We start from the raw sequence: 57671 nt of genomic DNA, 5'->3' as shown, positions 1-57671 counted from the left end.
GTCTGAAGATATGCAGCTAATTGTTATTTCTCATTTAGCACAGGTTGCTGCCAAAGGAAATGATAATTATAAGGTTGTAAAACAGGATATAGCAGGAAAAACGCAGTCAACCATCATTCCGCTCAATGACGAAGAAAAACTGAATGAAATTGCACAGCTTCTTTCCGGAAGTAAAATTACTGAAGCGGCTTTGACGCAGGCGAAGGAATTGATCGGGTGATTTTTACACGTGAGTTTTAAGGATGAATTTTTATATTTATTAACTAAAAGGATATGAATTGGAGATTTATTTTCATCGTAATATTTTTTAATTTTTCGTCAAATTCTTTTTCTCAAAGAAGTAATAAAGACAAGCCAGTTGGTGTAGCACAAAAAACTTATAATCCAAATACTCCTTTCATCTATAAGAAAGGATTTAAAAATTACAATGTTTTTACCAAGAAGATTATTAAAAAAAATAATGATACTACCGAACTAAATGAACTTAAATTTAATGCAGTACTTTCTGCAATGTATACTAAACAAGTAATGTACGAGAGATTTGGAAAATGGTCTAAAGAAGTAAGGCCAAATATCGATGAATCTCATCCAATATTAGTTTGGGAAAAGGTGAAACTATTTGAGGGTGAAGATAAACAATACTCTGTATATGCAAACGGTGATGAAAATTGGAATGAAATCTATGCAAGCGTTCTGGTTTTTGATGAAAATAATAATGATTGCCTAAGTACATCTTATTCAAATAAAGAAAAAATCATAGAGTATTTTTCAAATGGTATTCAGAGCTTAAGTAATGGTAAAGACTTTTATAAAGTATATTGGCAATCAGTCAATAGTTATAATCCAAAAAAAATTAAATAAACATTAATCTATAAAAGCTTCTATATACAGAAGCTTTTTTTATTCCCACAACTTTTCTTACTTTTGAGAAAATCCTTCAAAATGAATTTTAAACCGATTTTATTAACTGCCGGCGTTTTGTTTTCGGCTAATTTTTTTGCTCAGAAAATGACCTATCCTAAAGCGATAAAAGGAAATCAAACCGATACCTATTTCGGAACTGCTGTTGCAGATCCATACAGAGATTTAGAAAATGATTCTGAACCTACCAAAAAATGGGTGGATGAGGAAGTTGCTTTCAGCCAAAGATATTTATCTCAGATTCCTTACAGACAGGATATTGTAAAGCAATTAACCGACATCTGGAATTACGAAAAGATTGGCGCACCTTTCAAAGAAGGAGATTATACGTATTATTACAAAAATAACGGTTTGCAGGCGCAATCTGTTTTGTACAGAACCCATAATAAGACAAAAACAACTGAAGTATTTTTAGATCCAAACAAATTTTCTGAAAAAGGAACGACTTCACTTTCAAGTTTGTCTTTCAACAAAAAAGGAAATTTGGCAGCCTACTCAATTTCCGAAGGCGGAAGTGACTGGAATAAAATTATCATCATCGATGCGGTAACTAAAAAACAAATTGATGAAACTTTAGTTGACGTAAAATTCAGCGGAATTGCTTGGCAAGGCGATGAAGGTTTCTATTATTCTAGCTACGACAAACCGAAAGAAGGAACTGTACTTTCCGGAATGACAGACAAACACAAAGTTTACTATCATAAATTAGGAACAAAACAGTCTGCCGATCAATTAATTTTTGGAGGTGAAGAAACTCCGAGAAGATATTTGGGAGCGTATCTTTCTGAGGACGAGAGATATTTGATTATTTCTGCAGCTAATGCTACCAACGGAAATGAAGTTTTTATTAAAGATTTAAAGAAAGGTGGCGATTTCGTTCAGATCAACAGTGGTTTTGATATCAACGCAAGTATTGTTGATACGGATGGTGACAATCTTTACATCTTTACCGATAAAGATGCTCCGAATATGCGTTTGGTAAAAACAACCATTCAAAATCCGGCTCCTGAAACCTGGAAAGACGTTATTCCTGAAACAGAAAATGTGTTGGGAATTTCCGGTGGCGGAGGTTATTTCTTCGCAACCTATATGATTGATGCAATTGATCAGGTAAAACAGTTCGACAAAAACGGAAAACTGATCAGAGAAATTTCTCTTCCAGGAAAAGGAAATGTCGGAGGTTTCGGAGGTAAAAAATCGGAGAAGGAATTGTATTATTCTTTCAGTAACTATATAACGCCGGGAACAACTTATAAATTCAATGCTGATTCCGGAAAATCTGAAATTTATCAGAAGCCTAAAGTGAAATTTAATCCTGAAGATTATGTTTCAGAGCAGGTATTTTACACATCGAAAGACGGAACAAAAATTCCGATGATGATTAATTATAAAAAAGGAATTAAACTCGACGGTAAAAATCCAACGATGCTCTACTCTTACGGAGGTTTCAATATCAGCTTACAGCCATCTTTCTCAGTAGTCAATGCAATTTGGATGGAAAATGGCGGGATTTACGCAGTTCCAAACATCCGTGGTGGTGGTGAATACGGTAAAAAATGGCACGATGCAGGAACAAAAATGCAAAAGAAAAATGTATTTGAAGATTTCATTGCAGCCGGAGAATATTTGCAGTCTAAAGGGCATACTTCAAAGGAATATATGGCACTTTCAGGAAGGTCGAATGGCGGATTGTTGGTCGGTGCGACGATGACGATGCGTCCTGATTTAGCAAAAGTGGCTTTCCCGGGAGTTGGTGTTTTAGATATGTTGAGATACAACAAATTCACAGCAGGAGCAGGTTGGTCTTACGATTACGGAACTGCGGAAGACAATAAAGAAATGTTTGAGTATTTAAAATCTTATTCACCTGTACATAATGTGAAACCAGGAACTTGTTATCCTTCAACGATGATTATAACGAGTGATCATGATGACCGAGTAGTTCCGGCACATTCTTTCAAGTTCGGAGCAGAATTACAGGAAAAACAGAAATGTGCAAACCCAATTTTGGTAAGAATCGAGAAAAATGCAGGTCACGGAGCAGGAAGAGCAACAGATCAGGTGATCAGTGAAAATGCAGATTTGATTTCTTTTGCTTTGTATGAAATGGGAATTAAAAAATTGAATAAATAATCTAACCTTATTAGGTTTAAAGCTTTAAAAGCGGGATTGTAAATTACAGTCTCGCTTTTTATTTAAAACATTAGTATTGCTGAGTGAAATCGTAGATTCGACGAAGTCAAACGCCTTTGCGAACTTAAAAATATGTGTAGAGTATTCAAATAAATCTTAGAGGACTTTGCGTTTAAATATTCTCCGTTTCCAATTGAAAATCAACCACAAACCATTATTCTAAAAATGCTTACTTTTAAAATCTTAAATCCGAAGAAATGAGAAGGGAAATAAAGAACAAAGCTCCTCAATTTAATATAACTGAAAATCAGCAGGAAATCTATCAATTCGAGAAAGACGGACTTGAACTGAAATCAAAATATACAGCAGAAGATGTAAAAGATAAAAGCATCGCAGACAGTTCTCCGGGCATTGCACCGTATTTGAGAGGCCCTTACTCGACGATGTATGTTCAAAAGCCCTGGACGATTCGCCAGTATGCAGGTTTTTCTACGGCGGAAGAATCGAATGCTTTTTACAGGAGAAATTTGGCGGCTGGACAAAAAGGACTTTCTGTAGCCTTCGATTTGGCGACTCACAGAGGTTATGATTCCGATCACTCAAGAGTTGTAGGTGACGTTGGAAAAGCAGGCGTTGCAATTGACTCGGTGGAGGATATGAAAATTTTGTTCAATGAAATTCCTTTGGATGAAATTTCAGTTTCCATGACGATGAATGGAGCGGTTTTGCCGATTCTTTCTTTTTACATTGTTGCTGCGGAAGAGCAGGGCGTTTCTCAGGATAAGCTTTCAGGAACCATTCAGAATGATATTTTGAAAGAATTTATGGTGCGTAATACCTATATTTATCCACCGACTCCTTCTATGAAAATCATTGCCGATATTTTTGAATATACATCGAGAAATATTCCGAAATTCAATTCGATTTCCATTTCAGGATATCATATGCAGGAAGCGGGAGCAACTCCGGTTTTGGAAATGGCTTATACACTTGCAGACGGATTAGAATATGTAAGAACCGGAATCAAAGCAGGTATGAATGTTGACGATTTTGCTCCGAGATTATCCTTCTTTTGGGCCATCGGAATGAATCATTTCATGGAAATTGCAAAAATGCGTGCTGCAAGATATATTTGGGCGACTTTATTGAAACAATTTAATCCTCAGAATCCAAAATCTTTAGCTTTAAGAACGCATTCTCAAACTTCAGGCTGGTCTTTAACGGAACAGGAACCTTTTAATAATATTACAAGAACTGCCATTGAAGCATTGTCTTCTGCTTTAGGCGGAACTCAGTCTCTTCACACGAATGCTTTGGATGAAGCCATTGCACTCCCAACAGACTATTCGGCGAAAATTGCAAGAAATACACAGATTATCCTTCAACAGGAAAGTGGAATTTGCGATGTTGTAGATCCGATGGGTGGAAGTAATCTGGTTGAATCTCTCACTCAGCAAATGATTGAAGAAGCGATGAAATATATTGATGAGGTGGAAAAAGAAGGCGGAATGACAAAAGCCATTGAAGCCGGAATTCCAAAAATGAGAATTGAAGAAGCTGCAGCCAGAAAACAGGCTAAAATCGACAGCAGTGAAGAATTCATCATTGGGGTAAATTCTTTTAAATCGGCTTTAGAACAGACCCCGATCGAAATTTTAGATATTGATAATACGGAAGTTCGCAGAAAGCAAATCGAAAGATTAGATTCAATAAAGGCAAGTCGTAATGCTGAAGCTGTTGAAGATATTTTAAATCAGATTAGAGAATCTGCAAAAACAGGAAACGGAAATCTTTTGGCATTGTGTATCGAAGCGGCTCGAAGAAGAGTGACTTTAGGTGAAATGAGTGATGCGATGGAAGAAAGTTTCGGCCGTTACAAAGCCAATATCAGAACCATACAGGGAGTTTATGCTATGAATGCAAATAAAAACGAATACTTCGGAAAAGCGCTTGAACTGACTCAGAAATTCGAAAAAGAAGAAGGCCGTCGTCCAAGATTGATGGTCGCTAAAATGGGCCAGGATGGTCATGACCGTGGTGCAAAAGTTGTAGCAACAGCATTTGCAGATATGGGATTTGACGTCGATGTTGCGCCATTGTTCCAGACTCCGGAAGAAGTGGCAAAACAGGCCGTTGAAAATGATATTCACATTTTGGGAGTCTCATCATTGGCTGCTGGTCACAAAACTTTAGTTCCGCAGGTCGTTGAAGAATTGAAAAAACTCGGAGCAGATGATATCACGATTGTTGTTGGTGGCGTAATTCCACAGCAGGATTATGAATTTTTATATGCAAACGGCGCTGATTTTATCTTCGGTCCCGGAACCAATCTTCCGAAATGCGCCGTAGATATTCTGAACCGGTTTTTAAATTAAAATGTGATTAGAATCTAATAAGTTGCACGACGTTTGTACTGTAGACCATAACCTAAAAACAAAATATTATGGCTTATACAGTAATTTCAGTGTTTCCTACAACTGTAGATACAGCGGAAATAAAATCAGAATTAAGAAACAGTGGTTTCGATGAAACAGATATTATCGTCTCTACTTCGAAGTTTGATGACCTTTCATCAGAAACAAATTATCAGGAAGATGAGAAAACACAAAGCTTTTGGAATCATATTTTTGTGAATGATAATGAGCTTTTAAGAGCTTACAGTAAGGAAAGTGTAGGAAAGATCAATCTTGTGGTTTATGCTTCAACAATTATAGAAGCACAGAAGGCAAAGAAGATACTTGATCAGTACGGTGCTTTGAAAATTTACAATAAACCTTCTTTTAGCGAAGAAAAATCCGATACGGCTGGTTTACCAGAAGATGTTTATAACGGTATTATCGCAAAAGCAAAGCATGATGTTTATTTCTTAGACCGTGAGAGAACATACAGCTCAAACAGCAAAGGAATGGAAGATACGATGGACGGTTTAGGCTCAAAAGATTAAACTAAAAGTTTAAATATAAATGTCTGAGAATTTTTTCTCAGACGTTTTTTTTGAAAAAAAACATTTCAAATTGAAAAAAAATTATATATTTGCATCTGAAAATCAAGTTTAACCATTAAAAAACAACGAAGCAATGTTCAAATTTAATCTACATTCAACAGTAGGATTGCCTTTTGCAAAGGCGAGGCTTCGTGGTTTGGTATACGCTTAGAATAATAGTACAACGAAATATCAAAACCCGGAGTCGTAAGATTTTCGGGTTTTTTATTGCGCAATATTTCAAACTCACATCAAGTTTCCCCCAAATCTTTTTTATAAAATTTTTGGAATCTTTTCGAATAAAGTTTTTTAGGAGCTTTATCCCGCTTTCCGCTGTATCTTTTTTATTACGGCCTCCGCTCCGCTGCGGCCGCAACAAAAAAGGATGTCGCTGCAATCGGGGCTAGGAAAAGATCCCGCTTAAATAACCTCATAGGTTTCAAAAACCTATGAGGTTTGAATACAATCAACTATAATTTTAGTTGACAAATATTTAATGTGACGTATAGAAATCTAATTTCCATATTTCACCTCTAATTTCTAAAATTTAATGGAGAAAGATAACCTTCAGTTTTCCAGATTAAGAAGTCTGAGAAGCAGAAAAAGAATAATAAAAAAAGATGTAGAAAAGCAGATCAGAAAAAAGTATAAACGGAGTAGAGAACTTTGGAAATTAAGAAGGAATATCCCACTAGTTCCTTTGGAGAAACCTTATCAGAAAGGATTTGTAAGATTTTTTGTTGTGAGAGATGATGTGCAACGCTCAAAAGATGGAAATTTCTTTGAAGAACTTTTAAAGAAAATCAACACAGAAATGTATTCCGAAACCCGAAAATTTTTGAAAAAGAAAAGAAAATCCGGACGAAGAATTTATGTAGAGAAAGAACAAAAAATAGCGAATGTTTATCCGTGGGAATGGAACAATCCAAAGTTCGGACTAACGGAAAGAGAAAGACAGTACTTTATAAAAAAAGAAGATTATTGCCCAATCAGAAAATCAGTTAAAGAATACTACGAATTTATTGAACCTTGGAGATTTGTATTAAGAGTAAAGCCCAATATCATTACACATTACAAGCCTTTAGATTCAGACTTAGAAAGAGAATATGATAGATTAGAATCCTATTTAAATCAAGACAAAGTCACTGGAATTATTTGTAAAAACATATATGGTAAATCCGATAAATGGAGAGATAAATACAAACGTGATCCGCTGAACAACAGAAAATACTTTCATTACAAAAGGTCTGCAACAGAGATTGCAGAAATGTTAATAGATAAATAACAATTTTCAAATACCAATTAAAATTGTAGAAATGACCTGGAAAGTTGTAGAACGTAAAATAGGAAAAGCAGGAAATATAAAACAGCAGCAGAAACGCCAACAGGAATGGAACCGAAAATATGGTGAAAACTGGCAGATCGGATATTTTATTGATCATGAATTTGTCACACAGGAAGATGCTTTGGAAACGATTTATTACAAAAGTTACGAAGAGCATTTTGCCGACTATCCCAAAGATTTGGAAGAACTGATCCAGACGGCAAAAACGCTGAGAAATCCACATTCGGAAATAACAGGAGGTGCTGATTTGCAAGTTCCTGCAATTTATAAATATTTAAAAAATAAAAATCTTGAGTTACAAGGTAATGAGGTGGTAGATATAGGAACCTATGGATCCAGATCTCATAAACTGAGCGTAAGACTTAGTCCGCTTACCATTAAAGTAACCGGAAATCCCAACATGACATTAGAAAAATTCTGGCAGGATAAAAAATGCCTTGTTGTCTGGGAAGATCATTAAAAACAAAAACAATGGGAAATTTAAAACTTAAAGGAAAAGATATATTAAAAATAGGCTATCCAAACAATCAGAGTGTAAACATCGCTTTGGAAGTCATGAAAAGAAATTTTGCAACGAAAAATATTCATCATGTAAAATCTCTTTTAAAGGAAATTCTGCAAAATCCGCAACAATTCGAAAATGATTTAACCTTTGGACAAATCGCAGAAGCTTTACTTTTATCGAAGAAAACCGAAAAAAGAATGCTTATGATAAACCGAGCGACTTTCAATATTTTCGGAAACAATATTTCGGATGAAGCAAAAAACCAGCTGTATACCGCTTTGAAACTTCCAATTTCAACGCAAGGAGCTTTAATGCCCGATGCACACAGCGGTTACGGACTTCCGATCGGTGGAGTTCTCGCAGTAGAAAATGCCGTGATTCCTTATGGAGTCGGCATGGATATCGGTTGTAGAATGTCGCTTAGTATTTTGGATACCCCTATTTCATATCTTGACGGAGCGAGAGATAAATACGAAAAAGCTCTTGCAGAACATACCAAATTCGGAATGTACGAAACACATAAATCTCACGTCGATCATGCAATTTTCGACAGAGATACGTTTGATTTAATTCCAATTTTAAGAAGATTAAAAGGAAAAGCCATTAAACAAATGGGAAGTTCCGGCGGCGGAAATCACTTTGTAGAATTCGGAGAGGTGGAAATCACCGAAGAAGACGAACAAATTGGGCTTCCAAAAGGGAAATACCTCGGAATTCTTTCACACAGCGGTTCGCGTGGGTTGGGTGCGGAAATCGCCCAGTATTATTCGAGAGTGGCGGCAGAACAATGTCCACTACCAAAAGAAGCACAACAATTTGCCTGGCTGGATTTGAGTACGCATTTGGGTTTAGAATATTGGACGGCCATGAATTTGGCAGGAGATTACGCTTCAGCTTGTCACGATGATATTCACAGAAGATTGGTGAAAGCGGTCGGAGGAAGAGTGAAAGCCAGAATTGAAAATCATCACAATTTCGCCTGGAAAGAAATTCACAACGGAAAAGAAGTAATTGTTCACAGAAAAGGAGCAACTCCCGCGAATGAAAATGAATTGGGAATGATTCCTGGTTCAATGACAGCAAAAGGTTTCATCGTTCGCGGAAAAGGAAATCCTGATTCGTTGAATTCGGCTTCTCACGGTGCAGGAAGAGCACATTCAAGAGGAGAATGCAGAAGTTTGTTCACTCAAAATGACATCAAAAAAGAATTAAAACTCAAAAATGTCACGTTGATAGGCGGAAATACCGAAGAAGCACCAATGGCATACAAAGACATCAACGATGTGATGAACGCTCAAACTGAATTGGTGGATATTCTGGGAACTTTTCAACCGAGAATTGTGAGAATGGATCGATAAATGGTTGATGGGTTTTAGTTGGTTGATGGATTTTAACTGGCTTCAAATCTAACAGGTTTTCAAAACCTGTTAGATTTAATAAAACTATCATTCTGAAAGTAGCAAAGCAAAGTGAAGAATCGCATTAATAAGAAAAGAGATTCTTCCTTCGTCAGAATGACAAAAACAATTTAAAAATCAAAAAAATGGGAGCACCACATAACATAAAAAGATACGGTGAAGTCTGGCCGGAATTTAGAATTCAGCACGGACTGGAAATTTTAGATAAATTAAAAGATAAAGTTATTATTTCAGGAGGTTGGGCGTGGCATTTTATGTCTGAAATCGGGCATACAGAGTATAAACACGCTCATGATCATAAAGATATTGATGTTTTTGTAAAGAAAGAAAATGTTGCTGAGGTTGTTATAATTCTTCAGCAGGAGGGTTTTCAGAAAGTCTGGACGAGATACGATCATCTTCCGAGTGAAGAAAATTTCCGCAGATATGAAAAGACAATCGAAATGGAAGACGGAAAGTTTCACAGGATTACCATCGATTTCTTTGAAAGAAGTGATTTGGAAACTGTTGAAGCAAACAGATTTACGGTTGTTCAACCAGATGCTTTACTTTCATTTTACAGAAACATTCATTCCAGCGATAAATGTTGGGCAGTGATGGCTGCAAAAGATTTATTGGAAAAAGGAATTAATCCTGTTGGTCATTCTAAATTAAGCGAAATGCCAAAATAATTTGAAATGAAAAAAAAATATAAACAAGAATATTTCGGTTATCATGAAAGCATTCTCGTAGTCTGTCCGGATTGCGGAGAAGATGCAGTCGTGAAAAACGAACACAGTTATAAAACGGCAACATTGGAATGTAATCATTGTAATTTGAAAAAGAAAGGATTGGATTTGGTGGTTTATAAAGCATTTGTGAAACTCAATTGTCCGATTTGTGGGCATCCGATTCGTTATGAACAAGGGAACTTGAAAGAGAAACCTAAGAATGTTGCCGTAAAATGTGATGAATGTGACTCTTCTTTTCAGATTCAACCCAAATCAGAGAAATATCTCAACAGCTCAATAAAGGAAGAAGGTTTGATTCACGATCCGGTTTTTGGCTGTCCATATTATTTTCAGACAGATTTTAAAGGAAAGTTATTCTGGGCAAAAAATCGGGAACATCTTTTAGAAATGGAAAACTATGTTTCATCAGATTTAAGAACAAGACTGCCTTACCGAATGCGGATGGTAGAAAGATTACCAACATTTATTAAAGAAGCTAAAAACAGAGAAGCGATCTTAAAAATTTTACAAAAATGGAAAAACTCATACAAATAACCTCAGGAAGAGGACCTTTAGAATGCCAATGGGTAGTCGCAAAAGTTCTGAAGGTCTTTCTTGAGGAAGCAAAAAATAATAAAATAGACTACGAAATTATTCACCGTGAAAATGGTGATGAAAATCTGACTTTGAAATCCGTAACCCTTCTTTTAAAATCAAAAAAATTAAATGAATTTTTAAAAAATTGGTTGGGAAGCATTTGCTGGACGGGAAAAAGTACGTTCCGGAAACTGCATAAAAGAAGCAATTGGTTTATCGGAATTTTTGAATTGGAAGGTTTGGAGAAAATCAATTTTAATGAAAAAGATATTCAGTTTCAAACGACGAGGAGTCAGGGAAGTGGCGGACAAAATGTGAATAAAGTGAACACTGCGGTTCGGGCAACGCACGTTCCGACGGGGCAAAGTGTTTTCGTACAGGATTCTCGTTCGCAATTGGAGAATAAGAAATTGTCGGTTACGAGATTGAAAGAAAAAGTCTTGGAACAGAATATTGTTCAGCTTCAAAAAAGAATGAAGGAAACATGGAATAATCATTTGCAGGTGCAAAGAGGAAGCCCGGTTCGCACTTTTTCCGGAACAGATTTTAAAAAGAATTATCAGGAAAGATCTTTCAAAAAACAAAGAAATCAACTCAAAAACGAATTAAAAAACTACAAAAATGACCTTAACTAAAAATAAATATTACTTCGAAGCTTTGGATAACTATCCATACAGTCTTCCGGAATGTTTGGAAGCATTGAATTATGCGCTGTCGTACGATCCGGAAGATGCAGACAGTCTATGTTTGATGGGAAGAATTTACAGTGAAATGCTTTCTGATTACGAAAAAGCCAAACTGTATTTTGAAGAAGCAATGTTGTATGATGTGAATAATCTCAACACACCGCAATATTACATCAAATGCCTTTTGGACAACGAAGATTATCAGGAAGCAGAAAAATTGATCGAATATTCATTGAAAATCAAAGGGATAGATAAATCAAATTTATGGTTTTACAGATCTTTACTTTCCGAAAAAAGAGGAAGTTTTAATAATGCTTTGAAATTTTTGGATGAAGCTGCAAAATATTGTTTTAATGAACATAGTTTGAATGTGGTAAAGGATCGTAAGAAATTTATCAAATCAAAAATACCAAAGAAAAATAAAATAAAAAAGAAGAAGGAGACGGAATAAGTCTCCTTTTTTTGTAGTTTTAATTATGGAATTAAGGTTTGAACTAAAACAACTTCAATTAAAAGAAACATTCTCAATTGCTTACGGAAATTACGATAAAAGAGAAGCATTACTTATAGAATTATCTCATCAAAATTGTAAAGGTTATGGAGAATGTGTGGCGATCGATTATTATCAAATTAATCTTCAAAGTTTTGTCTTAAAATTAAAAGAAATTCAAACCCAGATTGAAGCTCAGAAAATCAATCATCCAAAAGATTTTTTTAAATTTTTATTGAATTTAGATCTTCATCCATTCTTGCTTTCTGCATTGGATTGTGCGTATTGGGATCTTTTCGGAAAGTTAGAAAATAAAAGTTTTATTGAATTAAATAATATTCCCACAGATCATTTAGTGGAAAGCTCCATCACCATTTCTGTCGGAGAAATCGATCATCAAATCGAAAAAATCAACAAAAGCGATTGGAATAAATTCAAGGTAAAGTTCAAGGGTTTAAATAAATTTGATGTTGAGAAACTTTTACAATTAAACAAAAATATCGCCTTAGATTCCAACGCAAGTTTCAATGACGAAGATTGTATTTGGCTTCAAAATAATGTTGAGGTTCAAAAATTTTCCTATCTCGAACAACCGAGACCAATCGACAACTATAAAATTCTTAAAAAAGAAAGTTTTGCCAATTGGATGGCAGACGAAGACTGTCAGAATATCGATTCTTTGGAAAAGTTAATTCCGTATTACAAAAGCATCAATATCAAATTAATGAAATGTGGAGGATTGACTCCTGCCTTAGAAATGATCAAAAAAGCTCGTGAATTAAACTACAAAATCATGATCGGCTGCATGACAGAATCCACCGTCGGAATTTCGGCTGGTTGTGTCTTAACGGGTCTCGTTGATTATGTAGATTTAGACGGAGCTAATTTAATTTCAAATGATTATGCATCAGGAAATTTTGTGGAAAACGGAAAAATAATTTTATCCCCAAAACCAGGTCTGGGAATTGAAATGAAGTAATTTACAGTGAATTGTGAATGGTCAATTCGTTTTACTTGTCAATTTTTTCTTTTGACACTTTCATTTGCTGAGCGAAGCGCCCTTGGAACAAAAAATCACCGACCTAAAAGTCAAAAAATCGTTGCGTTAAAAATAAATAAAGCAAACTAAGAATTAAAAACAAAAATAGACTTCAAAAGAAGCCTATTTTTTATTCGCAGATATTAAATAATCATAAACCATTTGATGTTGGTCGTCGCTCAATTTCGCTTTTGGCGCCATTCTGCTTAATGTCTTAATCCATCCCTGATCGTCATGTTTTGCCGGATCCGGTAACTTATGACATCTGTTGCAGGAATTTTCAAAAACCGTTTTTCCCTGAGCTAAATGTTCAGATGAGGTAAATTTTGGTCCTGTCACGGCTGTACTTTTTGGTCCGCAGGAAACCATAAAAGCAGATCCTAAAACCATACTCAAAACTAATTTCTTCATAATGATATTTTTGTTGGGTGAATATTTATTTCTTCACAGAAACTACATAATCGTAAACCCACTGATGCTGCTCATCGGTAAGCTTAGCTTTTGGCGCCATAGAATTCATAATTCCTACCCATTGTACAGAAGTAAACTTGGTGGGCTCTGGTAAATCATGGCATCTTTTGCAGGCAGTTTCAAAAATTGTTTTTCCCTGTGCCATTTGTTCTGCTGTGCTCGTTACAGATTTTGGTGCTTCCGTAACAGGAGTTGCTTTCGGAGTACAAGAAGCTAATGTTATCAAGGCGATTGTAGCTGCTGCAAATATACTTTTCATATCGTTTTTTAAATTTGTTTAAAAACAAAAATAATGAATTTTACAGGCGTATGGTATGTATGTGTTTAATTTAGAAACATTAAAATTAATGAGCTTTTTCTCGTATTTTGCGGGTTATTTTTATATTTTTGACTTAATGAAACCTTTAGGTTACATTTTTCCTTTTAAGAGAATAAAAAAGCTCTAAATGAAAATCTCAACAAAAGACTTTATTGATGGCATTAAATCGGGTAACAAACGTCTGATTGCAAAAGCCATTACTTTGGTTGAAAGTACAAAACCGGAACATCGAGATCAGGCAGAAGAGCTTTTAAAGCAAATTCTTCCATTCACCGGAAATTCGATCAGAGTTGGGATTACCGGAGTTCCCGGAGCCGGAAAATCTACATTTATCGAGAATTTTGGAAGACTTGCCATTTCACAAGGTAAGAAAGTTGCTGTTTTGGCGATTGATCCAAGTTCGGCAATCAACAAAGGAAGTATCTTAGGCGATAAAACAAGAATGGAAGAACTGGCAAAAGAAGAGAATGCTTTCATTCGTCCTTCTCCAAGCTCAGGTTTTTTGGGTGGTGTTGCGAATACTACTTTTGAAACGATGTTGATCTGTGAAGCAGCAGGTTATGATTACATTTTAATTGAAACGGTTGGAGTGGGACAGTCGGAAGTTTTGGTGGCAGATATTACGGATGTATTTTTATTTTTAAAAATTATCGGCGGTGGTGATGAGCTTCAGGGAATTAAACGTGGAATCATGGAAATGGTCGATGTTATTTTCATTAATAAAGTGGAAGAAAGTAACCTTCAGAAAGCAAAAAACACCAAACTCGAATTGAAGCGTGCTTTAGATTTTCTTCCTGCAAAAGAAAAAGACTGGAAAGTTCCCGTTTTACTGGGTTCAGCATTAAATAATGAAGGTTTGAACGAAGTTTATCAGAAAATTGATGATTTTATTTCATTGAAAAAGAAAACAAACCGTTTCAGTGAAGTTCGAACTCACCAATCTGAGAAACGTTTTGAATACTGGGTTCAGGAATATATTTTGGCGATGATGAAGAAAAATGATTCTGTGGAAGATGCTTATATTCAGCATAAAAAAAATGCATCAGACCTGATTTCCAATCCAAGTACTGAAGCAAAATTATTTGTTGAAAAGTTTTTACGGGATTCGAGATCTTAGTTTCGTAATTCAGAAAATATTTAATATTTTTTTCTAAGATTAAACCGCAAATTGCGTAAACCGGAACGCTAAAGCTTTTCTTTCTCCTTTGTTTTTTCGTTTTCAGAAATATATCCGTCGTAAGAAATCGGTTGTCTGTCATTGCTTCTGATAGACGTTGAAGCTCTTCCGTTTTTGAAAATTTCAATGTTGATATCGCTTACATTTTTCACGTCGGCCGGCTTTATTTTATAAACCCAATTCCCTTTTTTGCTTTGCGTTTTTGTAACGGCATAATCTTTTGACGTGAATCTGTAGCTTGTGTCTGTAGATCCATAAGAAGGATTAAATGTTCTTCCAAAGTAAGGAAGAGTAACCTCCATTACTCCTTTTTTTATTTCAATTCCGTAATTTTCACCCGAAATTTGAAAAGTTCTCAGCTGTGGTGCATTCGGTATTGAATTTACAACATTGATAACATCGTAATTCATCGGATTTGCCTTTTCTGCATGAAATGTAAATTCATCCGAGCTTATCAGATTGTTTACGGTTTGTGGATCAGTCTTTTGTGCTGAGCAATTCTGAAAGAAAAAAAAGACAGTAATTGCAGATATGATTTTTATATAATTTTTCATGACATTAAAATTAGTAAATTTATATATCAAAATGCGTGCAAAAAATAAGATTAAAATTTTTTTGGAATAGATATTGTTAAGGTTCAAATATAATAGACATAATTATGAAAATTAATCATTTTTTAGGAACAGGAGCTGTTGTTTTAGCACTCGCAGCATGTACAACAAATCCTATGACAGGAAGAAAATCACTTCAGATTGGTACGCTAAATCCGCAGATTACTTCTACAGCTGTTCAGCAGTATCAGCAAACTTTAAAAGAATCTAAAGTTGTAACAGGAGCCCAGGCTCAGATGGTAAAAAAAGTTGGTGGTAAAATAAAATCGGCAGCGGAAAAGTATTATGCAAGCATTGGGAGAAGTGCAGATTTAGCTAATTATCAGTGGGAATTCAATCTTCTTCAGGATAACCAGATAAATGCATGGTGTATGCCGGGTGGAAAAGTAGCAGTCTATACAGGGATTCTTCCGATAACAAAAGATGAAACCGGTCTTGCTGTTGTAATGGGTCACGAAGTTTCTCATGCTTTGGCAGGCCATGGTAATGAAAGAATTTCTCAGGCAATGGTTGCTCAATATGGGGGACAAATTTTAGGTGGGACAATTTCAAATGCACAATTAGCAAAAGTTTTTGAAGCAGCTTATCCTATAGGATCTCAGGTGGCTCTTTTGAAATATGGAAGAACTCAGGAATCTGAAGCTGATGAAATGGGACTTAATCTAATGGCGATTGCAGGATATGACCCAAAACAGGCAATACCTTTCTGGAACAGAATGGAAGCATCATCGTCAGGAGCCAGACAACCAGAATTCTTATCAACTCACCCGAGTCCTCAGACCAGAATTGCTGATATTCAGAAAGACTTACCAAAAGCTTTGGAATATTATAGAGCTGCAGGCGGTAAAGGATAATTTATTATTTAAAACACAAAAGCCTTTTCTGAATTTTGTTTGGTTAAGGCTTTAATTTTAATCATAAAACACTACTATGAAAAGTTTATCAATTATCGGAATGATACTTCTTGCAGTATCGGCTTTGCTTTTTTATCTGACAACTGATTTTACTGTTGAAAAAATCAATATTTCGCATGTAATGGGTGTAATGGCGGGAATCGGAATCGGACTGATTTTCGGCGGTATGGTCGGTTATGTTAGTAAAGGAAGCGCAATAAAAGCTGAAGCAAAAAAAAGAGAATTCAAACAACTTCAGAAGGAAAAAGAAGAGCTGGAAAAGCAGGCTATAGAAATTGAAAAGCGTCAGGTTGAACTTGAAAGAGAAAATACAAATCCTCAAATTTAGAAAATTTGAGGATTTTTTATTTTATGCTAATTAAAATTTATAACCTAACCCAATTAGAAATAAACTGGATCTGTTGTCGTAATCGATCTCCTGGTTTGACCCTGCAACATTATTAATGAATTTTCTCTGATCTTTAGAAAATGCGCCTTCATATCTTGCAGAAAGAATGAGTTTTTTGATCTCACTCTGTACACCTAATTGGTAACCTACAGTAAACTCTTTGGCGTCAACTTTCTGGATGAAATTACCAAAATTATCGCTCTTCGCCAAGTTGAAACTTCCTACCGGCCCTGCATAAGCACTCAATAAATCTCCCAAAACATTTACACCTAACAGAACAGGAATATCTACTCTGCTGTTTTTAGCTTTTATGGTCGTCTGATCTGCATTTGCATCGTTTTGTACGGTAACTTCATTACTGAAATTCGTATAGTAAATTTCCGGCATCAGATATAATGCTGTTGGCAAATCAATTTTTAAAGATAAACCGACATTAAAACCTGTAATATTTTTACCTTTTTGCTCTACAGCGTTGGTAGCTGCCGTCTTAAAATTTTTCCATGATGCCGAACTTGTCGGGATCAATACATTTGCTTTTCCGGCCAATGAAATCTGGGCCGAAGCAAATATTGAAAAACCAATGAATGCTGCACTAATTATTTTTTTCATTATCGTCAATTTTTGTAATAGTATTATCAATAGTTTTGTTGTTCTCCAGTAAATATTCTCTCAGCTCTTTAAACAATTCTGATGAATAAACGAAATCGATAAGATTTTTATTGCCTGCAGTAATAAGGATATCTTTGTTGCCTTCCCATTCTTTTATACCCAGCCTCAGATATACAATTTTCTCGCCAATCGTCATTACGGAGTTCATATCATGGGTATTTATGATGGTGGTTGTATTGTATTCTTTGGTGATTTCAAGCAAAAGATCATCAATCACATTCGATGTGTAAGGATCCAGACCCGAGTTGGGTTCGTCACAGAAAAGATATTTCGGATTATTAACGATTGCTCTTGCAATGGCAACACGTTTCTGCATTCCGCCGGAAATTTCTGAAGGAAATTTTCTATTGGCTTTATCCAGATGTACTCTTCCGATCACATCAAAAACCCTTTTCTTTTTTTCTCTGAATGTCAGATTGGTGAACATATCAAGCGGAAACATAATATTTTCTTCCACGGTTAACGAATCAAAAAGTGCACTTCCCTGAAATACGGTTCCTATTTCTGAGCGGAGGTGTTGCTTTTCTTCTCTTGTCATGACATTAATATCGCGACCATCAAACAGAATTTCTCCGGAAGATGGCTGATAAACGTTCAGCAGGCTTTTAAGAAATACGGTTTTTCCAGAACCACTCTGACCAATGATTAGGTTTACCTTGCCCTTCTCAAACGATGTTGAAATTCCCTTTAATACTTCAACATCATCAAAACTTTTCTTAAGATCTTTTACCTCTATCATCAGCTTAGTATTAATTGGGTTAATAATAATTCGGAAAGGATAATAAATACCATTGTCCATACTACCGCCTGTGTACTTGCTCTACCCACTTCCAGTGATCCTCCGTTTACAAAATATCCAAAATAAGATGGGACGGTAGCAATGATAAATGCAAAAACTACAGTTTTAGTGAAAGCATAATAAATAAACAGATTAGGCATATACATCTGAATTCCGGTAATGTAGTCTGCCGTAGTCCAGTTTCCGGTAAGAATTCCTGCAATATATCCTCCGCCAATACCGAACACAATACTAATAGCGATCAATAAAGGATTAAAGATAATACACGCAATGATTTTTGGGAAAATTAAAAAATTGGGTGAATTTACTCCCATAATATCTAAAGCGTCGATCTGCTCAGAGACTCTCATCGTTCCGATACTTGATGCGATATAAGATCCTACTTTTCCGGCTAAGATCAAACTGATAATAGTTGGTGAAAACTCCAAAACCAGAACAGCTTTTGTCGCATAGCCAACGAAAGATGGTGGAATCGGGAAAGACGAAGCATCAAAATTATTAAACATCTGAATGGCAACGACTGCTCCCACGAATATAGAAGTGAAGATTACCAACCCGAAAGAGTTGACTCCCAAATCATTGATTTCTCTCATAAACAGCTTCCAGAAAACTCTCATTTTCTGAGGCTTCTGAATTGATTTTCCAAGGAGAATCATGTATTCTCCTACCGCTGTAAAAAACTTTTTTAACATTCTGCTAAATTAGGCTATTTTTATTTAACTAAATTAAATTTTAAGCAATACTGATCACTCTGTTTTAACCTTAAATTCAATCTTAATTTGCATTTTTATCTCCTTTTATAACCAATAAAACGGTTCTTAAAATAATTACTAAATCTAAAATGAAGCTCCAGTTTCTCACATAAAATGCATCGGCAAGAATTCGCTTGTTCATTTCAATTTCTATATTTCCTGTGTCTCCTCTCAATCCGTTTACCTGAGCTAAGCCCGTAATTCCTGGGCTGGTATGGCTTCTTAAGCTGTATCTTCCGATTTTAGGCTTATAAAAATCATCTACAGCCAACATATGTGGTCTTGGGCCGACCACAGACATTTCGCCTTTTAAAACATTAATAAATTGTGGCATTTCATCGAGACTCGTTTTTCTTAAAAATTTACCTATTCCGGTAATTCTTGTGTCGTTTTTGCTTGTTGTTTTCTTTGTAGAATCATCATTTACCACCATGGTTCTGAATTTAATACAGTTAAAAACTTCTTCATGGAAACCATATCTTTTCTGGATAAAAAAAACGGGCCCTTTTGAGTTCCTTTTTATCAATAAAGCAATGATAGGAAACAGCCACGAACAGATGAACAGCAAAACTAAGACCGAAAAAATAATATCGAAAGTTCTTTTTAATAAAAAGTTTGAATAATAATCTAATGGGTATTTTACCTGGGTTAAAACTGGTTGTGTCTGGATATATCCTAAATCATAAAAGAAAAAATTGTTTTTCGAAATATTGGGGATGAGGGTGATATGTACCTTGTTGGCTTCTGCCAATCTGAATATTTCATTTTGCTTTTCGTCGCTGAAAGAATTTTCTGTAGGAAGAAACAAAGTATGAATTCCATTCCTCTTCCAGAATTCTACTAAGTTTTTAGCATTTATTTCAGAGCCGTATTCGTAGATTTTGTATCCGAAATCTTTTCTTTCTTCAATAATTCTTTTTAAAACATCCGTTGCATTATTTTCACTGAGAAACATGACATTCCTATGGTTTATACCTCTGGCTCTTATGTACCTTATTAAATAGTAAATGCCTGTTTTTAATAAGAAGATAAAAAAGAAAAGATAAAGTGACAACCACGTCAGTTCTGAGCCGAAAAACTGATTGCTGCTCACTTTACGGATAAGGACCAACCCGATAATAAACAGCAGAAAATGAACGATTATTCTTTCTACAAAAAGAATGTAGGTAAGATTTCTGGAGATATTATATATCTTCGTTCTTCCACTTAACAATATCCAAAAAGAGATTACAAGAAGTAACGGAAAAGAATTTTCGTACCACAGGTCCTGGTCATGTATCAGGTTTCGGGTCGTGCTTACAAAATAGAATACGAAAACGGCTGCGATAACCAAAAGGTCAAGCAAAATAATGATTGATTTCAGGTATCGGGAATATCGTATTCTTTGCATCGATCTTTAATGAAAATCAGAGGCTAATATAGCAATTTTACGGTATATTCAGATATTTGTGGGTCTGAACTGATGCACGCCATTCCGGATTCTCCAAAATGAAATCTGTAATTTTTGGGTACATTTCGTCACGTTTGCTCCATTCGCTCTGAAGATAGAGTGTGCAGTTTTCAGAAACTTTAGCTGCCTGCTCCTGAGCAAATTTAAAATCATTGTTATTGAAAACTATGACTTTAAGTTCATGGGCTTTCGCATAAATTTCTTCTTTTGGAAGCCCAGTCTTTTTTGGCGAAAGGGTAATCCAGTCGATTTGTCCGCTCATAGGATACGCTCCCGAAGTTTCAATATGAATGGTGCATCCCAATTCTTTTAATTTGGATGTTAAAATATTAAGATTCCACATCAAAGGCTCGCCGCCTGTTAAAACAATGGTTTTGCAATGTTTTGCTGCAGTTTCTGCAATTTCTTCCGCATTCATTAATGGATGTAAATTCGGATCCCAGCTTTCCTTTACATCACACCAGTGGCACCCCACGTCGCAACCGCCCAATCTGATGAAATAGGCTGCTTTTCCAGTGTATGCTCCTTCTCCCTGAAGAGTGTAAAAATGCTCCATCACAGGGAGCATTTTACCTTCTTTTAATAATATTTCTTCTGTTAAATTCATTTTAAAATTAGTCGTTGTAGACTGAAGTTTTGTAGGCAATGATGGTGTTTTTCATCAACATCGCTCTTGTCATAGGCCCGACTCCTCCGGGAACTGGCGTAATCCAGCTTGCTTTTGCTGCACAGCTGTCGAAATCTACATCACCTGCCAGATAATATCCTTTTGGAGAATCGTTATCTACTCTTGTAATCCCTACATCAACAATCACCGCCCCGTCTTTGATCATTTCACCTTTTAAGAAGTGAGGATCACCTAAAGCTGTAATGACGATGTCTGCTTTTTTTGTATATTCTTCGATGTCTTTTGTGTAAGAGTGCGTCAAAGTTACCGTTGAGTTTCCAGGGAAATCTTTTCTTCCCATCAAAATACTCATGGGTCTTCCTACGATTTTACTTCTTCCGATAATGACACAGTCTTTACCTTTCGTTTCGATATTGTATCTTTCCAATAATGTTAAAATTCCGAATGGCGTTGCGGGCAAGAACGTATCCATTTCCAAAGCCATTTTCCCAAAATTTTCCGGGTGGAAGCCATCAACATCTTTTCTTGGATCGATGGCATTGATGATTTTCTCCTGATCGATCTGATCCGGCAAAGGCAACTGAACGATGAATCCGTCAACTGCTTTTGATTTATTCAGTTCGTCGATTTTTTCCAATAATTCGGATTCAGAAACGGTGCTTGCAAATTTTACTAAACTTGATTGAAATCCTACTTCTTCACAATCTTTTACTTTAGCATTTACATAAGCCTTACTTGCCCCGTTGTTTCCAACAAGAATGGCCACCAAATGGGGAGCTCTTCTTTTTGAAGCAACGATTTTTTCAACTTCAGCCTTGATTTCCTGTTTTATTTCTTTGGATACTTTTAATCCGTCAAGAATTTCTGCCATTTTTACTTTTATTACTTTTTACTATTAGATTTTAAGGATATTTTTCCGGATTCCGATGAGTGCAGAAAACGGAGAGGATGTTGACAATTTGTTGTTTCTCGTCAATGTCAAACAGAACTAAATAAGGCAATTTTTTTAAAGGGATTGCTCTTACATTTTTATATTTGACAGCAAAGAATGGATTTATCTGTAAAGACTTATAAGCATCAAATAATTTCTTCCTAAAGTTTTTTGCTGCAGATTGAGATTGCATTTTGTAATATGTAATGGCTTCATCAATATTATTGTTTGCAATGGGAGAAACTAAAATTTTAAATGCCATGCTTTTCCGAAATTTTCTTTAGTGATTCGAATGCATCTACAGATTGTGATCTGTCTTGTTTTAAAGCTTCATCAATCACCCTTTTCATTTCATCCGTCAACTCAAAATCGTCTTCGTTTTTTTCAAAACTGATTTTCATTCTTTTCAAAAGATTTTCCATTAAAGTTTCTTCTTCCTTATTTCTCAGATGTATTGTAATGGTACTCATATCTTTTATTTTTAATCAAAATTAATGAAAATCAACAATAGTTTATTTGTTTGATTTATAATAATTAATCAATCCATTTGTTGAAGAATCATGAGAATTAATTGCTTCATTGCTTTCAAGTTCCGGAAGGATTTTATTCGCTAAAACTTTTCCTAGTTCAACTCCAAACTGGTCGAAACTGAAAATATTCCAGATCACCCCCTGAACGAAAATTTTATGTTCATACAAAGCAATTAACTGTCCTAATGAAAAAGGTGTTAATTCTTTGAATAATATGGAGTTAGTTGGTGTATTTCCGTGGAAGACTTTATAGTTTAATAAGAAATCAATTTCCTCATCAGATTTTCCGGAAGCTTTTAATTCTGCTTCCACTTCTTCTTCATTTTTACCAAAAGCCAAAGCTTCGGTTTGAGCGAAAAAGTTTGCCAATAGTTTATCCTGATGATCAGAAACTTTATTCGGACTTTTTGCATACGCAATAAAATCTGCAGGAATCAATTCCGTTCCCTGGTGAATCAACTGATAAAATGCGTGTTGTCCGTTTGTTCCCGGCTCTCCCCAAATGATAGGCCCTGTTTCATATTCTACAAACTCACCGTTTCTGTCAACACATTTTCCGTTGCTTTCCATATCTCCTTGCTGTAGATACGCTGCAAATCTGTCTAAGTATTGGGAATATGGAAGAATTGCATGAGTTGTCGCTGCATAGAAATTACGATACCAGATTCCGATCAATCCCATCAAAACTGGAATGTTTTCAGAAAATTCCGCTGTTTGGAAATGTTGATCAGTATCGTAAGCTCCTCTTAATAACTGCTCAAAGTTTTCATATCCTACAGAAAGGACAATGCTTAAACCAATCGCACTCCAAAGTGAATATCTTCCGCCAACCCAATCCCAGAATTCGAAGATATTTTCTTCTGCAATTCCAAAATCTTTAACGGCTTGAACATTAGTTGATAAAGCTACAAAATGTTTTGCAACATCTTCCTGTTCTCCAGCTTGTAAAAACCAGTCTTTTGCTGAGTTTGCGTTCGTCATTGTTTCCTGCGTTGTAAACGTTTTAGAAGCAATGATGAATAAAGTGGTTTCAGGATTTAAATTCTTTACAACTTCTGCAATGTGGTTTCCGTCAACATTAGAGACAAAATGAACGTTTAATCTGGTTTTAAAATGCTTCAAAGCCGAAACGACCATCACAGGTCCCAAATCTGAACCTCCGATTCCGATGTTTACCACATCTGTAATTTCTTTCCCGCTAAAACCTTTGTGATCTCCTGAAATAATACTTTCAGAGAAAGATTTCATGTGGTCTAGAACTCTTTTAATCTGAGGTTTTATATTTTCCCCATCTACCAAAATTTCTTGATCAGAAAAATCTCTTAAAGCCGTATGTAAAACGGCTCTTCCTTCTGTTTCGTTGATTTTGTCTCCCGAAAACATCTTTGAAATGGCATCCTTCAACTGACATTCTTCAGCAAGATTTAATAAAAGTTCTTTAGTTCTTGAATCGATTAAATTTTTAGAATAATCGAATAGAAAATTATCTTTTTTAATAGAAAATTCCTCAAAACGATTCGGATTGTATTGGAAAAGACTTCTCAGATCAAAGTCGTTATTCCCAAAATGTTCATCAAGAGAGATCCAGCTGTTCGTGTGTAAAGGATTTATTTTAGATAACATAAATTTAAATTAGGGTTTAAAAGGCTGATTTTTAGAAAAATCACATTTAAAATCGATATAATTAAAAATGTTTGATTTTCAAACCGCAAATTTACGGAATTTCGGGCAATGATGTTAATTGAGAATTAAAAATCAATTTAAGTAATGTGAATTGCCATAAAAATAAAACCTCCGCAAAAGCGAAGGTTCAAATAATCTATGTTGATAACCTAAAGGTTAGGATGCCGGATTTTCTTGTTTTTGTTGCTGAATTTTATTTTTAGATTGATTTTTTCTGTAAAAGTAAAATATCAGTCCGCAGATTAATAGAATTGGCCAAATCATGATTAATCCAACGATAAGTTTCTGAGTTAAATAATAACCTTCCACAAAAGCATTTTTCGCGCTGTAAAAAAAGTTGAATTTGTATTTGTTGTCAATGTTTTTTGAATTGGTTACTGCAATTTCTGCAATACGAAGCTTGGGTTCTTTTATGTAAATATCAACAGTGCTGTATTTCAGATTGTCTGTTACATTAAGATTTGCCAATTGTTGCGAGTTGCTTTCCGACATATTTTCATCACTCATTTTTACTTTATCTTTTGTGGTTTTAAGCTCAGAAATATTTTCTTCGGTTTTCTTTATTCTTTTTCCTTCAAGCTCTGCATATTTAATGTTTGCAGTCACATCTTCGGCATTGATGATTCTTGAATTCAGAAATAGTTTTTTATCGTTGATTAAGGTTAAAAGCTCACCCAATTTTGCAGTAGGAACTCTTACCTGCATCGAATTTTCAGTCTGATATTTTTTAACGAGCATTGCGTTTTCGTCGGAAGTGTTGTAGGTGTCTTCAGAGATTACACGACTTTGGAGATTACTGTTGGTTACAAATCCTCCAAGTTCCTGAACTGATTTTTCAATGGAAATCGTTGCATCGTAAACATCTTTTACTTCCATATTGACATCCGCTGTTTTGATGAATTGTTTGTCTTTTACAGACATGGTTGCGGCAGATGAAACACTATCGGAAACATTTACATAGGCAGAATCTGTAGATGCAGTCATTTCATAATCATTTGCTGTTGCCTCGCCTTTTTTGCATGAATAAATTCCTAATAAAAGTGCTGTAGCGATGGTTAATCTGATGTGTGTCGTTTTCATAATATTTGATTTTTAATGTTTGCTTCATCCAAAGTTCCGGCTGAATCTTTTGTAATGTTTGAATATCACAGGTAAACTTTTGTAAATGAAATATTAGAATTAAATAATTGTAATTCAGTTGTTTGTAAAAGTAATTGAACTGTAGGAGTGGTATTTCGGATTGATTTTTGCTGATGTTTTACAAATTAAAACTCAAAATAGATATGTCTAAAACCTTTTCTAAAATCCGAAACGCCATAGAACTTTTTAAAGCCATTGATTTTGATCAGCTGAGCGAAATTTCTCAGAAAGTAAATCTCCCGAAACTCATGGAGAATTTTTCTAAGCTTGACGATAAACAACTTAGCGGAATGATGAAAATGCTCGATCCCAATAAAAAGAAAAAAGAACTTCCTCCAATTGATGGGGATTTCTACGATATTTATCATACTTTAACGCTGGAGCAAAGAGAAGTTCAGCTGAAAGTAAGAGCTTTTATGGAAAAAGAAGTGAAACCTTTAGTCAATCATTATTGGCTAAGAGACGAGTTTCCGCACGAGCTGATTCCGAAATTTCAAAAATTAGATATTTGTGGTGTAACGTATGAAGGCTATGGTTGCAAAGGAATGCCTTTTCTGATGGAAGGTGTTATTGCCATGGAAATGGCAAGAATTGATGCTTCCATCGCAACATTTTTTGGTGTACAATCTGGTTTGGCAATGGGTTCTATTTACATTTGTGGCTCGGAAGAACAGAAACAAAAATGGCTACCTCAAATGCAGAAATTTGAAAAAATTGGAGCTTTTGGACTGACAGAACCAGAAGTTGGTTCCGGAGCAGCAGGAGGTTTAACGGTAACCTGCAAAAAAACTCCTGAAGGCTGGGTTCTAAACGGAGAAAAAAAATGGATCGGAAATGCAACATTTGCTGACATCATTATTATTTGGGCAAGAGATTTAGATGATGGAGAAGTCAAAGGTTTTATTGTTGAAAAAGATAATCCAGGATTTTCAGTACAGAAAATTAAAGGAAAAATGGCGCTTCGAATCGTTCAGAATGGGTTGATTACTTTGAAAAATTGTGTTGTAACCGAAGAAAACCGACTGCAAAATGCCAATTCATTTAAAGATACCGCAAAAGTTTTAAGAATGACCAGGGCCGGAGTTGCTTGGATGGCGACAGGTTGCGCAAGAGGTGCGTATGAAAGTGCTTTAGATTATACTAGAAAAAGAGAGCAGTTCGGAAAACCGATTGCTTCATTCCAGATGATCCAAGGGCATTTAGTGGAAATGCTTTCTAATTTAACAGCAATGCAAACGATGGTTTTCAGGCTTTCTGAAATGCAGGATGAAGGAATTTTAAAGGATGAGCATGCTTCCTTAGCGAAAGTTTTCTGTACGTTAAGAACAAGAGATGTCGTTTCAAGAGCTCGTGAAGTAATGGGCGGAAACGGAATTCTTTTGGAGTATGATGTTGCAAGGTTCGTTGCAGATGCAGAAGCCATTTATTCTTATGAAGGAACGAAAGAAATCAATTCACTGATTGTCGGTCGTTCGATTACAGGTTTCAGTGCATTTGTTTAATATTGTGAATGGTCAAATGTCAATTCGCCTTGCTTGTCAATTTTTAAAATTCACTTGCAAAGCAAAATTCACAATTGACCATTGATTTTTCTATTTCAGTAAGGCTTTATATTTCTCTTTATTATCAAAAATCATCCAAAGATTAATCAGGAAAAGAATGCCGGCAATCGACATATTCATTGGAGATTTATCGATCGTGAAAACATGAAGAATAATTCCGGCCATTACCGGTAAAATAACAATTGAACCTAAGGCTCTTGTTTTTGGGAAAATAAATAATAATCCGCCAATAACTTCAACAGCTCCGACTAATGGCATTAACCAATGCAATTGATTGAATGCTTCGAAGATTTTCATTTGCTCCGGTGTTGGTTTTGGCATCGGCATATAATTCAGGAATTTGTTTAATCCGGCATTGATAAACATCAAACCAAATAAGAGACTGATAATAAATTTGATAATTTTCATAGATTGAATTTTTATTAAAATTAAATAAAATTCCAATTCGTTATTATAAAATCAATCAAAATTAAATTTCATCATAAATTACTCATTGCTCATTGCTCATTGCTCATTGGCAATTACTCATGTCCTAATCCATTTCTTTCAGCGTGATATTCTTAGAAATTTTATAGCTTTTCTTTTTCTTGTTAGGTTTTTCATCTTCACCGAGAAGTTTTCCCCAGGGTTGTAATCCGTCGACTCTTTCAAAAATAATTTTAATAATTGCAATCGCCGGAATACACAGAAACATTCCTGAAATTCCCCAAAGATGTTCGCCTAAAAGAATTCCGATAAATGAAAATAAAGCATTGATTTTTACTTTTGAGCCTACCACGAAAGGAAGAACAATATTTCCGTCGATCGCATGAACGATAACGTAGCCAATTGCTACATACACGCAAGTTGAAATGGTCCCTGTAGCAAATGCAATAAAACATGAAATGAGAAGAGAAATACAAATTCCGATGTAGGGAATAACATTTAATAATCCAGTTAGAACTCCTAATAAAATAGCATATTTTACCCCTAAAATCGTAAGAACAATCGTTGTAAGAACCGAAACAATAATCACCTGAAGACATAATCCGATAATGTATCTTTTCGTCATGATTCTCACTTCGGAAACGACTTCCTGAACGCTCGCTTTATGTTTTTCATTAAATACATTAACGATGAAATTATTCAAAATTCGTCTGTAGTTTAAAATAAAGATAAAGAATAAGATAAAAAATGCTAAAAAGCCTAAGCTTGTTGAGAAAATTCCAAAAGTAAAACCCAGTATTACTCCTGTTGAAGATAATATCTTATTTAAACCCTGATCAAGGTAAGTGAACTGTTCATCAATTTTTACATTAAAGGTTCGCGAAATCCATTTTTGCAAATCATGAAATACGGTGTTGAACTGTTTGGTAAGATGAGGGATATCTCTGCTGAAACTCGATATTTGTGTACTGAAAAAATAAATCATTCCTGTTAAAATGATCAGGAGCATCAAAACCGATACGATGGTAGAAGCTGATCGAGGAAATCTCAGTTTTCTTTCTAAAAAAGTGGCAATCGGTAAAAAGAGCATTGCCATTAAAAATGCTAAAAAGAACGGAGCCAAAATACTTTGTCCTAATTTAATAAGATATCCGATTCCGATAATCGAAATAACAGTTAACGCGAGTTTTGGAAGAAAAGGAAGTTTAAAAAAATTCATGGGAAAGTTTTTCTACACATAACAAAAACCTCACCGTTTCCGATGAGGTTATAAATTTATAAATAAAAAAATTATTTTTCTAAAGCTAATTCCAGGACTTCGTTCATCCAGCTTACATAGTTTACTTTCAGGTTTTTCAGGTAATCCTGTTTTATTTCTTCTACGTCTTTTCTGTTGGCTTCACAAAGAATAACTTCTTTTATTCCCGCTCTTGTTGCAGCGAGTAATTTTTCTTTAATTCCGCCTACAGGAAGCACCTTTCCACGTAAAGTAATTTCTCCGGTCATGGCAAGATGAGGTTTTACTTTTTTGTTTTTAAAGGATGAGACCATAGAAGTCAACATGGCAATTCCTGCAGAAGGCCCGTCTTTTGGCGTTGCTCCTTCGGGAACGTGAACGTGAATATTTTTCTTTTCTAAATCATCTTCGCTGATTCCTAAATCTTCATGTTTCGCTTTAATATATTCCAAAGCAATGGTTGCAGATTCTTTCATTACCGTTCCCAGATTTCCGGTCATGGAAAGATTCCCCTTTCCGTTGCTGATTAAGCTTTCGATAAATAAAATATCTCCGCCAACGCTTGTCCATGCCAAACCTGTAACCACTCCCGGAACATCCGTTAATTCAGATAAGCTTTTCGGTCTTGGAACGCCTAAAATTTCATCCACTTTTTCAACAGAAATTTTAGCATCGTAATCTTTTACCAAAGCTGTCTGCAAAGCAACCCAACGTGCAATCGCCGCAATTCTTTTTTCTAAAGTTCTCACGCCGCTTTCAGAAGTGTGGGCTTCGATGATATGTTTCAGTTCAGAATTTCCAAGTTTGAAAGATTTTGCAGTCAAACCGTTTTCGTCCTGTTGTTTTTTAATTAAATGTCTCTTCGCAATTTCAATTTTTTCCTCTAAAGTATAACCCGCAATCTGAATGATTTCCATTCTGTCTAAAAGCGGCGTCTGGATTGTTGAGAGTGAGTTTGCCGTTGCTAAAAACATGACTTTAGACAAATCATAACCCATTTCAAGGAAATTGTCGTAGAAAGAACTGTTTTGTTCCGGGTCAAGAACTTCCAGTAAAGCCGAACTCGGGTCGCCGTGCATTCCTTTTCCTACTTTGTCGATTTCATCCAGAACAATTACAGGGTTTGATGTTCCGGCTTTTTTAATAGACTGAAGAATTCTTCCTGCCATCGCACCGATGTATGTTTTTCTATGACCGCGAATTTCGCTTTCGTCATGAAGTCCACCCAAAGAAACACGTACATATTTTCTTCCCAAAGCATCGGCAACCGATTTTCCTAAAGAAGTTTTACCAACTCCGGGAGGGCCCACCAACAAAAGGATTGGTGATTTCATATTATTTTTCAATTTTAAAACTGCCATGTGTTCTAAAATTCTTTTTTTGATGTCTTCTAAACCGAAATGGGCTTTATCCAACACTTTTTGGGCTTTTTCAATATCAAAAGTGTCCTTTGTGAATGTTTCCCAAGGTAAGTCTGTAAAGAAATCCAAATAATTTCTCTGAACATTATAATCCGGAGAATTTGGGTTTTGACGTTGAAGTCTGTTAATTTCTTTTTGGAAATGTTCTTCAACTTCTGCGTTCCAGTTCTTGGTTTTTGATTTTTTAATTAAATCTTCTACATCACTTTCAGGGCCGCCTCCCAACTCGTCCTGAATCGTTCTGATCTGCTGATTTAAGAAATATTCTCGCTGTTGCTTATCTAAATCTTTCGAAGTTTTCTGATGGATCTGATTTCTCAGTTCGAGTTTTCTGAAATCTTCATGCATCATTTCGTAGCACTTATTGGCTCTTTCCATCAGGTTCTTCTCTTCCAAAAGTTTTTGCTTTTCTGAATAAGGGAAATTGGCATTTGTGCAGATAAAATTTAACAAATCATCGTTATTATTGATGTTTTTTATCGCAAAATTTGCAGCATTCGGAATGTTCGGATCAAGCTCAATGATTTTTAGAGCTAAATCTTTTATATTCTCCAACAATGCTTCATATTCCTCTTTGTTTTTAGCTTTTACATCTTTCAGTTTCGTGATTTCAGCTTTGAAATAAGGTTGCGTGTCTACAGTCTTTTTTATTTTAAATCTTTGAAAACCTTTGGTAATTGCGGTAACATTTCCTTCAGGAAGCTTAATGATTTTAATAATCTTCGCTAACGTACCGGTCTGATAAAGGTCTTTCTCTGTAGGCTGTTCAATATCAGAGTTTTTCTGGCTTACAATTCCAATGTAATCACCATTTTGCTGAGCTTCTTCAAGAAGCTGGATCGATGTTTTTCTTCCTGCGGTAATTGGGATTACCACATTCGGGAACATCACCATGTTTCTTACCGGAAGTATTGGGAAAATAATCTGTTCAGAACTTTTCTCATTGTCTACATTCAGGTCGGAAAGATTGATTTCTTCAGCTACGATATTAAAACCGTCTCCAAGAATATCATCAAAATTTATATCTTCAAATTCTGTCATAATAAATCGAATGACAAATTGTCATTTTCAGTTAAAGTCATTACATTGATATTTCACAATTTGCTTATAAAAAGCAATATATATGAATTGTATACTAAATTGTCAAGTTTGATGCCATTTGTTAATCATCAAAAAAATACGGTCAAAATTTCCATTTTAAGAGTATTTGAATTTTAAAAATTAAAAAAACGACTTATATTTCTGTAATTTCTTAAAAATGTGTATTTTCGCACACTGATATAAAAACTATATTTATAAAATGGCAATTTTAGGACAGATTAGGAGTAAACCTTGGCTTTTGATGGGCGTTATCGCATTGGCACTTTTAGCCTTTTTGGTAAATCCTGATAGTATTGATAAGGTTTTTGGAAAAAACCCTGATGTTTTAGGAAAAGTAAATGGTGAGAAAATTACCCGTGAAGAGTTTAACGACCAGCTTTTTGTATTACAACAACAGGCAGAGCAGCAAGGACAGCCGAAGAACGGTCTTGAAGAGCAGGCTTGGCAATTATTGGTACAATCAAAATTAATTAAGCAGCAGTTCGAAAAAATGGGCTTTGAAATGACTGATGATTTGTTCTGGAGCCAAATTCAGTTCGATCAGATGTTTGCTCAGAACCAGCAGCTGTTTGATGAAAAAGGAAACTTCAAACTTCAGGAGCTTAAAAAAGAAGTTGAAACTTTACAGAATACAAACCCTGAAGCATACAATCAATGGTTGAAAACTAGAAAAACCATTGAATACAGAATTATGGCAAGACAGGTTTTTGCTAATATTTCTACTGGTATCACAATAGGAAAAAAAGAAGCAGAAGAATTAATGAAAGAAAGAGATCAGCTTGCTGATATCGATTTTGTGAAAGTTGATTATGCTTCTTACCTTCAGAAAAATAAAATCAAAGTTACGACTGAAGATTTAAAAAAATACATTGATCAGCATCCTGTGCAGTTTAAAACCGAGCCAAGCAGAAACTTAGGGATTGCATTTTTTCCTTCTCAGCCAAGTCCTGCCGATGAAGCTGCAGTACAAAAAGAGATTACTAAAATTTTCTCTGGAGGTACTGATGCGAGCGGAGGTAAAGAAAACTTCCAGAACACAACAAATGATTCAATGTTTGTGATGGCAAATTCAGATATGCCTTACAACAATGCATATGTGACAGCACAACAAATGCCTCAAGGATTACAGGGTAAAATTGAGACTGCTGCAATCGGTCAGGTTTTCGGACCTTACAAAGAGCAGAATCTTTATGTGCTTTCTAAATTAGTTGACAAAAAGCCATCTGACTCAACTTTGTCGAATCATATCTTAATTGCTTACAAAGGTGCTGAAAGATCTACTGCAACAAGATCAAAAGAAGAAGCTAAGAAAATTGCTGACAGCTTAATGGCTGTAATTAAAACGAATCCTGCAAAATTTGCTGAAGGTCTTAAACTTTCTGATGAACCAGGTGCAGTGGAAAGAAAAGGTAGTGTGGGCTGGACGACTCCTCAAAGTCAGTTTGCTCCTGGATATTTAGCATTTTTAGCTAATAACCCTAAAGGGACAACCGGTTTAGCGGAAACAAGTTTTGGTTATCATATCATCAATATTGAAGATAAAAAGTCAGGAGAAATGGGCTATAAAGTGGCTCACATTGTAAAAACAATTAAGCCTTCTGAAGCTACAGAAGCTGAAGTTGATAAAAAAGCCAGAAGATTTATCCAGCAAATTCAAGGTAAATCTTTCAACGATTTCGTAAATATTGCTAAAAAATCAAACTACCAATATTCTAATGCGAAAGCGGCAAAAAGATTTGATGGTCAGCTACAAGGTTTAGGTACTGATAAGGATGGTGAGATTATCGCATGGGCTTTCGATAAGAAAAGAGAAAAAGGAGATACTGAATTTTTTACAGTTGAAGGAACAGGTGATAAAGTAGTTGTTTACTTAAACGGAAAACAAGAAAAAGGTCTTGCAGATCCTGAATCTGTAAGAGATCAGATTGAAACAGTTGTTCAGAATAAACTGGCTGCGAAACAGATTTCTGAAAAAATCGGAAAAGCAGGAAGTTTAGACCAAGTTGCTAAAACTTTTGCGACTACAAAGCAATCAGCTCAGGTAAATATGCTTAATCCTTCTGTGGCCGGAGCAATGGAGCCTAAGGTTGCAGGTGCTGCTTTTGGTATTGCAAAAGGTAAAGTTTCAAATCCGATTGAAGGTGGAACAGGAGTATATGTAATCGTTAAAAAGAACGAAACTCTAAACAAACAGCCTGGTGATGCGAAGCAATTTGCAGAGTCAGTTACTCAAAGAAATGCAGGAATGTTTGGTCAGGCATGGTTAAAGAGTTTGCAGGATAACGCAGATATCGACGATTATAGAATCGAAATCTGGAGCAAATTGGGAACTCAACAGTAAGATCATCATTATTGGAATATAAAGCGTCAAATTATTTTGGCGCTTTTTTTGTATTTTAGGCAGAGCAATAAAGAGAAAGATTAACTTAAAATGTGCTATATTTGCTACATTAGAAAAAATTTAACAAGTGAAATTCAGTAAAGAATTAAAAGCTGGTTTAATCGCACTTCTGGCCATCGTCGGCTTTGTGATTTTATTCCAATTCATGAAAGGCAGAAGCCTTTTTACTACCGATAATATATTTTACGCTAAATATGATAATGTGGAGGGATTAACGCAGTCTGCTCCTGTTTCCATTAATGGTCTTAAAGTAGGGCAGGTTGATAAGATCATTCCTCAGACGACCAAAGATGGAAAAATACATTTTGTCGTAAAAATAACGGTAGATAACAATTTTGAATTTTCAAAAAATTCCAATCTCGAGATTTTTGAACCGAGTTTAATGGGCGGTAAGGAGATGAGGGTGAACTTATTTTATGGTGGGCCAACTGCAAAAGATGGTGATACTTTGAAAGGCGCTTTCAAACTTGGGATGATGAACAGTCTTTCTTCTCAGGTTGGTCCTGTAAAAGATCAGCTGCAAACTGTTTTGCATAGAGTAGATTCTTTGATGGCCAATGCCAATCAGGTCATGAATGCTCAGAACAGGGAAGAAATCAAAATTTTGCTTCATAATCTGAATAAAACAGTTGGCGCATTGGAAACGACTGCAGGAAGTGTAAACAAATTGGTTGGAAACAATGATCCTAAGCTTCAGAAAGTTTTAGACGAAGCAAGCCTTACCATGAAAAGTGGAAAGGTAACCTTAGATAAATACGGAAATCTTGCGGAAAGTATTGATACAAAACAATTGAATCAGACAATTGCAAATCTTGATCAGACGGTCGGAAAACTGAACAGTGTTGTAGCCGGAATTGACAGAGGTGAAGGAAGCTTAGGTAAAATCATGAAAGACGATCAGCTGTACAACAACCTGAATTCTGCGTCTACCAACCTGAATTCATTAATTGAAGATATGAAAGCCAATCCTAAGAGATACATCAATTTCTCGGTTTTCGGTAAGAACAGTAAAGACTAAAAAAAACATAACCATGCAGTATCTTGATAATGTACTTTTTCTGATTTTGCTGATTGCGGGTTTCGGTCTGTTCGGAAAAAGCCTTATGAAAATCTACAGAAACATCAGATTAGGAAGAGAAATTAACCGAAGCGACAGGAAAGCCGAGCGATGGGAAACAATGGCCCGTGTTGCAATGGGACAAAGCAGAATGACTGCAAGACCAGTTGCCGGAATTCTTCACCTTTTCGTGTACGTTGGTTTTGTTATTATTAATATCGAGTTAATCGAAATTATCGTTGACGGAATCTTCGGAACACACCGTTTCTTAGCAACTGTTTTCGGACACGGTTTCTATAGCTTTTTCACAGCAACTTTGGAAGTTTTAGCCCTTTTGGTAATTGTCGGAGTGGTGACTTTCTTTATCCGTAGAAATTTTTACGGCGTGAAAAGATTAACGATGAAAGAGCTTTTCGGATGGCCTAAGAATGATGCAAACTGGATTCTGATTATTGAATTTGCTTTAATGGTTGCTTTCTTTACGATGAATTCTTCTGATTTTATCTTACAGCAAAGAGGTGTTTTAGCAGCACACGGAAGTTTCCCGATCAGTGAAATGACATTGGTTCCTTTTCTTGAAATTTTTAGTTTCGATAATGGATTTCTAATTTTTGTTGAAAGAGGAGCTTGGTGGTTTCACTTTATGGGCATCCTGTTCTTCATGAATTATCTTTATTATTCTAAACATTTGCATATTATTCTTGCATTTCCGAGTACCTGGTACGCTAATCTTGATTTGTATGGAAAATTCAATAATCTTGCATCGGTAACCAAAGAAATCAAGTTAATGATGGATCCGAATGCAGATCCTTATGCTGCTCCGGCAGAAGGTGCAGAGGAAGCTCCTTCGAAATTTGGTGCAGAAGATGTTTTTGATCTAAATCAGGTTCAATTACTGAATGCATATTCTTGTACAGAATGTGGAAGATGTACTTCGGTTTGTCCGGCAAATATTACAGGTAAAAAACTGTCTCCGAGATTGATTTTAATGAAAACGAGAGATCGTCTGGAAGAAGTTGGAAGAAATATTGATAAAAACGGAAAGTTTGAAGACGACGGTAAGAAGCTGTTAAACGATTATATCACGAAGGAAGAACTTTGGGCTTGTACAACTTGTAATGCTTGTACACAGGCTTGTCCGGTACTTTTGGATCCGCTTTCGATTATTTTCGAAATGAGAAGATTCCTGGTGATGGAACAATCTGCTGCACCACAGGAACTAAACCTGATGATGACCAACGTAGAAAATAATGCCGCACCTTGGCAATACAATCAGGCAGATCGTCTGAATTGGGCAAAAGACTAACTAGATAATTAATCAGTTTGAAAATTTGAAAATTGGTTGTTCTGCACATTTTCAAATTCTCAAATTCTCACATTTTCAAATTGAATAAAATGGATTTCAATATAAAAACAATGGCGGAATACGCAATGGAAGGTAAGTCTCCGGAAGTTCTTTTCTGGGTAGGATGTGCCGGAAGTTTCGACGACAGAGCCAAAAAAATAACCAAAGCTTTCTGCAAAATTTTAAATAAAATTAATGTTGAATTTGCTGTTCTCGGGCAGGAAGAAAGCTGTACCGGTGATCCAGCAAAACGAGCAGGAAACGAATTTGTTTTCCAAATGATGGCAATGACGAACATTGAAGTTCTGAATGCTTATGAAGTGAAGAAAATTGTTACGGCTTGTCCGCACTGTTTTAATACTTTAAAAAACGAATACCCGAATTTAGGTGGAAATTATGAAGTGATTCATCATACTCAGTTTTTAAGACAACTGATGAACGAAGGCAGACTAAAAATTGAGGGCGGATCTTTCAAAGGCAGAAGAATTACATTTCACGATCCTTGCTATTTAGGAAGAGCAAACGGTGAATACGAAGCTCCGAGGGAGCTTTTGGAAAAGCTTGATGCTGAATTAATTGAAATGAAACGTTGCAAAACCAATGGCCTTTGTTGTGGTGCAGGTGGAGCGCAAATGTTTAAAGAGCCTGAAAAAGGGAATAAAGACATCAACATTGAAAGAACTGAAGAAGCTTTATCTTTTGAGCCAAAAGTTATTGCCACAGGCTGCCCATTCTGTAATACGATGTTGACCGATGGTGTAAAGCATTTCAATAAAAATACGGAAGTAGAAGTAAAAGATATTGTAGAGCTTCTGGCAGAAGCTGAAGATCTATAAAAATTTTTCTGAAAGGGTAAATCTTGACTTTATGAAATTAAAATGGGGTTTATCCTTTCTTTTTTTTATTTTAGGCGTAAGTTTTCTTACTTATTCCTGTTACCAGAACAGAGTCTATGATTGGGATATGCCCGGTTATTTAGGAAGCGTTTATTCTTGGGAATTTCCCAATGACGCAAAGAAAGTTCAAGAAAAAGTATATTCTGATATTCAAAAAGAGGCTTCAAAAACTGAATTTAATGACATTCTTCATTACAATCATGCCAACGAAGTTTTCTATACCGACTATAAAGCATTTGGTGAGCAATTGCCTTATTATCAGATAAAAGTAGGATATAATGCAGCAGTTTATGTCTTGTATAAAATAGGATTTACAGGTCCTCATGCTGTTCTGTTAACGAATATTTTCTCCTATTTTATTGCAGGATTGCTTCTTTTTTATCTGGTGAAATTTCTATTCCCTGAAAACTATTTCATGGCCCCATTAATTTCACTTTTCATTCTATGGTTTCCTCCGGTGAGAAGCATGGCTGAAAATCCTACACCCGATACTTTTTTGTTTGTTTTTACATTATTGTTTACGATAAGCGTTTTGCAGAAAAGAAAATCTATTGTTCAATTCTTAATTCTTGTATGTTGTGTATTAATAAGACCTGATTATATTCTTTTTGCCGCAACTTATCTTTTTGCAGTATTTGCTTTTAAGTATTTTACTGAGAGTAAAAAATTAGAATATTCTTTAATTATTCAAGGGTTTTTACTGGCTGTGATGTATGTAGCGATTATCAAATACTATAATTATCCGGGATGGAAAGATTTGTTTTATGACAGCTTCTTTTACCGAAGACCGATAATTTCAGCTGAAAAAGCTGATTTCACATTCAAAAGATACTTTGACTTTCTTATTTTTAAACTTGTTAATTTTAAAAAAATCAGCTTAGCTTCGCTTATTTTATTGGGAGGAACATTCTACTTTTCAAAAGAAAATTGGATAAGAATTTTAGCGGCATTATTTTTTATCAATATTTACATAAAATTTATATTCTTTCCGGATAGTGCCAATTTACGGTTTTTCATAGGTTTTGTGATTCTTCTTTTCATTGTATTTCTCTATGCCATCAGTAAAAAATACAATGGTCTTCAACTCGGGAAAATTGCGTAATTTTACTTTTTAAATTTATCCGTAATGAAAATTGAAGAATCTAATATTGTTGAAGCAAACGATTATAGAGTTATTATATATCCCGCATCAAGACCCTTTACGACGAAGGAAGCCAAAGTGATTACCGAAAAACTATATGACTTTCTTGCTGGTTGGGCGGCGCACGGAAAGCCACTTTCATCATCCTTTAAAATTGAGAAAAACCAGTTTATCATTATTTGTGTAGATGAAGAAAAGGAAATGGCCTCGGGATGCAGCATTGATGCACTTGGAAAGGTTATGAGAGAAATTGATGAAGAATATCAGTTGGGTTTATTCGACCGAATGAAAGCGAGTTTTGTCGAAAACGGAGAAGTAAAAACGTTGAAGCTTTTAGACTTTAAAAATAAAATCAGAAGCGGTGAAATTTCCAAAGACATTGAAGTTTTTGATTTCTCGAAAAATACGTATCTGGAATTTATTGGGAATTTCTTGTTGCCATTCAATAAAAGTTGGGCGGTTACCATCAAGTAATTCTATCAGAAATAACTAAAAATCCTCTTGGTTTCTTGTTGCAGAAGCTAATGAGGATTTTTTATTGAAAAAAATTTTAAGAGAGTCTATTTTATCCTAAAATCAAATTTATTAAACCTCAAAAATCTGCTAAATCAGCAAAATTAGCGAGAAATGAAAGCTTAACGGATTAATATGGCAAAAATTCTATTCTTAACCACTGCGCATCATTATAATGACGACAGGATCTTTTTCCATCAGGCGAAAGAGTTGGCTGGTCGTGGTTTTGAAGTTAAGATCTGCAGCTTGACATCAGATTTTAAAGATAAAATCAGCGGTGTTGAGATAGAATCTTTTGATGTATTAGATCATTCGCTCAAAACAAAAATTGAAAAATTTACACAAGTTTGCGATTCTTTTCAGCCGGATTGTATTGTTTGTTCAGAACCAATTGCCGTATTTACGGCTAACAAATTCATTAAAACTAAAAAAGCAAGCATCATTTACGATATTACGGAATGGTATCCCGCCATGTCGATGTTTCAGAATTATAACTTTCTGATGAAGCTGGTTCATGGATTAAAATTTTTCCTCATCCAATTGTATGCAGGTTTCCTAAGCACACATTTTATTTTTGGTGAAGAGACGAAGAAATTTCCACTGGCGTATTTTTATCCTTTTAAAAAGAAAATAATTCTTCCTTATTATCCGCATGAGAAATTTGTTTCAGAAAACATTAAAAAACTCAATTCCGAAGAAATTACACTTTGTTATACCGGAGCGATTTCAGAAGATAAGGGAATAGGGAACTTTTTCAACGTGATAGAAGAACTTAAAAGAAGAAATTCTCAACTGAATATTAAGATTCTGATTGTAGGCTCAACAAGAAGTGATGCTGATCAAGAATATTTTGCAAAAGTTCTTGCTAAATCTTCTATAAAAAACATTGAAATCAGAAAACCCGCATCGTTCGAAGAATTTACAAGCTCATTTGCTGATGCAGATATTTGCTTTGATTTAAGAAATTTTAATTTTGAAAATCATCATTCGCTTCCCATCAAGATTTTTTATTACATCGGAGCAGGAAAACCTGTTATTTATTCAGCTTTAAAAGGAATCAAAAAACATATGGATATTTCAGGGTTTGGATTTTTAGTTAATCCGAAAAACTCTGCGGAGATTGCAGATTTCATTGATAAATATCTAAAAAATCCCAAATTATACGGTCGTCACGCAGCAAATGCAAGAAAAGAATTTACAGAACATTATAACTGGAACGTCATCAAAAATTCTTTTGTTACCTTTATTCAGAATTCTTTACCAAAAAGCAACAGATGAAACAGCTAAAAGTTGTTCAGACTTTCATTTCGAGGTTTCTCATTTTGATATTAAGCTTTGGCTTGGTCATTTTTTCTACAAATATGTGGGGAAGTGAAGGAAAGGGAACGATCTCGATTGTCATTGCAAATGTTGCAGTTGTCAGTTTTTTCAGCAGTGTTTTTTCGGGAAGTAGTACTTCTTATTTTGCACGGAAGTTTAAAGTAGGACAGGTTTTACTTTATTCTTACGCATGGTCGGTCATTACAGGGATTGCAGTTCCTTTACTTTTTAGTTTTGCGGAAATTCAAACTCATTATTTGTACGATCTGATCGGTATTTCTGTATTGTCATCGCTTTTGTCGACCAATATCAATTTATTTATCGGGACGCAGAATATCAGACTTTTTAATGTTTATACGGTTTTACAGCAGCTTGTTCATGTTTTATTTATCATATTTCTGATTTACATTGTCAAACTAAAAGATGTTTCAGCTTACTTTTTAGCACAGATTTTTTGTCTACTATTTCTATTTCTGACCAGTCTTTTTTTTATTTTAAAAAAATGTAAACGCTCTGAATTTTCTTTCTCAAAAGATGTTTTCATCAATATGTTTGAGTACGGCTGGAAAACCCAATTCAGCGCCTTTATTCAATTTCTCAATTACAGGCTTTCCTTTTATTTTCTTGAACATTTTGAAGGAATTGCCGCAGTCGGAATTTTCTCCATTGGAATCACCTTTTCTGAAGCGATCTGGACGATCACGAGAAGTATTGCCGTTGTCCTTTATTCTGACGTTGTAAACAGCGAAAGCAGAGAAGATTCTATTTTGAAAACCAAATCTTCACTAAAACTTTCGTTTACCTTAATGTTTGTTTTTGTTATAGGAATTCTCGTTATTCCGGGTTTTATTTATACGCAGATTTTCGGCGAAGAATTCAGTGAGACCAAACAGATTATGCTTTTGCTGTCGCCCGGAATTTTTGCCATTGCAGTCAGTGATATGATCGGATATTATTTTTCGGGGATAAAAGAACTCAGAATTTTAAATATCAAATCAATAATCGGATTGTTGGTTACTGTTGCCTGTTCATTTTTAATCATTCCGAAATGGGGAATTTTGGGAGCCTGTTTGGTAACCACTTCTTCCTACATCGTTTCAGCAGGAATTTTATTCTGGAAATTTTATCAGTCTACCGATTTTAAGATTAAAGATTATATCATTTCGAAAGAGGAGATCAATACTCTATTTAAAACATTTTCAAATAAAAGCTAATGCATTTCTTGGTCTAAATTAATGTCAAATCCTTACTTTTACCATTCTAAAAAAAGCTTTAAAAATGTGCGGAATCTGCGGTTATTATTCATTTAAGAAAGAAATTTCTTCTAAAAATATTTTAGCGATGAATAATGCGATCCGTCACCGAGGACCGGATGATGAAGGTTTCTGGATTTCTGATGGCTTCCAAAGTGAATCTTTTTCCGGAAATGATTCCACGCAGAGAATTAAAGAAATTTTTCCTGTTTTAAATGAAAGAAATTCAAAAATTGCTTTAGGTTTTCGCAGGCTTTCGATTCTCGATTTATCTGAAAAGGGTCATCAACCGATGCTTTCAGATGATGGAAAAATTACGATTACTTTCAATGGAGAAATTTATAATTTTAAAAAAATCCGAAAAGAGCTTGAAAGTTTAGGTTATCAATTTAAAAGCAGTTCAGATACAGAAGTTATTTTAAAATCTTACGAAGAATGGGGAACTGAAATGTTTTCTAAATTCGACGGAATGTTTGCGATCGCTTTAGCTGATTTAAACCAATCTAAACTGATTCTTGCAAGAGACAGAATGGGTTTGAAGCCCTTGTTTTATTTTAAAAATGATGATGTTTTAGTTTGGGCGTCTGAAATAAAATCTATTCTGAAAAATGAGTTCATTACACCTCAAATCAACTGGAACGGAGTTTATACAAACTTTCTTTTTCAGACGACTTTAGCTCCGGAGACCTGTTTTCAGGATATCTATTCATTAGAACCGGCTTCTTTTTTAAGTTTAGATTTAAATAATTTTAAAACATCCGAAGAATTTTACTGGAATTTTCCATCTGTTAAAAATGAAAATATTACCGAAGATGAAGCAGTGGCAAAAGTTGACCAACTGCTTTCTGAGAGTGTAAAAGAGCAGCTTTTTGCCGATGTTCCTGTTACAAGCATGATGAGTGGCGGAATTGATTCTACTTTAATTACTGCAAAATCAAAACCTTTTAAAAGTGATATTAATGCATTTACCATTTCTTACCAATTTTCTGAAACTGAAGTTGAAAATGCCTCTTTGTTAGCCAAAAAAAATGATATTGATCATCATGTGAAAAAAGTTTCTGATGATGAGATTTTAAACCAGCTGAAAGAAAATATTCAGCATTTTGAAGAACCTTACAGTAGTCTTGAAGTGTTGATGAATGCTGCAGAATATGCAAAAGAATTAGGTTTTAAAGTTGTTCTAAGCGGAAACGGAGCCGATGAACTTTTTGCAGGATATTCTCATTCTTTAAAGCTCAATAAATGGCTTTTGATGAGGAATTTCAATTTTGTCCGTCATTTTATTTTTACCAATGATGATTTTTCAAAAAAAGTAAAAAACTATTTTTCTCAGGATGGCATGCTGGATTTTTTCCGCCAAAGTCAGGTCGGGATGAAACCTTTGGAAGCTAAGAGTGTTTTTGCTAAGAATATTTTTAATTTAATTAAGACTGATTTAAATGATAAAAAACTTTCTGAAACGAAAAATTATTATGGACTTTTTGAGTATGACATGAAATATTCTCTGTCTTCGCATCATGTTTTCAGGGATGATCTGAGCGCGATGAAATACGGTGTTGAGTTCCGTTATCCTTATCTGAGCAATGATCTGATCGATTATGTTTCTATTTTACCCGAAAAATTACGATATAATGGAATTCAGAATAAACCATTGTTAAGAAAAGTAAGCGAGAAATATCTTCCTCAGGAAATTCTACAGATGCCGAAACGGGGGTTTTCTTTTCCACTTGCGCATTTCATTAAAACCGAATCAAAAGTTAGAGACTTTATTATTGAGAATTTAAACAGTTTGAAAAAGAGAGGTTTTTTCAATACAGATATTATTGATGAATGGTGGAACAATCAAAAAAATGAGTATGACTGTGTAAAAATATGGCAATTGGTTACTTTTGAGCTTTGGTATCAGAAATATTTTGAAAATCACTAAACTTATTTTTCATGAATATTTTATCTTTGTGCAAATGAAGAAATTATTTCCCTTATTAATGCTTTTCGGTCTTACACTTCTCAGCTGCGGAAGTGATGAAGATTCTTTGCAGAAGATTGACCAGATATTTAATCTTTATATTCAGGATTCTTCGGGGAAAACCATGCTGAATCCTTCAAAAATAGGCTCTTTTACAGGAGTTTCTTTCAATGATGAACTGGCAGATAAAGATATTGCCAATGTCAATTTCAGTCGCAAAATGCTTGAGGATTCTACCTACTATATTGAATATATCGCCGGAGCAACAAGAAAATTTGTAAATGATGAGCCGGATGGAAGTAAGATATACAGATCTCTAATCGAAGTTTCTTTAACGAAGAAAATATCCGACACACAAAATGATCCTGTGGTTATTGATAGTATGGAAATATTTTACCGATCCTCACCATCTGTCTTTGAAGTTTCCAGAGTACTTTATAATAATCAGCTGGTTTTTACAAAGGTTCAGGATCAGCCCAACACGGCTACAATCACAAAATAAATCTTAAATTTGCACGAACGGTTCAAAGTTCAGGGTTCAAAGTTCAATGTAACTCGACCTTAAACCTTAAACTTTTAAACATTAAACTTTTATGTTACAGGTTAATTTTTTGCGCGACAATAAAGAACGCGTTTTAGAAGGTCTTAAGAAAAGACAATTCAAGAATCTTGAGTTGGTAGACGAGGCTATCGTTACCGACGAAGAAAGAAAGAAAATTCAGTTTGAATTAGATTCGCAACTTTCCGAGATCAATAAGATTTCCAAAGAAATTGGTATTTTAATGAAAGAAGGTAAAAGAGAAGAAGCAGAATCATCCAAATCTAAAACAGCACAGTTCAAAGAATCGAGCAAAGAATTACAGTCACAGCTTGAAATCAAAGAAAAAGCTTTATTAGACATCTTATACCAGATTCCAAACATTCCTTACGAATTGGTAAAGGCAGGCGTTTCTGCGGATGACAACGAAATTATTTATCAGTCTCATGATGTGGAAGGTTTGGGAGAGGGAGCTATTCCTCATTGGGAACTGGCAAAAAAATACAACCTGATTGATTTTGAATTAGGAGTGAAAATAGCCGGAGCAGGCTTCCCTGTTTATTTCGGGAAAGGAGCGAGATTGCAGAGAGCCTTGGTTCAGTATTTCTTAGATAAAAATACAGATGCAGGTTATCTTGAGGTAAATCCGCCTCACGTTGTAAATGAAGCATCGGGTTATGGAACAGGACAGTTGCCTGACAAAGAAGGGCAAATGTACTACGTGAATGCAGATGATTTATATTTGATTCCAACTGCTGAAGTTCCGGTAACGAATTTATACCGTGATGTTTTGCTGGATGAAAGGGATCTTCCGATTAAAAATACGGCTTTTTCTCAATGTTACAGAAGAGAAGCGGGAAGTTACGGAGCTCACGTACGAGGTCTTAACCGTCTTCATCAATTTGAAAAAGTGGAAATCGTAAGAATTGAAAAACCTGAGAATTCTTATGCTGTACTAGAAGAAATGGTAGAACACGTTAAAGGAATTTTGGAAGACCTTGAATTGCCTTACAGAGTATTGAGGCTTTGCGGAGGTGATACAGGTTTTGCTTCTGCAATGACTTACGATTTCGAAGTGTGGAGCGCAGCTCAGGAGAAATGGCTGGAAGTAAGTTCAGTATCCAACTTTGAAACATTCCAGGCAAACCGACTGAAATGTCGTTACAAAGCAGACGGAAAATCTCAATTGGTGCATACCTTAAACGGTTCTGCAATGGCATTGCCGAGAATTATGGCAGCTTTGCTTGAAAACAATCAGACTGAAGAAGGTATTAAACTTCCTAAGAAAATCGCTGAATATGCGAGATTTGAATTGATTAATTAATTTTAATAAAATTTTCATATAAAAGCCATCCGATTCGGGTGGCTTTTGTTGTTTGGACGTTTATTTTGAAAAGTTATTGCTGTATATTTTCTAGATATAAAAATTATTGGCAAATCAAATCATCGTAATTCTATGTTGGGCATACGAGAGGCTTTCTAATAAAAACTTAATAAAGTATATGTTAAAATAGCAAAATTTTAGATGAAAAATTTTATTATTTCTTAAAATTTGTTAATTTAGTATAAGATTAATATCCACCGGAGCCAAATTATAAATTATGAGAAGATTTTTCCTTACCCTCTTAGTAATTCCTTTTGCCAACATTTTAATAAAATCTCAAGAAGTGGTCTTTGACTACGATGAAGCGGGAAATCAGATTTTTAGAGGTTTGTTAGGAAATAAAAAACAAGCCACAGAAAATAAACCGGAAGTAAAATCGATTGCTCCCTTGGCTCAGTCAATTGCTAATAAAATAAAAGTTGCTCCGATTCCGGTCAAGACAGATTTAAATATATTTTGGGATAATGAGATTAGCAATTATATAAAAAAAATAGATCTACTTCCTTATAATGCATTCAATATTATAGAAACAGTAAATATCTCGAATTTAAGAACTAATTCTTATGTTTTTAAGATGAATCATCTTAGTTATGGTGTATATTATTTAAAGTTCTATTTAAGCGACGGCACTATTTACACTGCAACAGTAACGAAAAACTAATCACAAATGAAGAAAATATTTATTTTATTAATAATAGGAGTATTCAATATAGTTCTTGCACAAAATTCTTACATAGCAAACTTTCATGATACAAAAGGCAATATTGAAGTAAATCAGGGTGGACAATTACAATTCACCTTACATATTGATTTACCAAAAGGTTTAAAAGAAGTTTCACCAAATATTTCATTAGTTTATCAAAGTAATTCCGGTAATGGATTGGCGGGATATAACTGGAATATTTCTGGAGTTACTTCTATTTTAAGAACTGGTAAAACTATAGAGAAAGACGGTGAGCTGAAAGCGATTCAGTTAGATGATTCAGACTATTATAGTTTCAATGGACAGAGATTGATTTTAAAATCTGGGACTTATGGAGGTGATGGGGCAGAATATGTAACTGAACAATATTCTAATATAAAAATTAAATCACTAGGAAGCTTTAATCCTATATATGTACAAATGAAAGGTCCTGTAGCTTTTGAAGTAACTTTCGAAGATGGTTCAACAGCCTCATATGGGAGTTATCAGTATACTGGATCTCAATCTTTATATAATGCTACAACTCCATCAGAATATAATATTACAAGATGGCGTGACGCTCAAGGAAATACTATTTACTATAAATATATTCAGAATGGTAATGTTGCCGTATTGTCATCCATACAATGGGGTGGAAATGATGTAATAAATAAACCTAATTTAAATGAAATTATCTTTGACTATGTAGATAGAAATTTAAATGAACAATCACATGTTGGAGGAATATCTTTTTCTCAAACCAAAATTTTAAAAGACATTACGGTTAAATCAAACAATTTACAATATAAAAAATATGTCATAACACATTCTAACAATCCTTCCGGTTACCAACTTATAAGTTCTATTACAGAATATAACTCAAGTAATGAGCCAGCAAATCCTGTAAGTTTTACATATACTACTCCGAGTTCAGCTCAAATTGATTATTATGGAGTTTTATCTAATAATCCAGACTCATTTGATGACATTAAATTTAGCGGAGATTTTAATGGTGATTCATATGTAGATTTTTTAATGTCTAATGGTGTTTTAAAATTAGGAGCATTCAACGATAATTACTCTAATATAAATACCAATAAAATTTTTGATTCCAGAGCACAGATGGTGAATACTCTATTGGATGAGAATGGAGAAATTTATAATGGAAATGGAATTATCGAATATGAAAACGGAAAAATTAACGGATATATTTTCAGAAATAATACTTTTGAAAAGGTATTCGAGAAATCTGTACTGGAAAGTGCTTATTGCCCGGAGTGCAATGTCACCAACTATAAAATTCAGGAACTTGATATTGATGGTGATGGAATTTCAAATTTAATAACAACGTTAGATTACGACTGTCCTTCAGTAGTTGAACCGCCTGTAATTACTCCATGTCCCGATCCAAACAATCCGCTAAAGCCCTGCTTAGACCCCAACCCAACCGACCCTGGCGCAGGTTTAAAATCAAAGCCTGGTCTTGGAGATTTAGTATGTATTGATCATAGTAGAAAATTCATTGTAGATTTAAAGGATCCTAACATACCGATTATTGAATATGCTGAATTAGGAATTACACCTGAAAATACATCTAATGAGAAATTTTTAGATGTAGATGGAGATGGGAAAGTAGAGTCTATTAATGTTTCTAATAGCGCATATACCGTATTTGAGTTTGTTAAAACTGGAGCAAATTCCTATATAAAACAAGTAAAATATTCAGCTAATTTGGCTGAACCTAAAGATCCTGATTTCCCTGTGCTATTTGGTGACTTTAATGGTGATAACAATGTTGATTTTGCTATACCCACTACCAATAACCAAAATGCAGATAATTGGAGATTTTACATGGGGACAGATATTGGTTTTCAAAATATTTTAAAAACAAATTTTTTATTATACAGAAAACCTGGTCAGGAAAATACTTGGTCTCTTATCAATCATCATTTTTATTCAGTGTCTGATGTTAACAAAGATGGAAAATCTGATATTGTTTTTGTCCACTCAAAAAATAAAGTTGGTGGAGTTAGTAACAGTGGTAATGCTTTATGGAGGTCACTGCAATATGACGTTAAAACTTTACAATCTAAAGGAGGAACGGAGTTTATCAACGCTTTTAACAGCACAAGCCCATCTTACACTGTAGGAGGTGGTGAATATGGCTTATTTCAACCATTAATTTATCCAATCAAGTCTAATAATAATTATTATGATATTTTCATATTCAAAAATACTCGGGTTCACAAATATAAAGCGCAAACGTCTTTAGCAGAGCTGTCTCAAATTAGATCGATATATCAAGCTGGACTAACCACCAACATTATTTACAAAGAATTGAATTCTGATACAGATTCCTATTTTTATCTAAAAACGAAACCTGAAACTTATCCTTACTTCTCATTAAAGAGAGTTGACAAAAGTTTTGCTGTTTCACAATTACAGCAGGGAAATCGAAAACAAGATTTTCTTTATCGTGGTATGACAGGACATATGATAGGGAGAGGAACACTAGGTTTTTTAAAGACAGCCCGTTCTAATTGGTATGCTGATGGCTTCGAAAACACAATCATTTGGACAGGTCAAGAAATTAATCCTCAAAATTTTGGGTTACCTGTAAAGGATTGGTCAATCAAAACAAGTTCGAAAAGTAACGTCTTTCCGCAGGATTTGTCGGTTAACAATAATCAGCTTCTTTCATTAAAACTTACACAATATTCTCATCAACAATTAGGCAACAATGTTCACGTAATCTTACCTAATATTATTACTGAGAAAGATTTTTTAAAAAACATCACCTCTGTCAGTACAATAACATATGGTAATTATTATTTACCTGTATTTACTGAAGTTAATATTAATAATAGTTTTGCAAAAAAAATATCAGAATTACATTACATTCATAATCCAGGAGGGATAGGCAGTAATTACTTTGTGGGAAGACCTGACTGGAAAGAAGATATTATATATGCCTATAATGATACAGCAAAATCAAAAGAGGTTTATTCCTATAATAACAATCTTCTACAATCTCTAACAAAATTCAATAAGGATTATTCCGGGTGGATAAAAGAGCAATACCAATATGACAATGTTGGTAATATAACAAAAAAGACAACCACTAATAGTGCTGATGGGCAGACTACCATAATTGAAGATGAATATGATTCAAGTTTGAGATTTGTTTTAAAGAAAAAAGATAATCTTGAATTAGAAACCTATTTTACTTATGATAATTGGGGTAGAATATTGACTCAAACTGACCCATTCGGAAATACATCAACCAATGTTTATGATAATTGGGGAAAATTAACATCAAATACAAATGATCTAGGGGGGACAACAACCTATAATTTTGAAAAATTCGAAATTCAAGGTATTTCTGGAACTAAGATTACAGAAAACCTACCTACTGGGGATATAAAGGTTGGATTTACAAATGTTTTAGGACAAAATTATAAGAATATTATAAAATCTTTTAATCATGGTAATTACACTGTAAAGGAATCTTCATTTGATGTGCTGGGTAGAAAGACTGCAGAATGCGAACCTTACGAAGTTACAAGCATCAGTCCTGAGCCTACAAATATAAATTCTTCTACCTGGAATATAATTTCTTACGATGATTCCGTTTTTCCTGCTAAAGTAACAGCTCACGCTTTTAATAACGGTAAAGTTTTACAGACAAGTATAACTGGAAATACTGAAAGTATAGTGGAAATTAATGGATATGGCAGAACTACTTCAAAAACTACAGATGCACTTGGGAATGTTATTTCTTCAACTGATGCCGGTGGAACCATAACATTCTCTTATAATGCGGTTAGTCAAAACATCAGTGCTAATTATCAAGGGAATTCAGTCACTATAATTTATGATGTCTGGGGTAGAAAATCTACTTTTAATGATCCCGCAAATGGAACCTATACTTATAGCTATGATGGTTTCGGTAGTATAAAAAAGATTAAAAGTCCAAAAGGAGAAAAGAACTTTACTTATAATTCTAAAGGTTTACTTAATCATATCACTGAAATATCAAATGATGGTATTTCGACAAATAAAAATATTGAGTTAGCATATAATTCAAAAGGGCAATTAATCTCTAAGCAAGGAGAATCTAATAATAAATTTTTCACACATACATATGAATATTACCCAAATGGAAGGTTGAAAAACGACATAGAAAATTTTGATGAAAAATATTTTTTTACTGAAGATATATCTTATGATAATATTGGCAGGATTCAGAGCTACCATAAAGGAATAAATTCCAATGGTGATCTCACAAAGGTCACTGTTGATAACATTTACTCAACATGGAATGGGGAAATGAGACAACAGAAAGATCACGCTTCCGGTGTTGTCCTGTGGCAATTGGGTACAACAAATGCAAAAGGATTAATTACTCAGGAAAATCTTGGCGGAGCAAGGATTTACAATACTTATGATGCATTTGGTTTTCTTACCAATACAAATCGTTATTTTCACCCGACACTTCAAGGACAGCCATCATTAAGCTTTGTAAATATTGATTATTCTTTCAACGCCATTAAAAACGAACTAAATAGCAGAACTTATAATGCTGTTTTTAATATTCAGGAAACGTTCAGCTATGATAACAATAATCGTCTGACCAACTGGACGAATCCTATCAACAATCAAATGTCATATAATGATTATGATATTAAAGGCAGAATAATGCATAATGACCAGGTCGGAGATGTAGATTTTGCCGGAAACAGTCAATATCAGGCTACTAAAGTAAATCTTAATCAGCAGGGACAAGATAATTATCAAATCAATGGAGTAAGTAAGCTTCTACAAATGATTTCTTACAACGAAAATAATGACCCTCTTAAAGTTGATGGTACTGAATTCGACTACGAGTTTGGATATGGTTTGACACAGTCCAGACAGCTTATGTACTACGGACAAAATTTTGATGGATCTGAACATGCTAGATTTACAAAATATTATTCCGAAGGAAATGACTTTGAAATTATCAAAAATAATGAGTCGGGACAGGAAAAACATATTATCTATATAGGAGGGTCGCCTTACGAAAGCGAAATTATCTACATAAAATCCTTTGAAGGGGGAAAAGCATATAATTTTTTACATAAAGATTATTTAGGAAGCATACTTGCCATTACAGACGGAAATAAAAATGTTTTAGAGCAACGTCATTACGATGCTTGGGGCAGATTTACTCATCTAAAAACAAATGGAAATATTCTTGTTTCGGAGAGTGGTTTAGAAGATTATTTAAAAGAAACTTCTCTTAATGAAGGTGGTCTTATTATAGATCGTGGTTATACTTCGCACGAACATCTTTACGGAGTTGAGCTTATACATATGAATGGACGCCTATATGACCCATTATTAAGGAGATTCTTAAATGCCGATGAAAATATACAAGATCCATTTAATACTCAGAATTATAATAAGTATGGATATGTAATGAACAATCCGCTAATGTATAATGATCCGAGCGGTGAGATGTGGTTTGCTACTCCGTTTTTAGTTTACGTGATGTTGACGGTCAAAGCTGCAGTTATAGGAGCGGCAATTGGTGCAGGTGTTTATATTATTCAAGCTGCAATAAATAATAATTTCTCATGGTCTGGTTTCACAAGATCTATTCTTACAGGTGCCATTACCGGTGCAGTATCAGGTGGTCTAGGACAAGTATTCAGTGCTTCCGGGTTTTGGGCGACAGTTGGTAATGGTGCTCTGGTTGGGGCAGGAACAGGAGGAGTTTCTTCTTTAATTAATGGCACTAACTTCTTAGAAGGATTAACAAAAGGAGCTGTGATTGGGGGTGCTGTGGCTGGAGCTAGTTGGGGAATAAATAAGTTCTTCAGTAAGCCAGATATTTCTCAAGATCATTATTTGCCTGACAATACAAATGGAGATATTCCATATGATCCAGTAAATAAAGAATACATCAGTAAGTATTATGAAGACAATCTAAATGATGCGGATAAATTAAAATTAAAGAATGCTGGTTATAAAAAAGTATATTTTAATAAAGGTAATGCTAAAACATTCGCACCTTCAGGATGGAAAGTTGATAGTGATGGTAGATTTGTAGGTGATATTAAAGGAAAAACAATAGAAGCTCTTGGTATTACCAGAGATGGGCGTGTGTTTCTTTCTCCCAAAGCTCTTAGTAACAAAAAATTATTTGCTTTTGTCTTACATCATGAATATGGTCATGTTATGCTTGACGATGTTGATGAATGGATAAATATTGCTTTTGTTGGTAATGATTTTGCCTCACATATTCCAATTTCAAATTTGGAAAACGAGTTTGTAAAAATTAATGGATTATCAAATTTAAATTTTATTAGTAGGCAAGTGAATAATGAATTAATTAATGTTTTTAAACAACAACCAATGTATCAAAGATGGTATGAAAAAATTAAATTTTTGGCTAAAAAAGTTAAATTTTAAAATATTTTTAATTTTATCTTTCTTTTCGCTATTATCATGTGATAATAGTGAAAAGGTTATTGTAGAATATAAATATACTCCTAGTAATAACCAACTTTCAGCAGTATATTTTAACCAATCTGATAAAGATTATATTTTAATAATTCCTAAAAAAATTTTTTTAAATCCTTATAATTTAGGAAAAGAAATACATGGTATGGATGGACTACATTTAACAAAAAAAGGAGAAGTAATTTTTAGTCAAGAGCTTTATAATAAAAGTATAAGTAATGTTCATTCAGATTTTTACTTCATATTACCTTTAGAAAGAGAATCAGAATATTTATTGCAATATCAATTAAATGATAATTTAAGCCATACAAAATATAAAAAATATAAACTACACTTAGTTAACATTAAAGATTTTGAGAGTCCTATCTTTAAAAAAGATTATAAAAGTTTCCAAAAAATAAAATATAAACAATATATACCCTATATAATGGAAATAAAATATAAAGGAGATACAATTTTATCAACTAGATAATTAAAAACCCTCCCGATGTCGCGGATTGGTAATCCGTGACTGATATACCAAAAACCCTTGCAAAATTTGCGAGGGGTTTTGTGTTTTATGTAGCAGCAATATTTTTCTGCAGATAATCTTTAAACGTTTCATAGAAACGAAAGTTTCAATGAGCTTTAGGAGGATGTTTCCTCGATGTTGCGAATTTATAATCCGTGAGCAACAATAAAAATCCCGATGTCGCGGACTACAGGTCCGCGACCATAAAATAAAGAGGCTGTCCAAAAAGTTTGGACAGCCTCTTTTACATTTACCTTAAACAAACCTAATGACACGTTGCAGGATTATGCCGATGATTCGGATCCGTATTATGACAATCAACATCGTGTCCCGGAGAAACTTTCATGGCTTCGGCTCTTGGAGAAATGTAAGGAATACCCAATTCTAAACCTCTTAATATAAAAAGTCCACCCAAAAGGATCATGAGAACGGGGATGGCTTTTAAAATTTTTGTTCTGAAGGCTTGGTTAACGAGATTTCCGACCAAAACAACGGTAAACATAAACGGAAGTGTACCCAACCCGAACAATGCCATGTAAGAAGCGCCCTGCCAAATACCTCCACTTGCCAGACTTGCTGTGAGCGCCATGTAGACCATTCCGCAGGGAAGAAATCCGTTAAGGATTCCGGTAGTGAATCTTGAGCGGTAATCAGACTTCTGAAGCAATTTTCCTAAATTGGATTTAACTTTAAAAAGAAATTTGGAAATAAAAGGAATTTTTGATGCAAAATCTTTTCCGCCAAAAGAAAATAATGCCATGATAATCAGCAAAACACCCACTGCAATGGTAAGATACTGTTGAAAACCTGCCATCTCAAATCCTTCACCAATAATTCCTAAAACCGCTCCCAGAAAAGCATAAGTAAATATTCTTCCGAACTGATACGTAAGATTCTGAAGATAATAATTGGTTGCCTGTTTTTTGGTTAAGCCCATCGACAGCGCAATAGGACCGCACATTCCGATGCAGTGAAATCCGGATGCGAAGCCTAACCCAATGGCTGATATGATGTGTGCTATTTCCATATCACATCGTAGTCGAGGCGGTAGTCGGTTTTGTCTTTGTTCCAGGTCAGTCTTAACGTATAATTTCCATTTTTCAGAACGGCTGGAGGGATGGTGAAAGAATTGGCTGCATCCAGAGTGATCTCTTTTTTAATGTCTAAATTCTGATCATCCGAACGGTTCAGCACGAAGCTTACTTTTGTATTGGTATTGTTGATGTCTGCAGGAAATTTGATGGTAATTCCGGAAGTGCTTTGAGAGTAAACAGGCTTTTCTTCAAGGTCATCTGCTCGCTTTTTAGCATCAATTACATTTTGATACTGAAGCTCTTCTTCGTAATATTTGTCGGTTACCATTTCAGAATTTTTCTGCCCATTCGGAAAAAGAAAAACCATTGACAGAATAAATATAATGAATGAGGCAAGTGCTAAAAAAATACCGTGTCCCCAAGTAAAATTTTTCATAACTGATAAGATTTATGTTGTATGGAATGCTTAATTAAAAAGCACTCCATTTTAGATTTATTTTAAAACTGAAGTTTGAAAGGTCCTTCAAAATAGGTTTGATAAGAATCAATTAATTTACCTTTCATATCGTAAACGCCGATGGTGATGTTTTGCTTAGACAAATTCATCTCAGCTTCCGGGAAACTGATGTTGATGGTTCCTTTTGAGATTTTATCACGATCCACCGTAATTTTGCTTGAAGAACTGAACCCGATTTCAGCATGCGCCGGATCAATTACTTTGATGGTTACAACTTTCTTGTCGTTGGTCTTGTTTAAGAAAGTATAATTGTAAGTATTAATGATCTTTCCTTCTCTTACGAAGAATGTGCTTCCTGCAGGTTTAATGAATTTTGCTTCCATCTCACCACGGCTGGAAAGTAGAAATCCTAAAAATCCTACCAGCAGAACAAGAACAACGGCAAAACCTTTCATTCTTCCGGTAAATTTATATGGAGTACCGGTTTCAATTTCTTTTTCGGAAGCATAGCGGATCAATCCTTTCGGAAGACCTACCTTTTCCATCACTTCATCACAAGCGTCGATACAAGCTGTACAGTTTACACATTCCAATTGTTGTCCGTCTCTGATGTCAATTCCTGTCGGACAAACCACGACACACTGATAACAGTCGATACAGTCTCCTTTTCCAACAGCTTTTCTGTCTTCACCTTTTCTCCATTTAGAACGATTTTCACCTCTTTTAAAATCGTAAAAAACGTTGATCGTTTCTTTATCAATTAAAACGCCTTGCAATCTTCCGTATGGGCATACCAACGTACAAACCTGCTCTCTGAACCATGCAAATACAAAATAAAATGCCGCCGTAAAGAGAATCATCACCATAAAGTTGGTCGGATTGGCAAACGGACCTTGTGACACGATATTCAATACCTCTTCATACCCGACAATGTACATAAACATAAAATGGGTAATGATTAGCGAAATAACAACGTAAACCGACCATTTCAGGCTTCGTTTCCAGATTTTTTCGGTATTCCATTCCTGTCTGTCGAGCTTCATTTGCTTATTCCGGTCTCCTTCAATCAGGTATTCTATTTTACGAAATACAGATTCCATAAAAATTGTCTGAGGGCAGATCCACCCGCAGAAAATTCTTCCGAATGCTATCGTAAAAATGATAATGAAAATAAGAGATGCAATAGCGCCTAAAGTAAGGATGAAAAAATCCTGAGGATAAAAAGGCTGTCCTACGATGAAAAATTCTCTGTCGATGACATTGAACATAAAGAAAGGATTCCCATTGATCTTAATAAAAGGAATGGTAAAATATACGATAAGTAATAAGTAACTTACCAGATTTCGGTAATTGGTATATTTTCCTTTTGGTTTTCTTGGAAAAACCCATTTTCTTTTTCCGGATTGTTCCATTGTTCCTATAGAATCTCTATAGGTTTCAGGGTCTAAAACCTGTCCCTGTCCGCCGCGTGCGACTTCTTCGTCTATTTTTGACATTTTTCTCTAGGTTTTAAAAACGAAAAAACATAATTCGTTACTATTTTTATTTAATAACAAATTATGTTTTTCATATACTTTCTATTTTTGTTTAATTACTGTTTTTCCCAATGCGCTTCATCACCGTATGGTGGTGCACCGCCTTCAGCCGGAGTAATTGGTTTTTTCATCTGGTTGATTGAGTATACGTAAGCCGCAACTTTTTCGATATCGCTTCCGGTCAAGACTCCGTTTTTACCCCAAGCCTGCATTGCTGTTCCTGTTACTCCGTTTTCAACGACGTGGAATACGTTTTTGAATAAGGTTTTCTCAGGCTGGTTGTGCCAGAAATTATCGGTAAGGTTAGGACCAATACCACCTCTACCACCATCTGAATGACAAGATACACAGTTGGTCTTGAAGATTTCTTCACCTGCTGCAATATTGTCTTCTGAAAACTTCGCCGATTCTATAGTCACAGGTGGCTGTTCTGCAAGATACTTGGCAATAGCTGCTTCCTGAGTTTTATATTCCTGATCGTATTCGCTCAGTGGGTGTGCAAAATCTGTAAATGAGTATGCGCAGATATACACGATACAGAATACCGTTCCGAAATAGAATAAACCTACCCACCATTTAGGCAATTGGTTATCCAATTCCATAATTCCGTCGAAACCGTGATCGATAAGAATATCTTTCTCTTCCGTATCAGACTGCTTTTTGAATGCAGCTGCATAAAGTCTCGTGAAATAAGGTACCTTTTTCTCAGCCAAATATGCTGATTTTTCTTCAGCCGATAGTTTTTTAAATTTATTGTTTTCAATTAAATCTCCGATTGCAGAGTGGATGTATGCCAAAATAGCACTGATCACCACTGTACCCCAGAAATAAGGAGAAGTTAAAAACGAGTAGCTCTGTACAAACAAATAATAAAAAATTACTAATAGTACCGTAATTATTAAGATGTTTACAAAAACCGGTGTTCTTTGTTTCATAATAAATAGTTTAATTTTTTAAATTAAAATCATCTTCGTCATCCTCAAGCGGTGCATGTTCTTCTTCTTTGTAGTATTTTTTAGGTCTGCTGAAGACATAAATTAATAAGGCTACGAAGAACAGCATAAAGAATATCAGAGCCAATGTCTGGTAAAAACCTGCATTTTCAGTATTGGATAATATGTCTTTAAAATTTTGAGGAATCATCGGAAACTTTTAATAATTTTAGTTAGTACTTGCTGTTTTAATTTCAGTTGTTTTAATATCTGTACCCAGTCTCTGAAGATAAGAGATCAATGCTACGATTTCTTTTTTCTCCAATTCTCCTTTTGGTCTTTTTGCATAAGCATCTTTCAAATCGGCTGCTTCTACAAAAATATCTTTTACGATTTTCGCTGCCTGATTGTCTGCCCATTGATCAGCAGAGTCGATTTGCGCTTTTGTATAAGGTACATCGTACGTATTCTTCATGAATTTCAGCTTGTCGACCATTTTAGATCTATCAAGATTATTTGAAATCAGCCAAGGGTAACGAGGCATGATAGAGCCTGCAGAAGTAGATCTTGGGTTATACATATGCTTATAATGCCAAGAACTTGGGTTTTTACCTCCTTCTCTGTGCAAATCCGGCCCTGTTCTTTTAGATCCCCAAAGGAAAGGTCTGTCGTAAACGAATTCACCTGCTTTAGAATACTGTCCGTTTTTACCGTTGAATCTTACAATCTCGTCTCTGAATGGTCTTACCATCTGTGAGTGGCAAGCGTTACATCCTTCTCTGATATATAAATCTCTACCTTCAAGTTCCAGCGGTGAATAAGGTTTCACTGCAGAAATTGTTGGCACACTTTTCTTTAATGATAAAGTAGGAATAATTTCTACCATACTTCCGATCGAAATCGTTAAGAAAGATAAAACTCCTAATAATAAAGGCATTCTTTCCAACCAAAGGTGAGTACCTTCTCCTTCTTTTCTCTTGTTGCTGATGTTTGCCAATGCAGGTGCTTCAGCAGGAACTTCTTTCTGGAATGACCCTTTCTTGATCGTCATGTAAAGGTTCACCACCATAAACAGACCTCCTGTAAGATAGAATAAACCTCCTACGAATCTCATTTTAAAGTAAGGAATGATTGCAGTAACAGTATCCAACCAGTTTTTCCAT

The 57671-nt window shown here is 34.8% G+C and carries 53 protein-coding genes (2 of these 53 running past the window's edge); 31 read left to right on the top strand and 22 right to left on the bottom strand.

Annotated features, from left to right (window positions below):
• The 13 genes from ACR1PN_RS04570 to ACR1PN_RS04510 all read left to right on the top strand — a co-directional run.
• Positions 1–220 carry the 3' portion of a DNA repair protein RecN gene (locus ACR1PN_RS04570; RefSeq protein ID WP_433979062.1) on the top strand. The gene continues 1430 nt to the left of window position 1, outside the view, so the window shows 220 of its 1650 coding nt (coding positions 1431–1650); its start codon lies off the left edge, out of view; the stop codon is at positions 218–220.
• Between the two features lie 53 nt (positions 221–273).
• Complete coding sequence (locus ACR1PN_RS04565) at positions 274–861, top strand: hypothetical protein (protein WP_433979061.1); 588 nt, start codon at positions 274–276, stop codon at positions 859–861.
• A gap of 147 nt (positions 862–1008) precedes the next feature.
• Positions 1009–3054: a prolyl oligopeptidase family serine peptidase gene (locus ACR1PN_RS04560; RefSeq protein WP_433979159.1), complete on the top strand. Its 2046-nt coding sequence runs from the start codon at positions 1009–1011 to the stop codon at positions 3052–3054.
• A gap of 257 nt (positions 3055–3311) precedes the next feature.
• Positions 3312–5429: a methylmalonyl-CoA mutase gene (gene scpA, locus ACR1PN_RS04555; RefSeq protein ID WP_433979060.1), complete on the top strand. Its 2118-nt coding sequence runs from the start codon at positions 3312–3314 to the stop codon at positions 5427–5429.
• Between the two features lie 68 nt (positions 5430–5497).
• Entirely contained in the window at positions 5498–5998 is a 501-nt protein-coding gene (locus tag ACR1PN_RS04550; protein WP_433979059.1) for a hypothetical protein, read from the top strand.
• Positions 5999–6587: 589 nt separating this feature from the next.
• A complete protein-coding gene (locus ACR1PN_RS04545; protein WP_433979058.1) occupies positions 6588–7322 on the top strand; it encodes a hypothetical protein in 735 nt (244 codons plus the stop codon).
• A 31-nt stretch (positions 7323–7353) separates the two neighbouring features.
• Positions 7354–7842: a hypothetical protein gene (locus tag ACR1PN_RS04540; protein WP_433979057.1), complete on the top strand. Its 489-nt coding sequence runs from the start codon at positions 7354–7356 to the stop codon at positions 7840–7842.
• A gap of 11 nt (positions 7843–7853) precedes the next feature.
• Positions 7854–9245 (top strand): RtcB family protein, encoded by a 1392-nt coding sequence (locus ACR1PN_RS04535; RefSeq protein WP_433979056.1) that lies wholly within the window; start codon positions 7854–7856, stop codon positions 9243–9245.
• A 185-nt stretch (positions 9246–9430) separates the two neighbouring features.
• Positions 9431–9976, top strand: a complete 546-nt coding sequence (locus tag ACR1PN_RS04530) for a nucleotidyltransferase domain-containing protein (protein WP_433979055.1) — start codon at positions 9431–9433, stop codon at positions 9974–9976.
• A gap of 6 nt (positions 9977–9982) precedes the next feature.
• A complete protein-coding gene (locus tag ACR1PN_RS04525; protein WP_433979054.1) occupies positions 9983–10570 on the top strand; it encodes a hypothetical protein in 588 nt (195 codons plus the stop codon).
• A complete protein-coding gene (prfH, locus tag ACR1PN_RS04520; protein ID WP_433979053.1) occupies positions 10549–11247 on the top strand; it encodes a peptide chain release factor H in 699 nt (232 codons plus the stop codon). The genes ACR1PN_RS04525 and prfH overlap by 22 nt, the downstream gene beginning before the upstream one ends.
• Positions 11234–11749, top strand: coding sequence for a tetratricopeptide repeat protein (locus tag ACR1PN_RS04515; protein ID WP_433979052.1), 516 nt, complete (start codon positions 11234–11236; stop codon positions 11747–11749). The genes prfH and ACR1PN_RS04515 overlap by 14 nt, the downstream gene beginning before the upstream one ends.
• Positions 11750–11774: 25 nt before the next feature.
• The gene (locus ACR1PN_RS04510) at positions 11775–12767 is read left to right on the top strand and encodes an enolase C-terminal domain-like protein (protein WP_433979051.1); all 993 of its coding nucleotides are present in this window, start codon (positions 11775–11777) and stop codon (positions 12765–12767) included.
• 183 nt (positions 12768–12950) lie between these two features.
• Here ACR1PN_RS04510 and ACR1PN_RS04505 read toward each other — a convergent pair whose 3' ends face one another.
• Entirely contained in the window at positions 12951–13238 is a 288-nt protein-coding gene (locus tag ACR1PN_RS04505; protein WP_433979050.1) for a cytochrome C, read from the bottom strand.
• Positions 13239–13263: 25 nt separating this feature from the next.
• On the bottom strand, positions 13264–13557 hold the full coding sequence (locus ACR1PN_RS04500) for a c-type cytochrome (protein WP_378179296.1): 294 nt from the start codon (positions 13555–13557) through the stop codon (positions 13264–13266).
• Between the two features lie 187 nt (positions 13558–13744).
• Between ACR1PN_RS04500 and meaB the strand changes: the two genes are divergently transcribed.
• Positions 13745–14734: a methylmalonyl Co-A mutase-associated GTPase MeaB gene (gene meaB / locus ACR1PN_RS04495; RefSeq protein ID WP_433979049.1), complete on the top strand. Its 990-nt coding sequence runs from the start codon at positions 13745–13747 to the stop codon at positions 14732–14734.
• A 68-nt stretch (positions 14735–14802) separates the two neighbouring features.
• Here meaB and ACR1PN_RS04490 read toward each other — a convergent pair whose 3' ends face one another.
• Positions 14803–15348, bottom strand: a complete 546-nt coding sequence (locus ACR1PN_RS04490; RefSeq protein ID WP_433979048.1) for a DUF4251 domain-containing protein — start codon at positions 15346–15348, stop codon at positions 14803–14805.
• 104 nt (positions 15349–15452) lie between these two features.
• Here ACR1PN_RS04490 and ACR1PN_RS04485 point away from each other — a divergent pair, with 104 nt between their 5' ends.
• Positions 15453–16259, top strand: coding sequence for a M48 family metallopeptidase (locus tag ACR1PN_RS04485; RefSeq protein ID WP_433979047.1), 807 nt, complete (start codon positions 15453–15455; stop codon positions 16257–16259).
• A 76-nt stretch (positions 16260–16335) separates the two neighbouring features.
• Positions 16336–16647: a hypothetical protein gene (locus ACR1PN_RS04480; protein ID WP_433979046.1), complete on the top strand. Its 312-nt coding sequence runs from the start codon at positions 16336–16338 to the stop codon at positions 16645–16647.
• A 30-nt stretch (positions 16648–16677) separates the two neighbouring features.
• Here ACR1PN_RS04480 and ACR1PN_RS04475 read toward each other — a convergent pair whose 3' ends face one another.
• From ACR1PN_RS04475 to ACR1PN_RS04430, 10 genes are all read right to left on the bottom strand, one after another.
• A complete protein-coding gene (locus tag ACR1PN_RS04475) occupies positions 16678–17316 on the bottom strand; it encodes an outer membrane beta-barrel protein (protein WP_433979045.1) in 639 nt (212 codons plus the stop codon).
• Complete coding sequence (locus ACR1PN_RS04470; RefSeq protein WP_433979044.1) at positions 17300–18115, bottom strand: ABC transporter ATP-binding protein; 816 nt, start codon at positions 18113–18115, stop codon at positions 17300–17302. The genes ACR1PN_RS04475 and ACR1PN_RS04470 overlap by 17 nt, the downstream gene beginning before the upstream one ends.
• Positions 18115–18867 (bottom strand): MlaE family ABC transporter permease, encoded by a 753-nt coding sequence (locus tag ACR1PN_RS04465; RefSeq protein ID WP_433979043.1) that lies wholly within the window; start codon positions 18865–18867, stop codon positions 18115–18117. The genes ACR1PN_RS04470 and ACR1PN_RS04465 overlap by 1 nt, the downstream gene beginning before the upstream one ends.
• An 82-nt stretch (positions 18868–18949) precedes the next feature.
• Positions 18950–20317 (bottom strand): exopolysaccharide biosynthesis polyprenyl glycosylphosphotransferase, encoded by a 1368-nt coding sequence (locus ACR1PN_RS04460; RefSeq protein ID WP_433979042.1) that lies wholly within the window; start codon positions 20315–20317, stop codon positions 18950–18952.
• Positions 20318–20354: 37 nt separating this feature from the next.
• Positions 20355–20984 carry a 7-carboxy-7-deazaguanine synthase QueE gene (locus ACR1PN_RS04455; protein ID WP_433979041.1) on the bottom strand — a complete coding sequence of 210 codons (630 nt, stop codon included), beginning with the start codon at positions 20982–20984 and terminating at the stop codon, positions 20355–20357.
• A gap of 7 nt (positions 20985–20991) precedes the next feature.
• Positions 20992–21876 (bottom strand): bifunctional 5,10-methylenetetrahydrofolate dehydrogenase/5,10-methenyltetrahydrofolate cyclohydrolase, encoded by an 885-nt coding sequence (locus tag ACR1PN_RS04450; protein ID WP_433979040.1) that lies wholly within the window; start codon positions 21874–21876, stop codon positions 20992–20994.
• A 31-nt stretch (positions 21877–21907) separates the two neighbouring features.
• On the bottom strand, positions 21908–22198 hold the full coding sequence (locus ACR1PN_RS04445; protein ID WP_433979039.1) for a type II toxin-antitoxin system RelE/ParE family toxin: 291 nt from the start codon (positions 22196–22198) through the stop codon (positions 21908–21910).
• The gene (locus ACR1PN_RS04440) at positions 22188–22406 is read right to left on the bottom strand and encodes a hypothetical protein (protein WP_378179266.1); all 219 of its coding nucleotides are present in this window, start codon (positions 22404–22406) and stop codon (positions 22188–22190) included. Before ACR1PN_RS04440 ends, ACR1PN_RS04445 begins: the two co-directional genes overlap by 11 nt.
• 42 nt (positions 22407–22448) lie before the next feature.
• Entirely contained in the window at positions 22449–24089 is a 1641-nt protein-coding gene (pgi, locus tag ACR1PN_RS04435; RefSeq protein WP_433979038.1) for a glucose-6-phosphate isomerase, read from the bottom strand.
• 216 nt (positions 24090–24305) lie between these two features.
• On the bottom strand, positions 24306–25229 hold the full coding sequence (locus ACR1PN_RS04430; RefSeq protein WP_433979037.1) for a DUF4349 domain-containing protein: 924 nt from the start codon (positions 25227–25229) through the stop codon (positions 24306–24308).
• Positions 25230–25432: 203 nt separating this feature from the next.
• Between ACR1PN_RS04430 and ACR1PN_RS04425 the strand changes: the two genes are divergently transcribed.
• Positions 25433–26791, top strand: coding sequence for an acyl-CoA dehydrogenase family protein (locus tag ACR1PN_RS04425; protein ID WP_433979036.1), 1359 nt, complete (start codon positions 25433–25435; stop codon positions 26789–26791).
• A gap of 90 nt (positions 26792–26881) precedes the next feature.
• On the opposite strand, the gene ACR1PN_RS04420 is transcribed toward ACR1PN_RS04425, so the two are convergent.
• The 3 genes from ACR1PN_RS04420 to lon form a co-directional block, all read right to left on the bottom strand.
• Complete coding sequence (locus ACR1PN_RS04420) at positions 26882–27259, bottom strand: MauE/DoxX family redox-associated membrane protein (protein ID WP_433979035.1); 378 nt, start codon at positions 27257–27259, stop codon at positions 26882–26884.
• Between the two features lie 124 nt (positions 27260–27383).
• On the bottom strand, positions 27384–28496 hold the full coding sequence (locus ACR1PN_RS04415; protein WP_378179252.1) for an AI-2E family transporter: 1113 nt from the start codon (positions 28494–28496) through the stop codon (positions 27384–27386).
• Positions 28497–28567: 71 nt separating this feature from the next.
• Positions 28568–30976 (bottom strand): endopeptidase La, encoded by a 2409-nt coding sequence (gene lon, locus ACR1PN_RS04410; protein WP_433979034.1) that lies wholly within the window; start codon positions 30974–30976, stop codon positions 28568–28570.
• Positions 30977–31235: 259 nt separating this feature from the next.
• Between lon and ACR1PN_RS04405 the strand changes: the two genes are divergently transcribed.
• The 14 genes from ACR1PN_RS04405 (at position 31236) to ACR1PN_RS04340 (ending at position 52511) form a co-directional block, all read left to right on the top strand.
• On the top strand, positions 31236–33377 hold the full coding sequence (locus ACR1PN_RS04405) for a peptidylprolyl isomerase (protein WP_433979033.1): 2142 nt from the start codon (positions 31236–31238) through the stop codon (positions 33375–33377).
• A gap of 127 nt (positions 33378–33504) precedes the next feature.
• Entirely contained in the window at positions 33505–34455 is a 951-nt protein-coding gene (locus tag ACR1PN_RS04400) for an MlaD family protein (RefSeq protein WP_378179240.1), read from the top strand.
• 13 nt (positions 34456–34468) lie between these two features.
• Positions 34469–35800 (top strand): 4Fe-4S dicluster domain-containing protein, encoded by a 1332-nt coding sequence (locus ACR1PN_RS04395; protein WP_433979032.1) that lies wholly within the window; start codon positions 34469–34471, stop codon positions 35798–35800.
• 89 nt (positions 35801–35889) lie between these two features.
• Positions 35890–36675, top strand: coding sequence for a (Fe-S)-binding protein (locus ACR1PN_RS04390; protein ID WP_378179234.1), 786 nt, complete (start codon positions 35890–35892; stop codon positions 36673–36675).
• 31 nt (positions 36676–36706) lie between these two features.
• Positions 36707–37837 carry a hypothetical protein gene (locus ACR1PN_RS04385; protein ID WP_433979031.1) on the top strand — a complete coding sequence of 377 codons (1131 nt, stop codon included), beginning with the start codon at positions 36707–36709 and terminating at the stop codon, positions 37835–37837.
• 24 nt (positions 37838–37861) lie between these two features.
• Positions 37862–38350, top strand: a complete 489-nt coding sequence (locus tag ACR1PN_RS04380; RefSeq protein WP_378179228.1) for a hypothetical protein — start codon at positions 37862–37864, stop codon at positions 38348–38350.
• Positions 38351–38524: 174 nt separating this feature from the next.
• On the top strand, positions 38525–39667 hold the full coding sequence (locus tag ACR1PN_RS04375) for a glycosyltransferase (RefSeq protein ID WP_433979030.1): 1143 nt from the start codon (positions 38525–38527) through the stop codon (positions 39665–39667).
• Positions 39664–40923, top strand: coding sequence for a lipopolysaccharide biosynthesis protein (locus tag ACR1PN_RS04370; RefSeq protein ID WP_433979029.1), 1260 nt, complete (start codon positions 39664–39666; stop codon positions 40921–40923). The genes ACR1PN_RS04375 and ACR1PN_RS04370 overlap by 4 nt, the downstream gene beginning before the upstream one ends.
• Positions 40924–40987: 64 nt before the next feature.
• Positions 40988–42889: an asparagine synthase (glutamine-hydrolyzing) gene (gene asnB / locus ACR1PN_RS04365; protein ID WP_433979028.1), complete on the top strand. Its 1902-nt coding sequence runs from the start codon at positions 40988–40990 to the stop codon at positions 42887–42889.
• A 34-nt stretch (positions 42890–42923) separates the two neighbouring features.
• Positions 42924–43430 carry a hypothetical protein gene (locus ACR1PN_RS04360; RefSeq protein ID WP_433979027.1) on the top strand — a complete coding sequence of 169 codons (507 nt, stop codon included), beginning with the start codon at positions 42924–42926 and terminating at the stop codon, positions 43428–43430.
• Positions 43431–43521: 91 nt separating this feature from the next.
• Positions 43522–44790, top strand: a complete 1269-nt coding sequence (gene serS, locus ACR1PN_RS04355; RefSeq protein WP_433979026.1) for a serine--tRNA ligase — start codon at positions 43522–43524, stop codon at positions 44788–44790.
• Between the two features lie 277 nt (positions 44791–45067).
• Complete coding sequence (locus ACR1PN_RS04350) at positions 45068–45511, top strand: hypothetical protein (RefSeq protein ID WP_433979025.1); 444 nt, start codon at positions 45068–45070, stop codon at positions 45509–45511.
• 6 nt (positions 45512–45517) lie between these two features.
• Entirely contained in the window at positions 45518–51988 is a 6471-nt protein-coding gene (locus tag ACR1PN_RS04345) for an RHS repeat-associated core domain-containing protein (protein ID WP_433979024.1), read from the top strand.
• On the top strand, positions 51948–52511 hold the full coding sequence (locus ACR1PN_RS04340; RefSeq protein WP_433979023.1) for a hypothetical protein: 564 nt from the start codon (positions 51948–51950) through the stop codon (positions 52509–52511). The genes ACR1PN_RS04345 and ACR1PN_RS04340 overlap by 41 nt, the downstream gene beginning before the upstream one ends.
• A gap of 304 nt (positions 52512–52815) precedes the next feature.
• Here ACR1PN_RS04340 and ACR1PN_RS04335 read toward each other — a convergent pair whose 3' ends face one another.
• The 6 genes from ACR1PN_RS04335 to ccoN all read right to left on the bottom strand — a co-directional run.
• Entirely contained in the window at positions 52816–53577 is a 762-nt protein-coding gene (locus tag ACR1PN_RS04335; RefSeq protein WP_433979022.1) for a sulfite exporter TauE/SafE family protein, read from the bottom strand.
• Entirely contained in the window at positions 53568–54020 is a 453-nt protein-coding gene (locus ACR1PN_RS04330) for a FixH family protein (protein ID WP_433979021.1), read from the bottom strand. The genes ACR1PN_RS04335 and ACR1PN_RS04330 overlap by 10 nt, the downstream gene beginning before the upstream one ends.
• Before the next feature lie 62 nt (positions 54021–54082).
• Positions 54083–55537 (bottom strand): cytochrome c oxidase accessory protein CcoG, encoded by a 1455-nt coding sequence (ccoG, locus tag ACR1PN_RS04325; RefSeq protein WP_433979020.1) that lies wholly within the window; start codon positions 55535–55537, stop codon positions 54083–54085.
• 95 nt (positions 55538–55632) lie between these two features.
• Positions 55633–56511 carry a cbb3-type cytochrome c oxidase N-terminal domain-containing protein gene (locus ACR1PN_RS04320; RefSeq protein ID WP_378179195.1) on the bottom strand — a complete coding sequence of 293 codons (879 nt, stop codon included), beginning with the start codon at positions 56509–56511 and terminating at the stop codon, positions 55633–55635.
• A 10-nt stretch (positions 56512–56521) separates the two neighbouring features.
• Entirely contained in the window at positions 56522–56719 is a 198-nt protein-coding gene (locus ACR1PN_RS04315; protein WP_378179192.1) for a cbb3-type cytochrome oxidase subunit 3, read from the bottom strand.
• 18 nt (positions 56720–56737) lie between these two features.
• On the bottom strand, positions 56738–57671 hold the 3' portion of the coding sequence (ccoN, locus tag ACR1PN_RS04310; protein WP_034672716.1) for a cytochrome-c oxidase, cbb3-type subunit I. The gene runs 1328 nt beyond the window's last position; 934 of the gene's 2262 nt are visible here — the last part of the coding sequence; the start codon falls outside the window, past its right edge — the gene reads right to left on this strand; it ends in the stop codon at positions 56738–56740.

The sequence above is a fragment of the Chryseobacterium sp. RLHN22 genome (assembly GCF_051011795.1).
Taxonomy (GTDB): domain Bacteria; phylum Bacteroidota; class Bacteroidia; order Flavobacteriales; family Weeksellaceae; genus Chryseobacterium; species Chryseobacterium zhengzhouense.
This window is presented reverse-complemented; position numbering and strand designations above follow the sequence as displayed.

What these genes read in the sequence shown, in the direction of transcription:
- ACR1PN_RS04510 (WP_433979051.1), top strand. Translation starts at nt 11,775, where the DNA reads ATGGAATTAAGGTTTGAACTAAAACAACTTCAATTAAAAGAAACATTC.
- ACR1PN_RS04490 (WP_433979048.1), bottom strand. Translation starts at nt 15,348, where the DNA reads ATGAAAAATTATATAAAAATCATATCTGCAATTACTGTCTTTTTTTTC.
- ccoG (WP_433979020.1), bottom strand. Translation starts at nt 55,537, where the DNA reads ATGTCAAAAATAGACGAAGAAGTCGCACGCGGCGGACAGGGACAGGTT.
- ACR1PN_RS04550 (WP_433979059.1), top strand. Translation starts at nt 5,498, where the DNA reads ATGGCTTATACAGTAATTTCAGTGTTTCCTACAACTGTAGATACAGCG.
- ACR1PN_RS04535 (WP_433979056.1), top strand. Translation starts at nt 7,854, where the DNA reads ATGGGAAATTTAAAACTTAAAGGAAAAGATATATTAAAAATAGGCTAT.
- ACR1PN_RS04375 (WP_433979030.1), top strand. Translation starts at nt 38,525, where the DNA reads ATGGCAAAAATTCTATTCTTAACCACTGCGCATCATTATAATGACGAC.
- asnB (WP_433979028.1), top strand. Translation starts at nt 40,988, where the DNA reads ATGTGCGGAATCTGCGGTTATTATTCATTTAAGAAAGAAATTTCTTCT.
- ACR1PN_RS04505 (WP_433979050.1), bottom strand. Translation starts at nt 13,238, where the DNA reads ATGAAGAAATTAGTTTTGAGTATGGTTTTAGGATCTGCTTTTATGGTT.
- ACR1PN_RS04380 (WP_378179228.1), top strand. Translation starts at nt 37,862, where the DNA reads ATGAAAATTGAAGAATCTAATATTGTTGAAGCAAACGATTATAGAGTT.
- ACR1PN_RS04415 (WP_378179252.1), bottom strand. Translation starts at nt 28,496, where the DNA reads ATGAATTTTTTTAAACTTCCTTTTCTTCCAAAACTCGCGTTAACTGTT.
- ACR1PN_RS04360 (WP_433979027.1), top strand. Translation starts at nt 42,924, where the DNA reads ATGAAGAAATTATTTCCCTTATTAATGCTTTTCGGTCTTACACTTCTC.
- ACR1PN_RS04560 (WP_433979159.1), top strand. Translation starts at nt 1,009, where the DNA reads ATGACCTATCCTAAAGCGATAAAAGGAAATCAAACCGATACCTATTTC.
- serS (WP_433979026.1), top strand. Translation starts at nt 43,522, where the DNA reads ATGTTACAGGTTAATTTTTTGCGCGACAATAAAGAACGCGTTTTAGAA.
- ACR1PN_RS04530 (WP_433979055.1), top strand. Translation starts at nt 9,431, where the DNA reads ATGGGAGCACCACATAACATAAAAAGATACGGTGAAGTCTGGCCGGAA.
- ACR1PN_RS04395 (WP_433979032.1), top strand. Translation starts at nt 34,469, where the DNA reads ATGCAGTATCTTGATAATGTACTTTTTCTGATTTTGCTGATTGCGGGT.
- ACR1PN_RS04450 (WP_433979040.1), bottom strand. Translation starts at nt 21,876, where the DNA reads ATGGCAGAAATTCTTGACGGATTAAAAGTATCCAAAGAAATAAAACAG.
- ACR1PN_RS04465 (WP_433979043.1), bottom strand. Translation starts at nt 18,867, where the DNA reads ATGTTAAAAAAGTTTTTTACAGCGGTAGGAGAATACATGATTCTCCTT.
- lon (WP_433979034.1), bottom strand. Translation starts at nt 30,976, where the DNA reads ATGACAGAATTTGAAGATATAAATTTTGATGATATTCTTGGAGACGGT.
- ACR1PN_RS04445 (WP_433979039.1), bottom strand. Translation starts at nt 22,198, where the DNA reads ATGGCATTTAAAATTTTAGTTTCTCCCATTGCAAACAATAATATTGAT.
- ACR1PN_RS04470 (WP_433979044.1), bottom strand. Translation starts at nt 18,115, where the DNA reads ATGATAGAGGTAAAAGATCTTAAGAAAAGTTTTGATGATGTTGAAGTA.
- ACR1PN_RS04345 (WP_433979024.1), top strand. Translation starts at nt 45,518, where the DNA reads ATGAAGAAAATATTTATTTTATTAATAATAGGAGTATTCAATATAGTT.
- ACR1PN_RS04430 (WP_433979037.1), bottom strand. Translation starts at nt 25,229, where the DNA reads ATGAAAACGACACACATCAGATTAACCATCGCTACAGCACTTTTATTA.
- ACR1PN_RS04390 (WP_378179234.1), top strand. Translation starts at nt 35,890, where the DNA reads ATGGATTTCAATATAAAAACAATGGCGGAATACGCAATGGAAGGTAAG.
- ACR1PN_RS04340 (WP_433979023.1), top strand. Translation starts at nt 51,948, where the DNA reads ATGAAAAAATTAAATTTTTGGCTAAAAAAGTTAAATTTTAAAATATTT.
- ACR1PN_RS04525 (WP_433979054.1), top strand. Translation starts at nt 9,983, where the DNA reads ATGAAAAAAAAATATAAACAAGAATATTTCGGTTATCATGAAAGCATT.
- ACR1PN_RS04545 (WP_433979058.1), top strand. Translation starts at nt 6,588, where the DNA reads ATGGAGAAAGATAACCTTCAGTTTTCCAGATTAAGAAGTCTGAGAAGC.
- ACR1PN_RS04320 (WP_378179195.1), bottom strand. Translation starts at nt 56,511, where the DNA reads ATGAAACAAAGAACACCGGTTTTTGTAAACATCTTAATAATTACGGTA.
- scpA (WP_433979060.1), top strand. Translation starts at nt 3,312, where the DNA reads ATGAGAAGGGAAATAAAGAACAAAGCTCCTCAATTTAATATAACTGAA.
- ACR1PN_RS04405 (WP_433979033.1), top strand. Translation starts at nt 31,236, where the DNA reads ATGGCAATTTTAGGACAGATTAGGAGTAAACCTTGGCTTTTGATGGGC.
- pgi (WP_433979038.1), bottom strand. Translation starts at nt 24,089, where the DNA reads ATGTTATCTAAAATAAATCCTTTACACACGAACAGCTGGATCTCTCTT.
- ACR1PN_RS04440 (WP_378179266.1), bottom strand. Translation starts at nt 22,406, where the DNA reads ATGAGTACCATTACAATACATCTGAGAAATAAGGAAGAAGAAACTTTA.
- ACR1PN_RS04370 (WP_433979029.1), top strand. Translation starts at nt 39,664, where the DNA reads ATGAAACAGCTAAAAGTTGTTCAGACTTTCATTTCGAGGTTTCTCATT.
- ACR1PN_RS04335 (WP_433979022.1), bottom strand. Translation starts at nt 53,577, where the DNA reads ATGGAAATAGCACACATCATATCAGCCATTGGGTTAGGCTTCGCATCC.
- ACR1PN_RS04330 (WP_433979021.1), bottom strand. Translation starts at nt 54,020, where the DNA reads ATGAAAAATTTTACTTGGGGACACGGTATTTTTTTAGCACTTGCCTCA.
- ACR1PN_RS04315 (WP_378179192.1), bottom strand. Translation starts at nt 56,719, where the DNA reads ATGATTCCTCAAAATTTTAAAGACATATTATCCAATACTGAAAATGCA.
- ACR1PN_RS04455 (WP_433979041.1), bottom strand. Translation starts at nt 20,984, where the DNA reads ATGAATTTAACAGAAGAAATATTATTAAAAGAAGGTAAAATGCTCCCT.
- meaB (WP_433979049.1), top strand. Translation starts at nt 13,745, where the DNA reads ATGAAAATCTCAACAAAAGACTTTATTGATGGCATTAAATCGGGTAAC.
- prfH (WP_433979053.1), top strand. Translation starts at nt 10,549, where the DNA reads ATGGAAAAACTCATACAAATAACCTCAGGAAGAGGACCTTTAGAATGC.
- ACR1PN_RS04480 (WP_433979046.1), top strand. Translation starts at nt 16,336, where the DNA reads ATGAAAAGTTTATCAATTATCGGAATGATACTTCTTGCAGTATCGGCT.
- ACR1PN_RS04420 (WP_433979035.1), bottom strand. Translation starts at nt 27,259, where the DNA reads ATGAAAATTATCAAATTTATTATCAGTCTCTTATTTGGTTTGATGTTT.
- ACR1PN_RS04460 (WP_433979042.1), bottom strand. Translation starts at nt 20,317, where the DNA reads ATGCAAAGAATACGATATTCCCGATACCTGAAATCAATCATTATTTTG.
- ACR1PN_RS04485 (WP_433979047.1), top strand. Translation starts at nt 15,453, where the DNA reads ATGAAAATTAATCATTTTTTAGGAACAGGAGCTGTTGTTTTAGCACTC.
- ACR1PN_RS04565 (WP_433979061.1), top strand. Translation starts at nt 274, where the DNA reads ATGAATTGGAGATTTATTTTCATCGTAATATTTTTTAATTTTTCGTCA.
- ACR1PN_RS04350 (WP_433979025.1), top strand. Translation starts at nt 45,068, where the DNA reads ATGAGAAGATTTTTCCTTACCCTCTTAGTAATTCCTTTTGCCAACATT.
- ACR1PN_RS04475 (WP_433979045.1), bottom strand. Translation starts at nt 17,316, where the DNA reads ATGAAAAAAATAATTAGTGCAGCATTCATTGGTTTTTCAATATTTGCT.
- ACR1PN_RS04385 (WP_433979031.1), top strand. Translation starts at nt 36,707, where the DNA reads ATGAAATTAAAATGGGGTTTATCCTTTCTTTTTTTTATTTTAGGCGTA.
- ACR1PN_RS04500 (WP_378179296.1), bottom strand. Translation starts at nt 13,557, where the DNA reads ATGAAAAGTATATTTGCAGCAGCTACAATCGCCTTGATAACATTAGCT.
- ACR1PN_RS04515 (WP_433979052.1), top strand. Translation starts at nt 11,234, where the DNA reads ATGACCTTAACTAAAAATAAATATTACTTCGAAGCTTTGGATAACTAT.
- ACR1PN_RS04425 (WP_433979036.1), top strand. Translation starts at nt 25,433, where the DNA reads ATGTCTAAAACCTTTTCTAAAATCCGAAACGCCATAGAACTTTTTAAA.
- ACR1PN_RS04540 (WP_433979057.1), top strand. Translation starts at nt 7,354, where the DNA reads ATGACCTGGAAAGTTGTAGAACGTAAAATAGGAAAAGCAGGAAATATA.